Annotated in this window: 38 protein-coding genes; 23 read left to right on the top strand and 15 right to left on the bottom strand. The window is 68.2% G+C overall.

The features are described 5' to 3' along the window. The first annotated feature begins 436 nt into the window (after nucleotides 1–436). The 4 genes from L810_RS34045 (at nucleotide 437) to L810_RS34030 (ending at nucleotide 5,919) form a co-directional block, all read left to right on the top strand. Complete coding sequence (locus tag L810_RS34045) at nucleotides 437–748, top strand: hypothetical protein (RefSeq protein ID WP_042977308.1); 312 nt, start codon at nucleotides 437–439, stop codon at nucleotides 746–748. 201 nt (nucleotides 749–949) lie between these two features. Then, a complete protein-coding gene (locus L810_RS34040) occupies nucleotides 950–1,831 on the top strand; it encodes a MipA/OmpV family protein (RefSeq protein WP_021162747.1) in 882 nt (293 codons plus the stop codon). A gap of 96 nt (nucleotides 1,832–1,927) precedes the next feature. Next, nucleotides 1,928–3,622: a VRR-NUC domain-containing protein gene (locus tag L810_RS34035; protein ID WP_021162746.1), complete on the top strand. Its 1,695-nt coding sequence runs from the start codon at nucleotides 1,928–1,930 to the stop codon at nucleotides 3,620–3,622. After that, nucleotides 3,619–5,919 (top strand): ATP-dependent DNA helicase, encoded by a 2,301-nt coding sequence (locus L810_RS34030; RefSeq protein WP_021162745.1) that lies wholly within the window; start codon nucleotides 3,619–3,621, stop codon nucleotides 5,917–5,919. The genes L810_RS34035 and L810_RS34030 overlap by 4 nt, the downstream gene beginning before the upstream one ends. A 32-nt stretch (nucleotides 5,920–5,951) precedes the next feature. Here L810_RS34030 and L810_RS34025 read toward each other — a convergent pair whose 3' ends face one another. Next, the gene (locus L810_RS34025) at nucleotides 5,952–6,722 is read right to left on the bottom strand and encodes an IclR family transcriptional regulator domain-containing protein (RefSeq protein WP_021162744.1); all 771 of its coding nucleotides are present in this window, start codon (nucleotides 6,720–6,722) and stop codon (nucleotides 5,952–5,954) included. Nucleotides 6,723–7,108: 386 nt separating this feature from the next. Between L810_RS34025 and L810_RS34020 the strand changes: the two genes are divergently transcribed. Continuing rightward, nucleotides 7,109–7,720, top strand: coding sequence for a hypothetical protein (locus tag L810_RS34020; RefSeq protein WP_021162742.1), 612 nt, complete (start codon nucleotides 7,109–7,111; stop codon nucleotides 7,718–7,720). Nucleotides 7,721–7,830: 110 nt separating this feature from the next. Here the strand turns inward: L810_RS34020 and L810_RS34015 are convergent, their stop codons facing one another. Together L810_RS34015 and shiA are read right to left on the bottom strand one after the other, a co-directional pair. Beyond that, the gene (locus tag L810_RS34015; protein ID WP_042977305.1) at nucleotides 7,831–9,132 is read right to left on the bottom strand and encodes a UDP-N-acetylglucosamine 1-carboxyvinyltransferase; all 1,302 of its coding nucleotides are present in this window, start codon (nucleotides 9,130–9,132) and stop codon (nucleotides 7,831–7,833) included. A 205-nt stretch (nucleotides 9,133–9,337) separates the two neighbouring features. After that, a complete protein-coding gene (shiA, locus tag L810_RS34010; RefSeq protein WP_021162741.1) occupies nucleotides 9,338–10,645 on the bottom strand; it encodes a shikimate transporter in 1,308 nt (435 codons plus the stop codon). 355 nt (nucleotides 10,646–11,000) lie between these two features. Here shiA and L810_RS34005 point away from each other — a divergent pair, with 355 nt between their 5' ends. Further along, the gene (locus L810_RS34005) at nucleotides 11,001–12,128 is read left to right on the top strand and encodes a 4-hydroxyphenylpyruvate dioxygenase family protein (protein WP_021162738.1); all 1,128 of its coding nucleotides are present in this window, start codon (nucleotides 11,001–11,003) and stop codon (nucleotides 12,126–12,128) included. Between the two features lie 46 nt (nucleotides 12,129–12,174). On the opposite strand, the gene L810_RS34000 is transcribed toward L810_RS34005, so the two are convergent. The 5 genes from L810_RS34000 to L810_RS33980 form a co-directional block, all read right to left on the bottom strand. Beyond that, the gene (locus L810_RS34000; protein ID WP_021162737.1) at nucleotides 12,175–13,410 is read right to left on the bottom strand and encodes an NADH:flavin oxidoreductase; all 1,236 of its coding nucleotides are present in this window, start codon (nucleotides 13,408–13,410) and stop codon (nucleotides 12,175–12,177) included. Nucleotides 13,411–13,588: 178 nt separating this feature from the next. Then, nucleotides 13,589–14,929 carry a type II toxin-antitoxin system HipA family toxin gene (locus L810_RS33995; protein WP_042977303.1) on the bottom strand — a complete coding sequence of 447 codons (1,341 nt, stop codon included), beginning with the start codon at nucleotides 14,927–14,929 and terminating at the stop codon, nucleotides 13,589–13,591. Between the two features lie 2 nt (nucleotides 14,930–14,931). Then, nucleotides 14,932–15,360 (bottom strand): helix-turn-helix domain-containing protein, encoded by a 429-nt coding sequence (locus tag L810_RS33990; RefSeq protein ID WP_021162735.1) that lies wholly within the window; start codon nucleotides 15,358–15,360, stop codon nucleotides 14,932–14,934. Nucleotides 15,361–15,512: 152 nt separating this feature from the next. Further along, the gene (gene ribBA, locus L810_RS33985; protein ID WP_021162734.1) at nucleotides 15,513–16,637 is read right to left on the bottom strand and encodes a bifunctional 3,4-dihydroxy-2-butanone-4-phosphate synthase/GTP cyclohydrolase II; all 1,125 of its coding nucleotides are present in this window, start codon (nucleotides 16,635–16,637) and stop codon (nucleotides 15,513–15,515) included. Further along, nucleotides 16,634–17,572 (bottom strand): alpha/beta hydrolase, encoded by a 939-nt coding sequence (locus L810_RS33980; RefSeq protein ID WP_021162733.1) that lies wholly within the window; start codon nucleotides 17,570–17,572, stop codon nucleotides 16,634–16,636. Before L810_RS33980 ends, ribBA begins: the two co-directional genes overlap by 4 nt. Nucleotides 17,573–17,853: 281 nt before the next feature. Between L810_RS33980 and L810_RS33975 the strand changes: the two genes are divergently transcribed. Next, nucleotides 17,854–19,044: a helix-turn-helix transcriptional regulator gene (locus L810_RS33975; RefSeq protein ID WP_021162732.1), complete on the top strand. Its 1,191-nt coding sequence runs from the start codon at nucleotides 17,854–17,856 to the stop codon at nucleotides 19,042–19,044. A gap of 138 nt (nucleotides 19,045–19,182) precedes the next feature. Here L810_RS33975 and L810_RS33970 read toward each other — a convergent pair whose 3' ends face one another. The 4 genes from L810_RS33970 to L810_RS33955 form a co-directional block, all read right to left on the bottom strand. Continuing rightward, complete coding sequence (locus L810_RS33970) at nucleotides 19,183–19,887, bottom strand: cation diffusion facilitator family transporter (protein WP_021162731.1); 705 nt, start codon at nucleotides 19,885–19,887, stop codon at nucleotides 19,183–19,185. Between the two features lie 201 nt (nucleotides 19,888–20,088). Next, nucleotides 20,089–20,934 carry a PhzF family phenazine biosynthesis protein gene (locus L810_RS33965; protein ID WP_021162730.1) on the bottom strand — a complete coding sequence of 282 codons (846 nt, stop codon included), beginning with the start codon at nucleotides 20,932–20,934 and terminating at the stop codon, nucleotides 20,089–20,091. 52 nt (nucleotides 20,935–20,986) lie between these two features. Continuing rightward, the gene (locus L810_RS33960; protein WP_042977299.1) at nucleotides 20,987–21,616 is read right to left on the bottom strand and encodes a LysE family translocator; all 630 of its coding nucleotides are present in this window, start codon (nucleotides 21,614–21,616) and stop codon (nucleotides 20,987–20,989) included. A 35-nt stretch (nucleotides 21,617–21,651) separates the two neighbouring features. Beyond that, nucleotides 21,652–22,056, bottom strand: a complete 405-nt coding sequence (locus L810_RS33955) for a VOC family protein (protein WP_027791597.1) — start codon at nucleotides 22,054–22,056, stop codon at nucleotides 21,652–21,654. A gap of 133 nt (nucleotides 22,057–22,189) precedes the next feature. Between L810_RS33955 and L810_RS33950 the strand changes: the two genes are divergently transcribed. Together L810_RS33950 and L810_RS33945 are read left to right on the top strand one after the other, a co-directional pair. After that, complete coding sequence (locus L810_RS33950) at nucleotides 22,190–23,536, top strand: aminotransferase-like domain-containing protein (protein ID WP_021162729.1); 1,347 nt, start codon at nucleotides 22,190–22,192, stop codon at nucleotides 23,534–23,536. A gap of 174 nt (nucleotides 23,537–23,710) precedes the next feature. Next, entirely contained in the window at nucleotides 23,711–24,730 is a 1,020-nt protein-coding gene (locus L810_RS33945; RefSeq protein WP_021162728.1) for a DNA-binding protein, read from the top strand. 113 nt (nucleotides 24,731–24,843) lie between these two features. Here the strand turns inward: L810_RS33945 and L810_RS33940 are convergent, their stop codons facing one another. Beyond that, complete coding sequence (locus L810_RS33940; protein WP_021162727.1) at nucleotides 24,844–26,412, bottom strand: hypothetical protein; 1,569 nt, start codon at nucleotides 26,410–26,412, stop codon at nucleotides 24,844–24,846. A 308-nt stretch (nucleotides 26,413–26,720) separates the two neighbouring features. Between L810_RS33940 and L810_RS33935 the strand changes: the two genes are divergently transcribed. The 8 genes from L810_RS33935 to L810_RS33900 all read left to right on the top strand — a co-directional run bounded on the left by L810_RS33935 (nucleotide 26,721) and on the right by L810_RS33900 (nucleotide 36,721). Next, nucleotides 26,721–27,341, top strand: coding sequence for a TetR/AcrR family transcriptional regulator (locus L810_RS33935; RefSeq protein WP_021162725.1), 621 nt, complete (start codon nucleotides 26,721–26,723; stop codon nucleotides 27,339–27,341). A 234-nt stretch (nucleotides 27,342–27,575) separates the two neighbouring features. After that, the gene (locus L810_RS33930) at nucleotides 27,576–28,634 is read left to right on the top strand and encodes an NADP-dependent oxidoreductase (RefSeq protein ID WP_021162724.1); all 1,059 of its coding nucleotides are present in this window, start codon (nucleotides 27,576–27,578) and stop codon (nucleotides 28,632–28,634) included. 93 nt (nucleotides 28,635–28,727) lie between these two features. Next, the gene (locus L810_RS33925; protein WP_021162723.1) at nucleotides 28,728–29,027 is read left to right on the top strand and encodes a putative quinol monooxygenase; all 300 of its coding nucleotides are present in this window, start codon (nucleotides 28,728–28,730) and stop codon (nucleotides 29,025–29,027) included. A 147-nt stretch (nucleotides 29,028–29,174) separates the two neighbouring features. Next, nucleotides 29,175–29,630: a (2Fe-2S)-binding protein gene (locus L810_RS33920; RefSeq protein ID WP_021162722.1), complete on the top strand. Its 456-nt coding sequence runs from the start codon at nucleotides 29,175–29,177 to the stop codon at nucleotides 29,628–29,630. A 1-nt stretch (nucleotide 29,631) separates the two neighbouring features. Next, a complete protein-coding gene (locus tag L810_RS33915) occupies nucleotides 29,632–31,866 on the top strand; it encodes a xanthine dehydrogenase family protein molybdopterin-binding subunit (protein ID WP_021162721.1) in 2,235 nt (744 codons plus the stop codon). A gap of 15 nt (nucleotides 31,867–31,881) precedes the next feature. Next, entirely contained in the window at nucleotides 31,882–33,180 is a 1,299-nt protein-coding gene (locus tag L810_RS33910) for a c-type cytochrome (protein WP_021162720.1), read from the top strand. Nucleotides 33,181–33,332: 152 nt separating this feature from the next. Continuing rightward, nucleotides 33,333–34,778: an NAD-dependent succinate-semialdehyde dehydrogenase gene (locus tag L810_RS33905; RefSeq protein WP_042977294.1), complete on the top strand. Its 1,446-nt coding sequence runs from the start codon at nucleotides 33,333–33,335 to the stop codon at nucleotides 34,776–34,778. A 464-nt stretch (nucleotides 34,779–35,242) separates the two neighbouring features. Next, nucleotides 35,243–36,721 carry a sensor domain-containing diguanylate cyclase gene (locus tag L810_RS33900; protein WP_042977292.1) on the top strand — a complete coding sequence of 493 codons (1,479 nt, stop codon included), beginning with the start codon at nucleotides 35,243–35,245 and terminating at the stop codon, nucleotides 36,719–36,721. Between the two features lie 54 nt (nucleotides 36,722–36,775). On the opposite strand, the gene tagH is transcribed toward L810_RS33900, so the two are convergent. Continuing rightward, complete coding sequence (gene tagH, locus L810_RS33895; RefSeq protein WP_021162716.1) at nucleotides 36,776–38,236, bottom strand: type VI secretion system-associated FHA domain protein TagH; 1,461 nt, start codon at nucleotides 38,234–38,236, stop codon at nucleotides 36,776–36,778. Nucleotides 38,237–38,280: 44 nt separating this feature from the next. Beyond that, nucleotides 38,281–38,667: a TssQ family T6SS-associated lipoprotein gene (locus L810_RS33890; RefSeq protein ID WP_021162715.1), complete on the bottom strand. Its 387-nt coding sequence runs from the start codon at nucleotides 38,665–38,667 to the stop codon at nucleotides 38,281–38,283. A gap of 631 nt (nucleotides 38,668–39,298) precedes the next feature. Here L810_RS33890 and tssJ point away from each other — a divergent pair. From tssJ to L810_RS33860, 6 genes are all read left to right on the top strand, one after another. After that, nucleotides 39,299–39,814: a type VI secretion system lipoprotein TssJ gene (tssJ, locus tag L810_RS33885; RefSeq protein WP_042977289.1), complete on the top strand. Its 516-nt coding sequence runs from the start codon at nucleotides 39,299–39,301 to the stop codon at nucleotides 39,812–39,814. Then, nucleotides 39,811–41,217 carry a type VI secretion system baseplate subunit TssK gene (gene tssK / locus L810_RS33880; RefSeq protein ID WP_021162713.1) on the top strand — a complete coding sequence of 469 codons (1,407 nt, stop codon included), beginning with the start codon at nucleotides 39,811–39,813 and terminating at the stop codon, nucleotides 41,215–41,217. The genes tssJ and tssK overlap by 4 nt, the downstream gene beginning before the upstream one ends. Before the next feature lie 15 nt (nucleotides 41,218–41,232). Beyond that, nucleotides 41,233–42,555: a DotU family type VI secretion system protein gene (locus L810_RS33875; RefSeq protein WP_021162712.1), complete on the top strand. Its 1,323-nt coding sequence runs from the start codon at nucleotides 41,233–41,235 to the stop codon at nucleotides 42,553–42,555. A 1-nt stretch (nucleotide 42,556) separates the two neighbouring features. After that, nucleotides 42,557–46,186 carry a type VI secretion system membrane subunit TssM gene (gene tssM / locus L810_RS33870; RefSeq protein WP_021162711.1) on the top strand — a complete coding sequence of 1,210 codons (3,630 nt, stop codon included), beginning with the start codon at nucleotides 42,557–42,559 and terminating at the stop codon, nucleotides 46,184–46,186. After that, nucleotides 46,168–46,866: a type VI secretion system-associated protein TagF gene (gene tagF, locus L810_RS33865; RefSeq protein ID WP_021162710.1), complete on the top strand. Its 699-nt coding sequence runs from the start codon at nucleotides 46,168–46,170 to the stop codon at nucleotides 46,864–46,866. The genes tssM and tagF overlap by 19 nt, the downstream gene beginning before the upstream one ends. Before the next feature lie 75 nt (nucleotides 46,867–46,941). Further along, nucleotides 46,942–48,465: serine/threonine protein kinase (locus tag L810_RS33860; RefSeq protein ID WP_257009015.1), on the top strand; the 1,524-nt coding region annotated here is incomplete at its 3' end.

Genomic DNA, 48,465 nt, shown 5'->3' with positions numbered 1-48,465 from the left:
CGACGGCCCGGCGCGCGCGCAGCGGGCGCTCGTCGGGCAATGCGCGCCGTCCGACCCGTACGCGCTAGCGGTGCGACTGACCGCGGAAGGACGCACGATGTGGCTGGTGATGGCGGCCTACGACGACTGAGCGAAGCCGCCGACGGGCGCGGCGCGACAGCAGGCATGCTGCTTGCGCGCTCGCGGCGCCATCGAAATGCGCACGCCGCCGCGCAGGAGCGACATGAAGACACCATCCATGCTGCACCGCCCCGAGCCGACGACTCCCGACGTCGACCCGGACCCGCCGCCGCCCGGACACGACGATCCGGTCGACCCGCCGGTGCCTGACGGGCTGCCGCAGGGCGACCCGCCGTCGAACCCGCCGCCGATGCGGATGCCGGGCGGAAGCGGTGCGCCGCGACCGGCCGCGCGAACCTTGAAAAGGAGGACCGTCATGGACATTCACGTGCAATCGCCAGACAAGCGCGCGATCGCTCAGGTGCTGGGCCGCTATTTCGAATCGCGTTCGCTGCGCTATCACATCGAGGAACTGCCGGGCGGCGTGCTGCAGATCGGCTTTCGCGCCAGCGGGCGCCCGGTTGCCGTCACCGTGTCGTTCGACGATGCCGCGTACGACACCTATACGCACTGGGATGCGAGCCAGAAGCAGCTGGCGCTCGGTCGGCTCGCCGACGGCTTCTCGCGGATGATGTCGTCACGCAGCCCGGCCGCGCTGGCCGGCGACTATCACGTCGAACGATTCTGATTCATCCCTGCTTCGCCGCTATCCCCACGCGGGGCAAAGTGCCCGCGCGCAGCGGGCGCTTTGCGTCTGCGTGCGCGTCGCGTAGGATGTCCGTTAATTCAGCACACGCTACGTTCGCGCCGCAGCCTGGCAGCCGCTGCGGCCGAAGAGGCGCGATGCGCTTTCCCTCAGGTTCGTTTCACGCAACCGACGGAGACCACCTTGGCCACAGTTGCTCGCCTGTTGCTGTCACCCGGCGCACGCCGGTTCGTTTCCGGCCTGTCGGCATGCGCGGCACTTGCCGCGGCCGGCACCCGCGATGCGTCGGCCCAGACGCCTTCGCCGCTCGGCGAGTGGCAATACTCGGCGGGTGTGCCGCTCGAAAAACTGTTCGACCCGAACATTTCCACGTGGAATATCAGCGTGGGCGCCGCGATGACGCTGCAGCCGCGCTATGCGGGCTCCGACCGCTATCGCGTGATGGGCGGCCCGAACCTCGACATCCGCTATCGCGACCTGTTCTTCCTGTCGACGGGCGAGGGGCTCGGCGCGAACGTGCTGCGCGGGCCGAACTGGCGCGTGAGCCTGTCCGTCGGTTACGACCTCGGGCGCCGTTCGGCCGACGATATCCAGCACCTGAACGGCCTCGACAACATCAACGCGGCACCGGTGATGAAACTGGCGGCCGATTACGTGATCTCGAAGGAGTTTCCGCTCGTGCTGCGCGCGGATATCCGGCGCAGCATCGGCGGCTCGAACGGCTGGGTCGGCGATTTCTCCGCGTACATGCCGCTGCCGGGCAGCAACGAGCATTTCTTCTGGTTCGCGGGGCCGACCGTGTCGTTCGCCGATTCGCGCTACATGAACAGCTGGTTCGGCGTGAACCAGGGAGCCGCCGCGCGTTCGGGGCTGCCGGCGTATTCGTCGGGGGCCGGGATCAAGTCGTACGGTGCGGGCGTGACCATGGCCTGGTTCGTGAACAAGCACTGGTTCATCACGATCGACGGTGCGATCGAGCAGCTCGTCGGCCGCGCCGCGCGCAGCCCGATCACGCAGCAGTCGACCAACGGCGTGTTCGACATGTCGGTGAACTACCAGTTCTGAGCACGGCCGGGCAGCAGGGAGGCGATCGGGGCAGCGGCATTTCCCGTCACATTTGATATGATTCCGACCTGTACAAATGTACAGTGATCGATCCCCGTGACGCCTGCTTCGCCGACGCCCCCGGCGTTTTACTACCTGACCAATTTCGAACGCGCGCTGGCCTGGCTCGGCGCGCGTTACGACGACCTGTTCGATGCGCACGAGCACGCGTTCGTCCGGCAGTTCGCCGCGCTGCCGCAGGCGTCGCGCGCGCTGCTCGTCCGGATGCTGATGCGCAACGGGTCCGATTTCCGCGCGAGCAAACTCGTGTACGACGAAATCGGCTGCGCGCTCGACGCGGCCGCACCGCTCGTCGAACTCGGCTGGGTCGATCCGGCCCCCGCGCTGACGCTCGACGAACTGTTCGCGCTGTCGACCAAGGCCGATCTGCTGCGCATCTTCCCGGCACTCGCCGCGCATGCGGGCGAGCGCAAGCCCGAGTGGCTCGAACGGCTGCGGCCCGCGCACGACGTTGCGCAACCGCTCGAAGCGTGGTGCGCGCAGGCCGGCGACCGCGTGCTGCGCGTGACGGTCGGCGCGCTGTGCGACCGGCTGCGCCTGATGTTCTTCGGCAATCTCCACCAGGACTGGAGCGAATTCGTGCTCGCCGATCTCGGCGTGTTCCAGTACGAAAGCGTGCCGATCGCGCCGTCGTCGCGCGCGTTCCAGCAGCGCGGCGACGTCGACGCGTATCTCGCGCTGCAGACGTGCCGCGATGCGCTCGACGCTTGGCCCGACGATCTGCCGTTCGACGACCTGGTGCGCGCGATCGATGCGGTCGGCTGCGCGCAGCCGTGGCTCGCGACGCGTCGCGCGAAGCTGCTGTTCGCCCTCGGGCAGACGTGCGAGCGCCGGGCGGACTGGGCTGGCGCGCTCGACGCGTATGTGCGCAGCGCCTGGCCGGGCAGCCGCCATCGGCGCATCCGCGTGCTCGAACGCTGCGGGCGTGACGACGATGCGCTCGCGCTGGCGCTCGGGGCGCGCGGCGGTTTCGAGAGCGACGAGGAGCGCCAGCGTGTCGAGCGCATGCTGCCGCGCCTGCAGCGCCGGCTCGGCCAGCGCGTCGAACGGGCGGCCCCGGCGGCGGACGTGCCGCGCGAAACGCTCGTGCTCGCGCGCCCCGATGCGTTCGTCAGTGTCGAATTCGCGGTGCGCGACCATCTGGCGCTACCGGCTTCGCCGGTTCATTACGTCGAAAACGCGCTGATCAATTCGCTGTTCGGGCTGCTGTGCTGGGAACCCGTGTTCGCCGCGGTACCCGGCGCGTTCTTCCATCCGTTCCAGCGCGGCCCGGCCGACCTGCACGCGCCCGATTTCGCCGCGCGCCGTGCGGATGCATTCGCCGCGTGCTTCGCGCAACTCGATTCGGGCGCTTATCGAGAGACGATTCGCCGGCACTTCGTGACGAAGGCGGGGCTGCAATCCCCGTTCGTGTTCTGGGGTGTGCTGAGCGACGCACTGCTCGACGAGGCGCTTGCGTGCCTGCCGCCGGAGCATTTGCGGCTGTGGTTCACGCGCCTGCTCGCGGATATCCGCAGCAACCGTTCGGGGCTGCCCGATCTCGTCCGCTTCTGGCCCGGCGAGCGCCGCTACGAACTGGTCGAGGTGAAGGGCCCCGGCGACCGCCTGCAGGACAACCAGACGCGCTGGCTCGCATACTGCGTCGCGCACGGCATTCCGGTGCGCGTGATCGATGTCGAATGGGCCGGCGCGGACGTCGCGCCCGTCGAGGCGGCGGGCCTGTCCGCATGAGCTACGTCGTCGCGGTGCGGGCGATGTGCGAGTTCACCGCGCGGCGCGGCGATCTCGACCTGCGCTTCACGCCCGCGCCCACCGCGCTCGAAGGCATCGCCGGCCACGGCGCGGTCACGTCGAACCGCGGCGCGCGCTACGAAACCGAGATCGCGCTGACGGGCACGTGGGGCACGCTCACCGTGCGCGGCCGCGCGGACGGCTACGATCCGGTGGCGAACCGCCTCGAGGAAATCAAGACCTTCCGCGGCAGCCTCGACGCGATGCCGGCCAACCACCGCGCACTGCACTGGGCGCAGGCGAAGGTCTACGCGCACCTGATGTGTGATGCGCGCGATCTCGCTGAAATCGACGTCGCGCTCGTCTATTTCGACATCGTGTCCGAGCGCGAGACGGTGCTGACGCAAACGCTGGGGGCGGCAGAGCTCGCGGCGTTCTTCGCCGAGCAGTGCGCCTGCTTCGTCGGCTGGGCCGAACGCGAGACGGCGCATCGCGCGGCGCGTGACGCGGCGCTGCGCGCGCTCGCGTTTCCGCACGGGCAGTTCCGCAGCGGCCAGCGCGAGCTGGCAGTGGCCGTCTATCGCGCGGCCCGCGACGATCGTTGCCTGATGGCGCAGGCGCCGACCGGCATCGGCAAGACGCTCGGCACCGTGTTTCCGCTGCTGAAGGCCTGCGGCGAGGGCGAACTCGACCACGTGTACTTCCTGACCGCGAAAACGCCCGGCCGCGCGCTCGCGCTCGAAGCGGCGGCGACGCTCGGCGCCGGCACGCCCGCGCTGCCGCTGCGCGTGCTGGAACTCGTTGCGCGCGACAAGGCGTGCGAGCATCCCGACAGTGCGTGCCACGGCGAGTCGTGCCCGCTCGCGAAGGGTTTCTACGACCGGCTGCCGGCCGCGCGCGACGCGGCGATCGAGGCCGGGCTGCTCGACCGCGACACCGTGCGCGCGGCCGCGCTCGCGCACGACGTCTGCCCGTATTACCTGTCGCAGGAACTCGCGCGCTGGTCCGACATGGTGATCGGCGACTACAACTACTACTACGACGGCAGCGCGATGCTGCACACGCTCGCGCAGCAGAACCAGTGGCGCGTCGGCGTGCTCGTCGACGAAGCGCACAACCTGCTCGATCGTGCGCGCAAGATGTACAGCGCATCGCTCGATCCGTTCGCATTCGCGGCCGCGCGCGAGGCCGCACCCGCCGCGCTGCGCAAGGCCTTCGACCGGCTTGCCCGCGCGTGGGGCACGGTCAATCGCGCGCAGGCCGAGCGTTATGCCGCGTATCCGGAGATCCCGGGCCCGATCGTGTCGGCGTTGCAGAACCTCGTCGCGGCGGTCGGCGAGCACCTGGCCGACGCGCCGCGCGCGAACGGCGACGCGCTGCTGCGGTTTCATTTCGAGGCGATCCAGTTCGGCGTGCTTGCCGAAGCGTTCGACAGCGCGTCGATCTTCGACGCGACGCTGCACGGCGAACCGATGCCGCGCCAGCCGGCGCTCGACGGCGTTGCGTCGGCCGGCCGCCGGCGCCGCGTCCAGTCGACGCTCTGCGTGCGCAACGTGATTCCGGCCGGCTTTCTCGCGCCGCGCTACGAAGCCGCGTGCGCGACCGTGCTTTTCTCGGGCACGCTGAGTCCGTTTCATTTCTACCGCGACACGCTCGGGTTGCCCGGCGACACGGGCTGGCTCGACGTCGACGGGCCGTTCCGCGCCGAGCAGCTGACGGTGCGCGTCGCGAGCCACGTGTCGACCCGCTGGCGCGACCGCGACCGGTCGCTCGAACCGATCGTGGACCTGATCGCCGCGCAATACGCGACGCGGCCCGGCAACTACCTCGGGTTCCTGAGCAGCTTCGACTATCTGGGGCGCGTGGTCGCGCTGATGCAGGCACGGCACCCGGATGTGCCCGTCTGGGCGCAGGCGCCCGGCATGACCGAAGGCGAGCGCGACGCGTTTCTTGCGCGCTTCGACGCGGGCGGGCGCGGCGTCGGCTTCGCGGTGCTGGGCGGGGCGTTCTCGGAAGGCGTGGACCTGGTCGGCGAGCGGCTGATCGGCGCGTTCATCGCGACGCTCGGGCTGCCGCAGGTCAACGACGTCAACGAGCAGATGCGGCGTGCGATGGACGCGCGCTTCGGCAACGGCTACGACTACATGTACCTGTATCCGGGCTTGCAGAAGGTCGTGCAGGCGGCCGGGCGCGTGATCCGCACCGAGCACGACGAAGGCGTCGTGCATCTGATCGACGACCGCTACCGGCGGCGGGAGGTGCGCGATCTGCTGCCGCGGTGGTGGCGGATCAAGTGACGGGGGCGCGGCTTTTCCGTGCCGGCACGTCGCTACAGCACGTTGAGCATCGCGAGCGCGGCTTCCTGCAGATGCGGCAGCACGCGCCGCACGGCCGCGTCGGTCGTCTCCGCACCGATCGGCATGTTCGTGCTCAGCGCGGCGACCACTTCGCCGTGACGGTTCTTCAGCGGCACCGCGATCCCGCGCACGCCGACCTGCAATTGCTGTTCGATCGCCGCGAAACCGGCGTCGCGTGCCTGGTCGACCTGTTCGAGCAGGCGCGCCTTGTTGGTGACCGTGTGCGGCGTGAACGGCGGCAGTTCGGTGTCGTCGAGCCATGCGCGCACGGCTTCGCGATCGGGATGGTGGGCGAGTAGCACGACGCCCGGCGACGTGAGCGGCGCCGGCACGCGCGCGCCGAGCACGAAGCCGGTCGTCATCACGCGCGACACGCCGTTGCGCGCGATGAACACGAGTTCCCATCCGTCGAGCACGCTCACATACGCCGATTCGTTCAGCGACGCGCTCAGTTGCTGCAGATAGGGCTGGACGGTGCGCGGCAGGCGCGCCGAATCGAAGTACGACCAGCCGACCCGCAGCACGCGCGGGGTGAGGCCGTACAGCTTGCCGTCGGTGTACACGTAGCCGAGCGATTCGAGCGTCAGCAGATAGCGCCGCGCGGCCGTGCGCGTGAGACCGGTGCGCGCGGCGGCCTGGGTGGGCGTCATGCGCGCGTGCTGGCTGTCGAACGCCTCGAGGATCGCCAGGCCTTTTTCGAGGCCGGCAATCCAGTCGCGTCGGTCGAGTTCGGGCTTTTTCATCGTCGGAAGGTGGCGTCTCGGTGCGCGGTAATCGCGCGTGAGTGGGCGATTATCGCGCGAATTTCACCGGAGGCGATCGCCAACCTGAAGGCGTAGATCGAGTCGACGATCTCGATCTTCGGCGTGATCGAGCGCGTGACGCCGATCGACCTCGGCGGTGGCGTGAAGGGGCAGGAAACCGCGTATTCGCCGAAGATCGGCCCCGATCATGAGCGCGTACAGGCTGTACATGGCGCTCGGCGATACGCAGAGCTACCGGATCGGCGCTGACATGCGCGACCTGTGTGGAAGACATGTCGCGGGCCTTGCCGCTGTTCCGCTGCATTGCCGGGACGATCTCGCTGGCGAAGGCGCGCTAGAATCGCCGGCTCCACTGGACCACAACAATGAAAATTCGCGAATCCGTGTTGGCCGTGCTCGTCGCGGCCGTGCCGCTCCTTGCCGCGGCGAATCCTTCGTCCGGCACGCCCCTCCCGAAGCCGTCCGTCGACGTGCGTGCGTGGCCGCGCATGACGTCGCCGAAATTCGGCTGTTACGTCGAAACAACCTTCGGCTACCGTGACAAGCGCTTCAATTGCGCGCTGAAGAAGTACCGGAATACCGGCGATGCGTGCGGGAACACGAAGGCCTACTACGAAGGCCCGGTGTTCCCCGACCGGCTCGCGGCCAGCGTGCATCCGCTCGCGACGAAGGTCGAACTGGACTGGGAGCACGGCGATCTGCAGATGGTCACCGTCACGCTCAAGGGAACCTGGAACGAAGCGGACGTGCGCAAGGCGTTCGGGCTGCCGCGCGCGGAAGCGCGCCAGCTGACCGACGCGGAGTTGCGCTCGGCGCCGGGCAATTTGATGGACACGAGTGTCCAGTATCCGTCGTCCCCGCTCGACGAAAGCCTGGCGAAGCGCCCGAGCAACCCGGCGCGCGGGACGACGGCCGTGATGCTCTACGGGTTCGACCACATGGGCGCCGGCGATGCCGATTGCGGGGGCGGCGAGTAACGGGGGAGCGGGCGGCGGGAGAGAGACGGGAGAAGGCGGCTGACACAGCCGCCAACCGGGTGCGGGTGGCGGTACGGCGCTCGTGTGGCGTACGCCGTACCTTCAGGGTCTTACTCGCTGCTCGTCCATTCGACGTTCGCGCCGACCGAGCGCAGGTTCTCGACGAAATGCGGATGCGCGCGGCGGATCGGCAGCGCATTCATGATTTCCGAGCGGCCTTCGATGCTCGCGGCCACCATCAGCAGCGCGATCGCGACGCGGATGATGTACGGGCTCTCGACGCGGGCCGGCGTCAGTTGCAACCCGCCGAACGTGATCAGCCGGTGCGGATCGGACAGCAGCACGTGCGCGCCGAACTTCGACAGTTCGCCGGACCAGCCGAGCGCACCGTCGTAGACCTTGTTCCAGAACATCGCGCTGCCTTCCGCGCGCACGCCGAGTGCGATGAAGATCGGCAGCAGGTCGACCGGCAGGTACGGCCACGGCGCGGCTTCGACCTTGGTGAGGATGTTCTGCGTGAACGGCCGGCGCACGCGCAGCGGGCCGTCGCGTTCCGCGCGCGACCAGCCGTCGCGGTGCGTGACGTTGACGCCGAACTTCGCGAACGTGCGGTCGATCAGCGGGAAGTGTTCGGGCGACGAGTTGCGTACCGTGATGTCGCCGCCGGTGATCGCGCCGAGCGCGAGGAACGTCGCGATTTCGTGGAAATCCTCGGCGAAGCGGAACTCGCCGCCGCCGAGCGTGCCGCCGCCCGTCACGCAGAGCCGCGATGTGCCGATCCCCTCGATCGCGACGCCGATCATCGCGAGGAACTGGCAGAACTCCTGCACGTGCGGCTCGGACGCGGCGTTCATCAGCGTGGACGTGCCGTTCGCGGTCGTCGCGCACAGCGCGAAGTTTTCGGTGGTCGTCACCGACGCGTAGTCGAGCCAGTGATCGTTGGCCGTCAGCGGGCCGTCGGTACGGACGATCAGCGAATCGGGCGTGCGCTCGATGTGCGCGCCGAAACGTTCGAACACCTCGACGTGCGGATCGATCTCGCGCACGCCGAGCGTGCAGCCCTTCACGTCGTTCTCGAGGCGCGCGACGCCGAAGCGCGCGAGCAGCGGCGGAATCAGCATGATCGACGAACGCATCGCTTCCGGCAGCCGATGGACGGCCGGATCGAATTTCGTGTCGCGATGGTGGAGTTCGAGCAGGCCCGTCGTGAAGTCGACCGACACGTCGCTGCCGAGCGTGCGGAAGATGTCGAGGATCTTGCGCACGTCGGTGATGTCCGGCACGCCGATGAGGCGCAACGGCTGGTCGGTCAACAGGGTGGCGCACAGGATCGGCAGGACGGCGTTCTTGTTCGCGGACGGCTTGATGTCCCCGCGCAGCGGAGTGCCGCCGTGGACGATGAGATTCGACATGATATGGGGGCGTATCGGTGACTGACGTAGGCCCATATGATGCCATTGGTCGGCGGGCGGCGTGGAATGTTCAGAGGGGAAAAGGGGGAATCAGGGCGTATAACTGACAGTGTTTGACGTCGCGCGCGCGACGAGCGACGCCGTTGGCGGCCGCCATCGAGCGATGCGTGATGGCCGGCCACGGTGGGGGCCGGCCATCGGGTCGTTACTGCGCTGCCCGCATCCGCGCGGCGACGATCAGCGAGATCAGGCAGCCCACCGCGAGATAACCGGCGACGAGGTGCCACGAGCCGCCTGCCACGCTGACGAGGCCGACCGCGATGAACGGCGTGAACCCGCCGCTGACCACGCTCGCGAACTGGTAGCCGACGCCCGCGCCGCTATAGCGGTATTCGGCGCCGAACAGCTCGGTGAACAGCGGCTGCTGGACGCTCACGACCATGTCGTGCGCGGCGTTCGCGAGCAGGATCGAGAAGATCACGATCCACGCGATCGACCGCGCCTCCAGCGCGAGGAAGAACGGCACCGCGGACGCGACGCCGATCAGCGCGCCGATCAGGTAGATGCGGCGCAGGCCGTAGCGGTCGGCCAGCCACGCGAAACACGGGATCGTCACGCAGCTCACCGCCCCCACCAGCAGGCCGATGTTCAGGAACAGGTCGCGCGACATGCCGAGGTTCGTCGTCGAATAGCTGAGCGCGAACGCAGTGACGATGTACATCGTGAACAGCTCGGCGAGCCGCAGCGCAATGATCAGCAGGAACGCCTTCGGATGGCGCGTCAGCGCCTCCAGCACCGGCAGGCGCAGCTTGCGGTTGCCGTGTTCGACCTTCTCGACGAACTCCTGCGATTCGTCCATGTTCTTGCGTACCCACAGCCCGATCAGCACGAGCACGATGCTGAACACGAACGGCAGGCGCCAGCCCCACGACTTGAACGCGGCCTCGCCGAGCGTATGGCTCAGGATCGACACGATGCCCGTGGCCAGCACGAGGCCGACGCCGTAGCCGACCTGCACGCCGCTGCTGTAGAACGCCTTCTTTTGCTTCGGCGCGCTTTCGACGGCCATCAGCGCCGCGCCACCCCATTCGCCGCCGACCGCGAACCCCTGGATCGCGCGCATCAGCACCAGCAGCACGGGTGCCCACCAGCCGATCGTCGAGAATGCCGGCAGCAGGCCGATCGCGACCGTCGACAGCCCCATCAGCATCACCGTCAGGACCAGCATCCGCTTGCGGCCGAGCCGGTCGCCGTAGTGGCCGAACACGATGCCGCCGAGCGGCCGGAACAGGAAACCGACGCCGAAGGTTGCGAACGCCGCGAGCGTGCCCATCGTCGGGCTGACTTTCGGAAAGAACTCGGAATTGAATACGAGCGCGGCGACGATCCCGTACAGCAGGAAGTCGTACCAGTCGACAACGGCGCCGACGAAGCTGCCGATCGCGGCCTTGCGGGCCTGGCTGCGGACGCGGGCGCTGGCGGCGGCGTCGAGGGTGTCGAAGGTTGGGGTCATGGCGGTGTCTCCTGGCACGGCGCATCGTGGAATCGTGGCGGCGCCGCGTCCGATGCTGCATTGAAGTCGATGAGTGAACGGAGAATAGGGCGCGCGCCGTACGGCGGCAATTGGCCAATCGGACAAGATGCGCGATTATCGTACAAGTCCGTGCGATTATCGAACGCTTTTCGGGTTTGCACTAGGCGGTGCGACGATATCCCGTTTGGCCAGGGTGTGCCGCCGTGAACGATCTGGTTAAAATCTGCAGCATTGAGAACTTGCCCGTTCGGAGCGGATGCGGTCGCCACGTTGGCCGCGCTTGCCGCCAGCGACGGGCGCCATCCCCATCGAACGCATGCCCCCGGAGACTGGAATGCCCGGCAATTCCCACCCCCTGTCCAGCGATACGCCGCCCGTTGCCGATCCGGCTGCCAATCCGCTCGGGATGGCCGGCCTCGAATTCGTCGAATTCGCGGCGCCCGTGCCCGAGGCGCTCGCTCAGCGCTTCGAGCAGCTCGGGTTCAAGGCGATCGCGCGGCATGTCAGCAAGAACGTCACGCTCTACCGGCAAGGTCAGATGCATTTCCTGATCAACGCCGAGCCCGATTCGTTCGCCGCGCGCTACGCGGAGGAATACGGGATGGGTGTCTGCGCGATCGGGCTGCGCGTGGCCAGTGCCCGGCGCGCGTTCGAGCGGGCGATCGAGCTCGGTGCGTGGGCGTTCGAAGGCGAGAAGGTCGGGGTCGGCGAGCTGAAGATCCCCGCGATCCAGGGCATCGGCGATTCGCACCTCTATTTCGTCGACCGCTGGCGCGGGCGCGACGGCCAGCGGGGCGGCGTCGGCGACATCTCGATCTTCGACATCGATTTCCGGCCGATCGACATCGCGACCGCGCATACCGATCTCGACTGCGTGGGCGTCGGGCTGCAGCAGGTCGATCATTTCACGCAGACCGTCGGTGCGGGGCGCATGCGGGAGTGGCTGGATTTCTACCACGACCTGCTGCATTTTCGCGAGATCCACGAAATCGACGCGCACTGGCATGTGTCGGAGGAATCGCGTGTGATGGTGTCGCCGTGCGGCGCGGTGCGGATTCCGGTCTACGAGGAAGGCACGCGGCGCACCGAGCTGATGCACGCGTATCTGCCCGACCATCCGGGCGAGGGCGTGCAGCACGTCGCGCTGGCGACCGACGACATCCTGTCCTGCGTCGATGCGCTGCGGGCGAACGGCGTCGAATTCATCGAGCCGCCGGCCCGCTATTACGATGACGTCGACGCGCGGCTGCCGGGCCACGGTGTCGATCTCGACGCGCTGCGCCGTCGCGCGGTGCTGGTCGACGGCGAGATCGGCGGCGACGGCGTGCCGAGGCTGTTCTTCCAGACTTTCGTCAAGCGCCGGCCCGGCGAGATCTTCTTCGAAATCGTGCAGCGCAAGGGGCACCACGGGTTCGGCGAAGGCAATCTCGCGGCGCTCGCCCGCGCGCGCGACGCCGGCTGAGCAGCGCCGGCGCCCGCATCGGGCGTCCCGCGCCCCGCGTCGCGCTTCACGTGCCGGCGGCCGGCACCCGGTTTGGCGCGGGGTCGTTCGGCTCGTGCAGGACGCACGCGGTGCCGCCCGGCGTGTACATCGACACGACACAACGGTTGCACGACGTGCAGCCCGACTGCGCGAGCCGGCCGTCGCGCAGTCCGTTGACGAAATCCGGCTCGAACACGAGCGCGCGGGCGAGCGCGACCGCATCGAACCCTTCGCGCATCGCCAGCTCGACGTTCCCGCGCGAACGTACGCCGCCGAGGTAAGCGAGCGGCATCCGGACGGACGCGCGCACCTTCCTCGAGTGCTCGAGGAAATACATCTCGCGAAACGCGCCCATCTTCGGCTCGGTGAGTTTCTGCAGCGCCATTGCCGCGCGCACGATTGCGTTGTCGGCGTTCGCGCGCGCGTCGCCGGGCAACGGGCTGCCGAACAACTGCCACACCGATTCGACGTTCATCCCGCCGCTGAGCACGAGCAGGTGCGCGCCTTCGGCTTCGAGCCGCCGCGCGATCTCGCATGCGTCGTCGGCGGTTCCGCCGCCGCGCACGCCTTCGGTCACGCCGATCTTGCAGACGACGGCGAGATCGCGGCCCACCGCGTCGAGCACGCGGCGCAGCACCTCGGCCGGGAAAGCGGCACGCCGTGCCGCGTCGCCGCCGTACGCATCGCGGCGGCGGTTGTACAGCGGCGACAGGAACTGGCTGAGCAGATACCCATGCCCCATGTGGATCTCGACCGCATCGAAGCCGGCGTCGCGCGCATGGCGTGCGGCCTGCGCGAATTCGTCGGCGATCGCGGACATCTGGTCGCGCGTCATCGCCTGCTTCAAAAAGCGGCCGCTCATCACGCCGACCTTGTTGAAGCCGCCCGATGCGCTCAACGGCCGCCGGGTCGACAGCGACGGCAGGAACGTGAAGCAGCCGCCGTGCGTGATCTGCGCGGATGCAGCGGCGCCGTGGCGATGGACGGCATCGGTCAGCGCGCGGAACTGGCGGACCGTCGGCACGTCGAGCCGTGCCTGGTCGACGAACGTGCGTCCGTCGTCGCTGATCGCGCAATACGCGACGGTCGTCAGCGCGGCGCCCCCTTCGGCGATGCGTTCGTGAAAACGGACGAGCGCGCGCGACGGCACGCCGTTCGGCGTCATGCCCTCGTTGGTGGCTGACTTGATCAGGCGGTTGCGCAGCGTCAGCGGGCCGATCTGCAGCGGGCTGAACGCGGTCGTGAGGTCGGCGGATTCCATGAGGGGGCGGGGGCGGGATTGGGCACGGCGACCATTGTGCGGCGGTGGTGCGGGCGCGCATCGTCCGGGTGGACGAGCCCGGCACAACCCGTTCCGGGCGGGCGCCCGATTCAGTACATCGAAGCGCGCCACCGGACGCCAAAACCCGCCCCGAACCCGACCGACCGCCGTCGATCCGTCACGCGAGATCGCCTGCCTTGAGCTTGCGGACCTGACGACGCATCCCGTCGAAGATCGCATCCGCGACGTCCATCGGAAATTCCGCCGGGATCTGCGCCGCGGCTTCCGCGATCGCGGGTTCCGTGCGAGCGACGACGGCCGCCATCGCGGCGTGCACGTCGTCTTCGGTCAGGCCGACGCGTCGGCCCTGTGCGACCCAGTGGCGCGGCTGTATTTCGCCGATCACGTAGTGCCGGTTCTTCCCGCACACGGCCATCGCGAGCCGCGCGCGGCGCGGCGGGAGCTGGTTGCGGCGCGTGCCGATGATCGGATGCGCGGACAGCACGTCGTACAGTGGCGTGCTGCGGTACGTGTTGCCGGGCAGGTGCGCGATGCTGAAGTTCTTCGCATGCCCGTCGATCGCCGCCAGCACCCAGAACACGAGCTGCGCGACGAAGAAATTCATCCGGTCGGGCGCGGCGTCGGCCGAATTGGCGAGGATGCCCATGATCGTGTCGATGCCCGGGCCGCCGTCGGACTCGTATTTCGCGCCCGACGGCGTGCCGGTCGCCTGGCACATGTCCTCCTGCGGCAACCGCAGGATCCACGTGCGGTCGCGCGAAGCACGCCGGTCGAAGCGCTCGACGATCAACGCCTTCTGGTCGTCGAACCGGCCGATGTCGCACGCCGCGACCGGCAAGCCGTACGCGGCGACGAGCTTCGCGCACAGCCACTCGTTTTCGACGGACGTCCGCATGTCGGCCTGCATGTTCCCGACACGCCCGAGCGGCAGCTTGAAGATGTGCGTCGTCGGCGTGCTGCCCGACGGCCGCAGCCAGCGGTTTCCCTGGCGCAGCAATGCCGTCTTTTCCTGCGCGCCGGCAATCGACAGGCGCAGGTCGCCTTCCGGCTCCGCATGGCCGGGCAGCGGCGCGGCGGTCGCGTGGCGCAGCACCTCGGCGACGGCCGTATCGTCGAGCGTCACGCCGTCGATCGTCTCGAGATCGATGGGCGTTTCGCCGGGCGGCAGCATCTGGATCGCGCCGACGCAATCGCGGCCGATCGACGCGAGCAGCTCGAACGGCGCCGTCGACCGGAGCCGGTAACGCTGCGCGATGCGGCGGCGGATCGGCTCGCTGTCCGGCAGCAGGTTGTCGAAATAATCGGCGACGATCGCGCCCTGGTGCGGCTGGTTGCCGGGCGTGAAGGGCAGCGACAGCGACAACGGCCGCCCCTGTGGATCGTCGAGCCAGGCCGGCAGGTAGACGAGGCGCTCGACGCCGCGCCGGACTTCCCAGTAACCCACCGGAATGCCGTTCATCCACAGGTCGAGCCGGTCGTGACGGGCACGCGTGGCCATCGTCACCAGTCCTCCCGCTTCGAAACCCGTGGCTTGCCGGCTGTTGCCGTCGCGGGCCGCTTGCGGGCAGCGCCGGCCGCAGGCCGGGCTGGTTTTTTGGCGGCCGTGGTGCCGCGCGCCGCATCCGGCTTGCGTTTGCTCGCGGCGGGTTGGCGAACCGCCGGCGCGGCATCGGCATCGGGCGCAGGATCGGCCGATGCCACCGAAGCGTCCTGCGTGCCCAGCGCGAGCGTCATGCGCACGCCGAGCGTGTTCAGCACCTTGAAGAGCCGCTCGATGCTGACCGCCGACGGGTTGGCTTCGAGCTGCGCATAGGATTGCTGCGTGACGCCCAGGCGGGCGGCCAATTGCGCCTGCGTGAGCCCCGCGGATTTCCGGAAGCCGACGAGTATCGGACGCAACTGGGTCAGGGTCTGGACAGGAAAGGCCATCGGGCGCTCCGCGGAATGACAGGCGATCGTTTGTAATCGGAAAATACAATCTACAGCATGTATTGTCAAAATACAAACCAAAGACTGTATTCAACAAAAACAAACGATAGCCTGTCAAGCGGGTGACCCGCCGACCATCCCGCGGCAACGCGTCACGCCGCCCGCAGCGGATTCGCATGCGCGCTTCGCACGCTTTCCGGATCGTCGTCGCCGAGCGGAATGAACGCCATGATCTCCAGGTCGTGTCCCGACAGCGCGGGCAACCGGAACGGGCTCGACAGCACGTTCAGCCGCCGCACGCCGAGCTCGCGCAGGATCTGCGAGCCGATTCCCGTCACGCGTCCGTCGCGCCGCGCATGGCCGGCCGGCATCCGCATCGCGTCGCCGCGCATGTCGCAGTCGAGCAGCACCGCGACCCCGCAGCCGGCCGCGTCGATCCGGTGCAGCGCGGCATGCAGCGGCCACGAATGCGCGGACGGCTCCGCATCGAGCAGGTCGAGCAGCGAATGGCATTCGTGCACGCGCGTCAGCACCGGCGTCGACGGATCGGGCTCGCCGCGCACGAGCGCGAGATGCGGCGCGCCGTGCACGGTGTCGCGATACTCGATCGCACGGAATCGTCCCCACGGCGTATGCAGCGGCCGCTCGCCGACGCGTTCGACGAGCGATTCGTGTTCGCGCCGGTAATGGATCAGGTCGGCAATGGTGCCGATCTTCAGCCCGTGATGCGCGGCGAACGCCTTCAGCTCGGGTAGCCGCGCCATCGTGCCGTCGTCGTTCATCACCTCGCAGATCACCGACGCGGGCGTGAGCCCCGCGAGCGCCGCGAGATCGCAGCCGGCCTCGGTGTGCCCCGCGCGCACGAGCACGCCGCCCGGGCGCGCGGCGATCGGGAACACGTGGCCCGGCTGGACGAGGTCGTCGGGGCGGGCGCCCGCCCGCACCGCCGCGCGAATCGTATGCGCGCGATCGGCCGCCGAAATGCCGGTGGTCACGCCTTCGGCCGCCTCGATGCTGACGGTGAACGCGGTGCCGAACGGCGTACCGTTGTGATCGGCCATCGGCGGCAGGCGCAACTGCTCGCAGCGCTCGGCGGTCAGCGTCAGGCAGATCAGCCCGCGCCCGAAGCGCGCCATGAAATTGATCGCTTCCGGCGTCACGTGATCGGCCGCGATCACGAGATCGCCTTCGTTCTCGCGATCCTCTTCATCGACGAGCAGGACCATCCGGCCCGCACGCAGCTCGTCGACGATCTCCAGCGTGCCGGCGACGCTCATGGCGCCTCCGTCGCGTCGAACGCGCGGCGCAGCGCGTCGGCGCCGAAGGTCAGCACGCGGTCGGCGGCATCGATCGCGCCGAGCATGCTGGCGAAACCGTGAAGCTGGCCCGGCCAGCGCACGACGGTCACCGGCGTGCCGGCCTGCGCGAGACGCAGCGCATACGCTTCGGCCTCGTCGCGCAGCGGATCGAATTCGGCGCTGACGATCGTCGCCGGCGGCGCGCCCGCGACGTCCGGCGCGGCGAGCGGGCTTGCAAGCGACGACGCGCGATCGGCGCCGTCGTCGAAATAGTGGCGCTTGAACCAGCGCATCATGTCCGCCGTCAGGAAATAGCCGTTGCCGAGCGTTTCGTACGACGGATGCTCGGTCGCGCAATCGACGACCGGATACAGCAGCAACTGGTGCGCGATCGCGATGCCCGAGCCGCGCAACTGCAGCGCGGCGACCGCCGCAAGATTGCCGCCGGCGCTGTCGCCGGCAACCGCCAGCGCGCCGGCGCGTGCGCCGAGATCGCGCGCGCTGGCGGCGGCCCACCGCACGGCGTCGCATGCGTCGTGCGCGGCGGCCGGAAAACGCGCCTCGGGCGCGAGCCGGTAGTCGACCGACAGCACGAGCGTGCGCGCACGGGCCGCGAGGCTGCGGCACAGGTTCGCGTGCGAATCGATGCCGCACGCGACGAAGCCGCCGCCGTGGAAGAACACCGTCAGCGGCAACGGCCCGTCGGCAGCGGGCCGATACAGCCGTGCGGACAACTGACGGCCCGATGCGGGAATCGGCCAGTCCTCTTCCGCGGCGACGGCATCGCCCGGGGCGAACGCGCCACCGGCGGCGAGACTCGCGCGATACGCGGGAACGGTGAGCTGCGCGAAATCGATCGCGGGTGCCTGGGCGAACGCGGCGAGCAGCGCCTGCGCCTGTGGGTCGAGCGGCATGGGGACTCCTGTCTGAATCGGATACGGTTTGAATCAGGTAAACCCGTGTCGCGGTTTTCCCTGAGTCCGCGCCGGACGCTTGCCGGCACGGCCTGACGGGCATTCCAGCGTAGCGGGCAGGGCGCCACATCATCCGATCGGACGATGGTTGGTTCGCCCGGATGGCCAATTCTCACCATTCAGTGAATCTCCCGATGACGCCGGAATTTAGACGCGTCTTAATCATGGCGGCGCGGTTGGGTCGCGTCGGAAACATGTCGTATGGAGGATGGAGCGTGCTGATGGAGACGAGATGGGCTCCGCAAGAGAGCCAGGCAACCAGTGACGAAGCCGACATCGGCGTCGCGGATTTCAGCGAGCTGATGGCACGCATCTACCAGGGCCCGCTGGAAACGCCGCCGTGGGCGGGCGCGCTCGAGCTGGTTCGCCGGTTGCTGCAGGCCAACTACGTGACGCTGATCCTGCGTGCGGCCGCGAGCGACCGCCGCGCGCCGCTGTCCGTGCACGCATCGGAATACGGCCCGGTCGTGCCGGGTGACGGCGAAGCGTCGTACAACAACTACTACTATTCGCTCGATCCGTTCGTCGGCCTGCCGGCCGATCGCGTGGTCACGGTCGACGACGTGTTCGGCGACACGGGCTGGCTGTCGAGCGAACTGTACAAGCAGTTCCTGAAGCCGCAGGACGTGCGCTACATCCTCGGCGCGGACCTGCGCACGCCGTCGGGCGTCGAGTGCCGGTTCCGCGTATGCCGCAACCACGCTTCGAAGCAGTTCTCCGCGCGCGACAAGGCGATCTGCGCGTTGCTGCTGCCGCACCTGAAGCGTGCGGTCGAGCTGCATTCGCGGCTCGACACGGCCGAGGTCGAACGCTCGATCTACGCGAACGCGATCAACCGGATGCAGATCGGCACGATCACGCTCGACGAGAACGGCACGATCATCGACATGAACAGCGTCGCCGACGAGATCCTGAAGCAGAACAACGGTCTGACGATTGCGCGCGGCACGATCGAGGCGACCGACGCGCAGGAGAACCGCACGCTCAAGCGGCTGATCCGCCACGCGGTGATGGGGCACCACGGCACGGCCGCGGCGACCGTCGAGGCGATGCCGATCACGCGCAGCTTCGACAAGCCGCGCCTCGGGCTGCTGGTGCGCACGGTGCTGCTGTCCGACTGGTCGGAGGACAACAAGCGGCGGCCGGCCGTCACGCTGTTCCTGCGCGACCCCGACCGCAAGCCGCAGGGTGCGCAGGAAATCATCCGCAAGCTGTTCGACCTGACGCCCGCCGAGACGTCGCTCGCGTTGCTGCTGACCAACGGGCTGACGCTCGAGGAGGCCGCGGAGGAATCGGGGATCAGCAAGAACACCGCGCGCACGCACCTGCGGGCGATCTTCTCGAAGACGGGCGTCACGCGCCAGGCGACGCTCGTGCGGATTCTGCTCGGGAGCGTCGTGCCGCTCGGGTAAGCGACGGCCGACGCCGATTCATCGGAACCGGCCGCATTCGTCGGGCGATACATCGACAACGATCGACGCGTCACGCGTCACGCCGTGGCGGCGACATCATGCGAAAAGGGCTCGCACCTGCGCGAGCCGCTCCTTCATTCAGCGCAGCCGCTCGCGGAGACCGGATGCCCGACGCAGGCGCTGTCGGGCACGTTCACGACCCGCCCACGACGCCAGCGCCGGCCACTGCGCGCAACCGCGCCGGATGAAACCGGCGCCCGTGCGGATCACGAGCGCGCCGATCGCCAGCGCGGCCAGATCGTCGAGCCGGCCGAAGCCGACCCGTGCCGCGCCCATCGCGAGCGCCGCCAGCAGCGACGCCAGCGCGTCGGTCCGGACATGCCAGCCGCTCGCCTCGAGCAGCGCGGAGCCCGTCTCGCGTGCCTTGCGCAGCATCCAGTGCGACAGCGCGGCCTTGCCGGCGAGCGTGACGGCGACGAGCGCGAGCGTCGTCATGCCCGGCTGTACGACGGGCGGCGCAGCGAACCGGTTCGTCGTGTGCCAGATCATCTGCGCGCCGGTCGCCACGAGCAATGCGCCGAGGCCCACGAGCGCAAGCGGTTCGCAGGTCGGGCGCCGTTCCGGCGGCAGGCGCGCGTCGAGCCGGCATGCAACGAGGATCAGCGCATCGGCTGCGAGATCGATCGCCGCGTGCGCGACGTCCGCGAGCAACCCCGACGAATGCGCGGACCATGCCGCGACCGTCTCGACGACGAGCAGCAGCAGGTTGATCGCAAGGCTGGCGGCGAGGGCACGGGACGTGGCCGCATAAACGTGGGGCGTGGCGCGCGACGTGCGCTGCATGGCGGATTCGTCTGTCGAAAGCGTGGGTCAGCCCCGAACGCTACCGGGCGACGGTGGCAGATCGGTGACAGGCGACGGTCGCGACGCGACCAGTCAGCGATGCGCATCCGGCGGCCTCCGCGGCCCACACAGATGCGAGACAAGTTGCCGGCGTGCGCCGGGGCGGCCGAACATCAGGTTGCAGCTTTCTCGTTTGCCTTTTCAAAGGCCGTGGAGCCGGCCTTCGACATGCGTGCGAGTCTTGCCGCCGACCCAGATTTGGCCAGCCTCGTCGCGGGTCAAATGAATGCGGCCATGGCGGCCGAGGCGTGTCCCCTGGGCGGCGACATAGTCGTCCTCAACCACACCTGTCGCGAACAGCCACTGCGCCATTGAAGCATTGAGGCTTCCAGTAACTGGATCTTCGACGATAGCGCCCAGATGGTCGCTGAAGAAGGCGCGAACCTCGAAGGCCGCGTTGCCGCCTGTTGCATGAGGGCCAATAACGCCGACATCGATCCGGCCGGGCCAACTGCGGAGCGGATTGAGGGCAAGCACCGTCTCCGCCGATACCAGCCTGATGCCCAGCCATCCGGGGCCGTTGTCGATCCAGGCGGCATCAAGGATATCGCCCGATTCGATCCCCAGCAGTCGCCGAGCCTGATCCAATTCATCCTGTGTTGGCGCGCCGGAGCGGATCAGCGGCGGGGCGGCGAAGGAAAGCCGCTCGTGATTGTGTCGGATCGGAACCAGCCCGGCGCCGCATTCCTGGACGATTTCCGCTTCGCGCTTCGGCACGCGGCCCGTCGAGAGCCACGCATGACAACTGCCGAGCGTCGGGTGCCCGGCAAAAGGCATCTCCCTGTCCAGGGTGAAGATCCTGACCCGGTAGTCAGCCTCAGGATGCGTGCGCGGCAAGAGAAAAGCGGTCTCGGACAGGTTGAACCACCGCGTCAGCCGCTGCATGTCATCCGTTGCCAGGGCATCGGCACCGATAACGACCGCCAGCGGATTGCCCGAAAACGGCCCGGCGCCGAAGACATCGATCATATGGATCGCAAAGGTCATGGCATCGCTCTTTCAATTCAGATCAGTTCGTGAGGGCGCCGACAAGCCGGGATCAACGTTGCCAGGCAAGCAGCTGGACTCCCGCAACGGCGAACACCGCGGAGAGCGTGCCTTCAATCCAGCGCCGGAGGCGGGTATAAAGGGCGATCATCCGAGCGGTCGAGAAGAGGACCGCATAACCACCAAACACGATGACGGCGAGGAACGCGCAACCACCGATGATCGCCGGCAAGGTACCGCCGGGGGCGTGCTCCGGAAGCCCAAGTGACATGATCGCCATCCAGGCCAGAACCGCCTTCGGGTTTCCGATATGCATGAGAATGCCCTGGCGGTAGAGCTGTCGATAGCGAGGTGTCGAGCGTCCCGGTTCCATCTTCGCGAAGTCGGAGCCCGGTTTCAGCGCCGACCTGCCCGTGCGGAACGCCAGGTAGAGCAGGTAGACACCACCCACCATCTTGATGACGAAAAGCGCCTCGGCATAGGCCGCCAGCACGGCGGAAACGCCGGTCGCCGCCAGGACCGCCCAGAAGAGTGAGCCCGTGATGACGCCTGCCGCCAGAACGAGGGCAGGCAGGCGGCCGTCACGCATCGCTGTTCCCATGATCGCCATGTTGCTCGGCCCGGGGCTGGCGGTGGCGATGAGATAGGTGCCGTAGGCGAGTGCGATCTGACTGGCGATCATTCGAGTTTCTCCAGAGATGCGGGGCGTCTCCAGCGTTATGGCTGGAGGTCTCCGCGATGAACGATATGGATCTTGTTCCCGTCAGGGTCGCGCAGATACGCGCCGAAGTAGCCGTCACCGTAGCGGGGGCGTAACCCGGGTGCACCGTCGTCCGTCCCGCCGTGCTCAAGGCCCTTCGCGTAGGCCGTGTTCACGGCTTCTTGCGACGGGGCCAGAAAGGCGACCATGCTGCCGTTGCCGATGGTCGCCGGCTCGCCATCGTAAGGAATGTAGACATAGAAGCGCGGCAGCGGCGTTTGACCGGTTACCCAGCAAAGCGCCGGAGGCCCGCCATCGGACGTGACGACGCGACGCTTAAGTCCGAGCGGAGCGAGTACAGCGTCATAGAAACGGCCTGCCCGCCCAAGATCACGCGCCCCAACAGTTACATGGCTGAACATTTGACTCTCCACGCGCCCATCATGGCGATCAGGCGCCTCCAGAAATGCATGACTTCATCCAATCACATCGCACATGTTACGCTTGTTGTTTATATAAATAGTGTCACGTGACACTAATATCTAGGCGACGAACATGCTCCTGCAATCTCCCTGGTCACCACGGCTTGCCGACATCGAGGCGAATACCGCCGAGCGGTTGGTCCTGGCCCTGGCCGACGACATCGTCGAGGGGCGGCTGACGGGAGGCGACCGCCTGCCCGCTCATCGCGATCTCGCGTTGAAACTGGGAATTGGCCTTGGCACGGTGACGAAAGCCTATGCCGCGCTTGAACGGCGCGGCCTGACGCGCAGCATCAAGGGCCGGGGAACCTTCGTGGCGATTCGCCAGGCGCATCAGGATCGCCAGATCGACCTTTCGTCCAATGTGCCGCCAGCCATGCTCAACGCTCGCTTGCTGGCGCGAACATTGACGGGGATCGCACGCAAGATCGACGCGGACCACCTCAATCTCTATGCCCCGCCCGCTGGGCATATGGAGCACCGACGTGTGCTGGCTCGCTGGCTCGAAACGCTGGGCCTGATGGTGGAACCGTCGCATCTGGTGCTAACGAGCGGCGCCCGCCAGGCGCTATCGTTGGCGTTCGATCTTGCCTGCGGCTCGCAAGGACTGCTTCTGACCGAACGGATTACCTATCCTGGCGCGATCGCGCTGGCTCGGCGCAACGGATATCGGATGCAAGGCGTCGAGACCGACGCGCAAGGGATCGTGCCGGGGGCACTGGCGGATGCACTCGACGGCACCGCGTCGACCGGCAGCAAGGCGGTCTATCTCACGCCGACGCTGCACAACCCGACCACTGCGACGATGGGCACGGAACGAAGGCAGGCCATCGTGGATATTTGCCGCCGGGAGGGCGCGTGGATCATCGAGGACGGCGTCTATGCGTCGGCAGAGCCGGCTTCGCCACCGCTTGCGGCATTGGCGCCCGAGATCGCCTTTCATGTGAACGGACTGTCCAAATCGCTTGGCCCCGGTTTGCAGATCGGCGTGCTGGCGCTACCGGCCGGACTCAACGACGCAGCGGAGGACGCGCTGCGGGACCTGCCAATGGCGCCTTCGCCGCTCTCTTGCGCAGTGGTTGAGGAATGGCTGGCCACCGACGTCATCTCCTCGATCCAGCGGGATCTGCACCATGAGGCGCGGCGTCGATCCAATCTGGCCATCTCTCTGCTCGGCGCGAGCGAACTGGTCTCGCATCCCGGCGCCTACAACGCCTGGCTGCCGATGGAGCGCGATGCTGCCAATCGTGTCGCATCCGTCGCTGCAGCGATGCGTATCAAGTTGACCCCTCCGGAATCCATGATGGTGAACCCGGAAGATCGGGCGAGCGGGATCCGACTTTGCCTCGGCGGCCCGTCGTTCGACGATCTGACGGAAGCACTGACCCTTCTGGCAGGGCTGCTGAAGCAGCGCGCTTGACGCCACCGGGCGAGCACCGTACTGGCCGACGGCCGCGCGCCGCATACCGGCGGGGACATACCGATATTCCGCGATCTCGACATTATAGAAATAATGTCAAATTACAGGATGTGATAAATTGGATTTTTAACGGTTTACGTTATATTATTTACGAAATTTCCACCGAAATCCGCCATGTCCGATCTCGCCGCCGACGAATCCCGCCTGACCGCCGAAATCGAGCGCCTCAAGGCCGACTTCCCGAAAACCCGCGAGCTGTATCGCGAAGCCTGCGCGCTGCTGTTCTTCCGCTTCGGCATCACGCCCACCGCGAACCGCCTGTACCAGCTCGTCCGCAAGGGGAGCATGAGCACACCGACAGCCGTGCTCGGCGAGTTCTGGGCCGAGTTGCGGGAAAAGAGCCGCGTCCGCATCGAGCATCCCGACCTGCCGGCCGATCTGCAGGCCGCCGCCGGCGAACTGGTCGCGGCGCTCTGGAATCGGTCGAGCGCCGACGCGGCCACCGCGCTCGACGCATTGCGCGCGGAAGTCGAAGCCGAGCGGACGGCGGCGAAGGCGGAAGTCGCGACGCTGCAGGCTGAGTTGGCCCGTACCGAAACCGCGCTGGAGCAACGCACGGCCGCGCTGCTGGCCGCCCAGGTGCGCATTCAGGAACTGGAGCAGGCGAGGGCGGCCGACGAAGCATCGCGGCAAGCGCTGCAAGCGGACATCGAGCGCCTGACGGCCGACAACGCGGAGGGCGACCGCGCACTCGCGCAGGCCCGCGCGGATTTCACCACCCAGCTCGATCGGCTGCGCGACGATGCCGGGCGAGCCGAGGAACGCTTGCGTGCGTCGGAGAAGCGGGCGCTCCAGGAGATCGATCGAGAGCGGCTCGCCGCCGCGCGACTGCAAAAGGAGCTTGATGCAATGACATCGCGCGCGGAGCAGCGCGATGCGCAGCAGCGGAAAGATGTTGCCGCGCTGCAGGCACAACTGGGCGACGCGCTGCATCGATGCGGCGTGCTTCAGGGGCAGCTCGACGCCGCGCAGGCGACCGATGCGGCGCGCGCCAAGGAACTCGATGCACTGCGGCGCGAGATGACGGTGCTCGTGCGCCGCGCGCCGCTGCGCGGTGCCAAGGCGGCACCGGCTGCGCAACGGGATGAGCGACGGGCGCGCACGAGGAAGCGTGCTGACGAAGTGCCGCGCTGACGGCGCGGCCGCAATCGTGCATCAGCCGATGGCGGCGCACGCCCTAATCCCGCAACAAGCAGGCAAGAGCCGAATCCCACCAGCGCGATCGCTCGCCCACCCACCGCAACAGCTCAACTCGACACATACCGCGACGGCAGCGCCGGCGCATCTGCCGGAATCGTGACGAGCGACGTGTTCAACCAGCCCTGCGGCGTACCGTTCGACTGCGCATAGGCGCCGACGTACGGCATCATCCGCGTCGTCTGATAGACCTGCGGCGTCCACCCGGCGGGCGCGAGGAAGATCGACGTCGCGCGCTTTTCGCTATACGCGGACGCGCCGTACGTCGAGATGTTCCACAGCGTCTGCTGATACGTCGCATAGTCGGCGTTGTGCCGCGAACCGCCGGCCTGCCAGCCTTCCAGCTGGATGAACGTGTTGTACGTGCCGGCACCCGCGAGCAGGTTGTTCACCGTGCGTCCATAAAGGAACGACAGGATCAGCCCGCAGTTCGCCGGCGCGAAATCGCTGCCGACGCTCAAGTAATAACGACCCGTCGTGTTCAGGACCGACGCGTAGTGCGAGTTGCCGATATCCGTCGACGTCGTCAGCCCGCTCGCACCCATGAAGCTGTCGAACGCCTGCATCGTGACGCCTGCCGGCAGGTCGCTCGTCGCGCTGATCGCGACGATGTGCGAACCGGCCGCGAGCAGCGTCAGGAACGCAGAGAGCGTACCGGCGATCCAGTTGCCCTGCGCATCGACGAACGGAAACGCGCGATAGCCCGTCAGCGCGAACACCGCCGGATCGGTTCCGGCCTGCCACGCGATCTGCGGCACCCACATCGTCAGCGGGCCGGCATTCGATGCGCCGGATACATACTGCTTCAACGCATCGATCAGCTGCGCATCGGCAGCGGGCAGCACGCCATACGCCGAGCCGTTCTGCCAGCGCTGCACCCATTGCGCGACGAAGCCCGCGAGCTGGCCGCCGGTAAAGTCGGCGGGCGGCACGTAGCCGAGCGAGCCCGTGCTTTGGTACGCAGACTGGATCGCCGCGGCGGTGCGCACGTTGCTGCCGAACATGCTGTTCGCGAAATCCTGGCAGTTGTTGCCCGGCGGCGTAGCCAGTTGCGCGAGCGGGGCAACCCACGCACCGTTCGCGGTGGCGACGCCGCGATACAGCGTGAGATTCGCGACCGAGTCGTGACCGGGAAACGTCGCGGCGTCGGCGCCCGACACGTAACCTGCCGACGGCGTGACGCTGACGGTGGTCGGCTGCGACCCGAACGGATGCGTGTACGAGATCGCAAACGACGCGTCGCCGCCGGCAAGGCCGAACGATCCCGTGCAATCGCCCCAGCTGTTCGACGCGCCGACAGCCGTCGATTGCCCGGTCGCAATCGTCGATTGCGACGCCTGCGGCGGCGAGCCGCTCTGGCTCGCCGCATTGCCGTATGCGAGCGTCGTCGACGGAATCGCATTGACCACGTTGATCGTAATCGAGCGGTCGGCGATGCCGTAGCTGCGCGTGGAGGTATTCGCGGCGCCGGCGGCGAACGACGACGCGGCAGTCGGGCTGCCGTCACCGCCGCAGCCAGCCAGGGTGCCGACGAGCGGCGACAGGGTCAGCGCGGCGCCGCGCTGGATGAAGCGCCGGCGGTTCGGCGCGGACGGGCGTTCGGGCTTCGAAGCGGTCATGGGCGTTCCTGGTCACTGGTTTGGGGGGCTACATCGACGATCCGGCGCATTGCACACGTGTGCAATGCCGGTGGAAAGTGCGCAGCCCGCCGGCGCATGCGCCGCGCGTATTTATGCGGGAGATCGATGAAACGCCTGCGACGAAACCGAGTCGTGCGTGTGACGCCGCACGCGCGACAACGCGGAGCGGGAACGAGGAAAGCCGGCGCAACGTTTGGGTGCCCGCCGGGGATCGGGTAAAGTGCCGCTCAACATGCCGGGCCGATGCCGCTAGACGACCGGTCTAATCGTTGCTAACATACGCCACCATGAATGCATCTTCGGGCGCCGAAGTCCGCCAGCACATCCTGAATATCGCCAAGCCGATCATGCTCCACAAGGGGTTTTCGGCGGTTGGCCTGAACGAGATTCTCGCTGCGGCGGGCATCCCGAAGGGCTCGTTCTACCATTACTTCGGCTCGAAAGAGGCATTCGGCGAAGCGCTGCTCGAAGCGTATTTCGACAGCTATCACGCGCATCTCGACAACCTGCTCAAGCATCAGGCCGGCACCGGCGCCGAGCGCCTGATGACGTACTGGCGCAACTGGCTGCACACGCAATGCGCGGACGATCCGCAAGGCAAGTGCCTCGCGGTGAAGCTCGGCGCGGAAGTGTCGGATCTGTCGGAAGCGATGCGCGCGGTGCTGCGGCAGGGCACGAGCCAGATCATCGAGCGGCTCGCGGGCGGCATCGAGGCCGGCCTGGCCGACGGCTCGCTGAGCGGGATCGCCGATCCGTCGCACACGGCCGCGATCCTCTACGAGATGTGGCTGGGCGCGACGCTGCTGGAAAAGATTCACCGCGACCGCAAGCCGCTCGAAAGGGCGATGGTCGAAACGCGGCGCATGCTGAACCTGCCGCCGGCCGAGCATGGCGGAGCGCAGTCGTAACCCGGGCGCGCATCGGCGCGCCTTGTTTTTGCCCCGCATCTAGACGACTGGTCTACTCAAACCAATATGACGAACGTGCCACGCCGCGTTACGCTGTTCCCGATTGTTTCAAGCGCCCGCACGCAGCAGCGACGGCCCGATCGCCGACGTTGCAGCATGCGGGCGTCTCCGCTGGTCCGCCCCTGATCCGATCGTGCCCACGAAGCACGTCCATTTCTATTGACGGAGACTTACATGCCGCAAAGCAAGACCGCAAACCGCCAGATCGTCCTGAATTCGCGCCCGGTCGGCGCGCCGACACCGGGCAACTTCCGCGCCGAATCCGGTGCCGTGCCGACGCCCGGTGCCGGCCAGGTGCTGCTGCGCACGGTCTGGTTGTCGCTCGACCCGTACATGCGCGGCCGGATGAGCGATGCACCGTCCTATGCGCCGCCGGCCCAACTCGGCCAGCCGATGGTCGGCGGCACCGTCAGCCAGGTCGTCTCGTCGAACCTGCCCGCGTTCCGCGAAGGTGACCTCGTGGTCGCGGGCGCCGGGTGGCAGGACTATGCGCTGTCCGACGGCCGCGACCTGATTCCGCTCGGCCGCGACGTCGCGCATCCGTCGTATGCACTCGGCGTGCTCGGCATGCCGGGCTTTACCGCCTATACGGGGCTGCTGAAAATCGGCGAGCCGAAGGCCGGCGAAACCGTGGTCGTCGCGGCGGCGAGCGGCGCGGTCGGCGCGGTGGTCGGCCAGATCGCCAAGCTGAAGGGCTGCCGCGTGATCGGTGTCGCGGGCGGCGCCGACAAGTGCGCATACGTGACCGATACGCTCGGTTTCGACGCGTGCGTCGATCACCGCGACCCGGCATTCGCCGCGAAGCTGAAGGACGCATGCCCGAACGGCATCGACGTCTATTTCGAGAACGTCGGCGGGGCCGTGTTCGACGCGGTGTGGCCGCTGCTCAACGATCACGCGCGCGTGCCGGTGTGCGGGATCATCGCGCACTACAACGACGCGGCATACGACGACACCGCGGTGTCGACCGGCCGTGATCGCGTGCCGGCACTGATGGGCACGATCCTGCGCAAGCGCATCAGGATGCAGGGTTTCATCATCCTCGACCACTATGCGACTGGTTATGCACCGTTCCTGAAGGAGATGAGCGAATGGGTCGCGCAGGGCAAGGTGAAGACGCTCGAGGACGTCGTCCCCGACCTGGCCGACGCGCCGGAAGCGCTGATCGGCTTGCTGGCCGGCAAGAACTTCGGCAAGGTCGTCGTGCGCGTGGGCCCGGACGAACTGGCCTGATACCGCGGCACGGCAAACCATGACGGTTGCACGCTGGCGTCGCGCGACGCCGGCTTGTGGCATGCTCGATTTCGATTCAAAAGGAGTGACAAGATGGCGCTTCACGTGATTGCTTCCCTGTACCTGAAACCCGAACACGCGGAGGCCGCCGAAGCCGAACTGCGCAGCATGGTCGCGAAGACGCGCACCGAGCCCGGCAACCGGCGCTACGACCTGTTCCGCGAACAGGACGGTTCGCCCAACCTGCACCTGTACGAGATCTACGACGACCAGGCTGCGTTCGACGCACACCTCGCGAGCCCGTATTTCGGCGAATTCCGCGTGAAATCGGCCGACTGGTTCGCGGCGCCGCCGGTCATCAAGGTGCTGTCCGGCATCGACGTGGCCGAGTAACAACGCAGCACCCACGCCGCGGCCCGTCCCGACCCGGGCCGCGCGGCAGCCGTCTCGCCCGGCAACGGCGAAGACAGCGACGAAATCGAAAACCCCGCGCGGCGCGCGATGCGCGTCGTTTCCCCAATACACCGGCCCGGAGGCTGAATGGTCACCCTCAACATCAACGGCGAAACCCGCACGGTCGACGCCCCCGACGACATGCCCTTGCTCTGGGTGCTGCGCGACGTCGTCGGCCTCACCGGCACGAAATTCGGCTGCGGGATCGCGCAATGCGGCGCGTGCACCGTGCATCTCGACGGCGTCGCCGCGCGCTCGTGCGTGCTGCCGGTCGCGGCCGTCGCGGGCCGCAAGATCACGACGATCGAAGCCGTCGGCGCGACGCCGGCCGGCCACAAGGTCCAGCAGGCGTGGCGCGAGCTCGACGTCGTCCAGTGCGGCTATTGCCAGTCGGGGCAGGTGATGGCCGCCACCGCGCTGATCGCATCGAACCCGAACCCGAGCGACGCCGACATCGACGCGGCAATGGCCGGCAACATCTGCCGCTGCGGCACGTACAACCGGATTCGCGCGGCCGTGAAGCAAGCCGCGAAGGAGGCGTGACATGTCCCGAGGACTGATCGAAGCAGGCAAGGTCGCTGGACAAGCCGCCGGCGCGGGCGTATCGCGCCGTTCGTTCCTCAAGCTCGGCATGTCGCTGGGCGCGGCGGCGGGCGGTGGCCTGCTGCTCGGCTTCAGCCTGCCGGCGGCAGGCGACGATGCGCGCCGTTCGGTGATCGGTGGCGACGGCGATGAAACCGCGCGCGCGGGCGTGTTCGCACCGAACGCGTTCGTGCAGATCGACCGCGCCGGCAAGGTCACGCTGGTGATGCCGAAAGTCGAGATGGGGCAGGGCGTCTACACGGCGCTACCGATGCTGATCGCCGAGGAACTCGAAGTGCCGCTGTCGAGCGTGACGCTCGACCATGCGCCGCCGAACGAGAAGCTCTTTCTCGATCCGTTGCTCGGCGGCCAGCTCACCGGCGGCTCGACGTCGATACGCTACGCATGGGAGCCGCTGCGCCGCGCGGGCGCGACCGCGCGCACGCTGCTGGTCGCGGCCGCCGCGAAGCAATGGAACGTCGATCCGGCATCCTGCCGTGCGGTGAACGGCGAAGTGCAGCATCCGCCGAGCGGCCGGCGCACGTCGTACGGCCAGCTCGCCGACGCCGCCGCGAAGCTGCCGGTGCCGAAGGACGTCGCGCTGAAGAAGCCGGCGGATTTCAAGCTGATCGGCACGCCCGCGAAGCGGCTCGATTCGCCGGAGAAGGTCGACGGCACCGCGCAGTTCGGGCTCGACGTGCGGCTGCCCGGCATGCTGTACGCGGTGATCGTGAACAGCCCGGTGTTCGGCGGCACGGTCGCGAGCATCGACGATACGGCCGCGAAGAAGATTCCGGGCGTGCGCCAGGTCGTGCGCGCGGACAACGCGGTCGCGGTCGTCGGCGATCATACCTGGGCCGCGAAGCGCGGCGCATCGGCGCTGGTCGTGAAGTGGAACGAAGGCGCCGGCGCGAAGGTATCGACGAAGGACATCGTCGCCGATCTCGCGCAGGCCGCGGCGAACGGCAAGGGTGCGGTCGCGCGCAAGGACGGCGACGTCGGCAAGGGTTTCGCGGATGCGAAGACGCGCGTCGACGCCGTGTACGAGCAGCCGCTCCTCGCGCACGCGACGATGGAGCCCGTGAACTGCACGGTGCACGTGCGCGCCGACGGGTGCGAGATCTGGGTCGGCACCCAGGTGCCGACGCGGGCGGTCGACACCGTGCAGCAGCTCACGAGCTTTCCGCCGGAGAAGATCGTCGTGCACAACCACCTGCTCGGCGGCGGCTTCGGCCGGCGCCTCGAGACGGACATGATCGGCCAGGCGGTCAAGATCGCGAAGCAGGTCAACGCGCCGGTGAAGGTGATCTGGACGCGCGAGGAGGACATCCAGCACGACATGTACCGCCCGTACTACTACGACCGGATCTCGGCCGGCCTCGACGCGAACGGCAAGCCGATCGCGTGGCAGCACCGGATCGTCGGCTCGTCGATCCTCGCGCGCTTCGCGCCGCCCGCGTTCCAGCACGGCGTCGATCCCGACGCGGTCGAGGTGGCCACCGACCTGCCGTACGACCTGCCGAACCAGCTGATCGACTACGTGCGGCAGGAGCCGCGCCACGTACCGACCGCGTTCTGGCGCGGCGTCGGGCCGACGCGCAGCACGTTCGTCGTCGAGAGCTTCATCGACGAACTGGCCGCGCAGACCAAGACCGACCCCGTGCAATACCGCCGCGCGCTGCTCGGCAAGACGCCGCGCGCGCTCAACGTGCTCGACGTCGCGACGAAGGCGGCCGGCTGGGGCCCGTCGCTGCCGACGGGGCAAGGGCGCGGCGTATCCGTGATGCACGCGTTCGGCAGCTTCTTCTCGATCGTCATCGACGTCGCGGTGGATAACGGCGAGGTGCAGGTCAAGCGCGTCGTGTGCGCGGTCGATTGCGGCATGTCCGTCAACCCGAACACGATCGAGGCACAAGTGCAGGGCGGCATCATTTTCGGGATCACGGGCGCGCTGTACGGCGAGATCACGATCGAGGACGGCCGTGTCGTGCAGAGCAATTTCACCGATTACCGGATGCTGCGGATCAACGAGACACCGCCGATCGAGGTGCATCTGGTGAAAAGCGGCGAAGCGCCGGGCGGGATCGGCGAACCGGGCACGGCCGCGACGGCCGCAGCATTGTCGAACGCGATCTTCGCGGCGACCGGCAAGCGGCTGCGCAAGCTGCCGGTCGGCGACCAGCTGAAGACGGCTTGAGGGGAGGCGACGATCATGCGAAACCTCACCCTGAATACGTTCCGTGCATCGCTGCTCGCGCTGTCCGCCATGCTGGCCGGCCCGGCCGCGCAGGCCGCGCAGACGGCACCGGCCGACAGCGCGCTCGTCGCGCGCGGCGCATACCTCGCGAAAGCGGGCGACTGCGTCGCGTGCCACACTGCGCCGCGCGGCACGCCGTTCGCCGGCGGCCTGAAGATGGTCACGCCGATGGGCGCGATCTACACGACCAACATCACGCCCGATCCGGAAACGGGCATCGGCGGCTATACGGAAGCCGAGTTCGCCGGCGCGCTGCGCAAGGGCGTCGCGAAGGACGGCCACAACCTGTATCCGGCGATGCCGTATCCGTCGTACGCGAAGCTGAAGGACGAGGACGTCAAGGCGCTGTACGCGTACTTCATGCACGGCGTCGAACCGGTGAAGCAGGCGAACCGGCCGTCCGACATCCCGTGGCCGCTCAACATGCGCTGGCCGCTCGCGTTGTGGAACATGGTGTTCCTCGACACGACGCCTTACGCCGACAAGCCGGCCAAGGACGCGATGTGGAACCGCGGCGCTTACCTCGTGCAGGGGCTCGGGCACTGCGGGTCGTGCCACACGCCGCGCGGCGTCGGCTTCCAGGAGAAGGCGCTCGACGAAGGCGGCGCGGCGTTCCTGTCGGGTGCGCCGATCGACAACTGGTTCGCATCGAACCTGACCGGCGAGCCCAACACGGGGCTCGGCCGCTGGAACGAGGCCGAGGTCGCGCAGTTCCTGAAGACCGGCGCGAACCGCCATGCGACCGCGTTCGGTTCGATGGTGAGCGTGATCAACCACAGCACGCAGGCGCTCACGGACGACGATCTGGCGGCAATCTCCCGTTACCTGAAATCGCTGCCGGCGGCAGGCGGCACGGGGGCGCCGCCGTACCGCTACGATCCGAAGGCGACGCAGGTCGCGCTGGGCCGGCCGGCAGCCGATCCGGGCGCGAAGGTGTATAACGCTTACTGCCTGCATTGCCACGGCGCGGACGGGCGCGGCTACGCGCCGCTGCTCGCGCCGCTCGCCGGCAACCCGAACGTGCTCGAAGGCGATGCCGCGTCGCTGATCAACGTGACGCTGAACGGCAGCGAGACGCTCGTGATCGATGGCGTGCCGTCCGCTTATCCGATGCCGGCGTTCTCGAACCAGTTGAACGACCAGCAGATCGCCGACGTGCTGACCTTCATGCGCGCCGGCTGGAACAACGGCGCGCCGGCCGTGCAGGCGGCGGACGTCGCGAAACTCCGCAAGGCGACGGCGGCCGCGCGCTGAGCGCGACTCCATGCGGAACGATGGCGGGCCGGCGTGCCTGCCGTCGACGCCGCCGGGTGCGTGCCAGCCCCGGCGGCCTGGCTTTTTCTGTCAACCGGCGCGCGGCCGTTCGCGGCAGCGCGCGTTTATCGACGCAATGTAGGGGTGTCTGGATGGCTAACGTGACTTATACGGATACGCAACTGCTGATCGACGGCGAGTGGGTCGACGCCGCGAGCGGCAAGACGATCGACGTCGTGAACCCGGCGACCGGCAAGCCGATCGGCAAGGTGGCCCACGCGGGCATCGCCGATCTCGACCGTGCGCTCGCCGCCGCGCAACGCGGCTTCGAGGCGTGGCGCAAGGTGCCCGCGCACGAGCGCGCGGCGACGATGCGCAAGGCGGCCGCGCTGGTGCGCGAACGCGCCGACGCGATCGCGCAGCTGATGACGCAGGAACAGGGCAAGCCGCTCACCGAGGCGCGCGTCGAAGTGCTGTCGGCGGCGGACATCATCGAGTGGTTCGCGGACGAAGGCCGCCGCGTGTACGGCCGGATCGTGCCGCCGCGCAACCTCGGCGCGCAGCAGACCGTCGTGAAGGAGCCGGTCGGCCCGGTCGCCGCGTTCACGCCGTGGAATTTCCCGGTCAACCAGGTCGTGCGCAAGCTGAGCGCCGCGCTGGCAACCGGCTGCTCGTTCCTCGTGAAAGCGCCGGAAGAAACCCCGGCGTCGCCGGCCGCGCTGCTGCGCGCGTTCGTCGACGCGGGCGTGCCGTCCGGCGTGATCGGCCTCGTGTACGGCGATCCGGCGGAAATCTCGTCGTACCTGATCCCGCACCCGGTGATCCGCAAGGTCACGTTCACGGGTTCGACGCCGGTCGGCAAGCAGCTCGCGTCGTTGGCCGGCCTGCACATGAAGCGCGCGACGATGGAGCTCGGCGGTCATGCGCCGGTGATCGTCGCCGAGGACGCCGACGTCGCGCTCGCGGTGAAGGCCGCCGGCGGCGCGAAGTTCCGCAACGCGGGGCAGGTCTGCATTTCGCCGACGCGCTTTCTCGTGCACAACAGCATCCGCGACGAATTCACGCGCGCGCTGGTCAAGCATGCCGAAGGGCTGAAGGTCGGCAACGGCCTCGAGGAAGGCACGACGCTCGGTGCGCTCGCGAACCCGCGCCGGCTCACCGCGATGGCATCCGTCGTCGACAACGCGCGCAAGGTCGGCGCGCGCATCGAAACCGGCGGCGAGCGGATCGGCGCGGAAGGCAACTTCTTCGCGCCGACCGTGATCGCGGACGTGCCGCTCGAAGCGGACGTGTTCAACAACGAGCCGTTCGGCCCGGTCGCGGCGATCCGCGGTTTCGACAAGCTCGAAGACGCGATCGCGGAAGCGAACCGTCTGCCGTTCGGTCTCGCCGGCTACGCGTTCACGCGTTCGTTCGCGAACGTGCACCTGCTCACGCAGCGCCTCGAAGTCGGGATGCTGTGGATCAACCAGCCCGCGACGCCGTGGCCGGAAATGCCGTTCGGCGGCGTGAAGGACTCGGGCTACGGCTCGGAAGGCGGGCCGGAAGCGCTCGAACCGTACCTCGTCACGAAGTCGGTGACGGTGATGGCCGTCTGACGACCGTCTGACGGCCGACCGATCGCGTGCGCGGCGCTGTTGGCGCGGCGCGCGCGATCGGCGCGGGCCGGGCGGCACTCACGTTGCGCACTGCGCAACGGCATGCCCGCTCTCCCGCCGGTTTTCCCACCGGTTTTCCCGCCGGTTTTCCCGCCGGCCGTGCATTCGCATGGCAACCTGACGGGAATTTCAATACGCGTACCGCTGCGGACGGATTGTTTCGATTCCGTCATCGGCAGCACCACACGCCAGACCACGCGACGCGCGTCGGTGAACGAGCGCCGACATCCTGTGCCGGCCCGAGCGGAGCACGATCCGCCCGACACCGTTCAGGTCACGCCGTACGCAACCCGACAAGTCAGGACTGCACCTCGTACCCGGAAGCCGTACTTTTTGGTATAGGTTATTCAGAACAAACCATAACGACCGGTGCGTCAGCGCCGGGCCAATCTGAGAGGACACGGATGCATCCGCGGGCGGCAGCGCCGTACTACGTTGTGCTGGCGGGGACCTTGATAGCGTGCGCGCTGATGGGCCTCTGCGTGTTGCAGTTGTTTCAGAGCCGTCACGATGCGCTCGATCGCGCGCGCGAGACGTCGCGGAATCTGGCGCTCGTCGCCGAGCGCGACATCGAACGCAACATCGAGCTGTACGGCCTGTCGCTCGAGGCGGTGATCCAGGGCCTCCAGCGGCCGGACGTCATGGCCGCATCGCCGGCCTTGCGGCGCGGCATCCTGTTCGATCACGCGATGACGGCGAATTTTCTCGGCTCGATGCTCGTGCTGGATTCCGCCGGCAACATCATCCTGGATTCGGCGAACGACGTGCCGCGCCAGGGCAATTTCGGCGACCGCAAGTACTTTACGGTTCACCGCGACAATCCGGACGTCGGGCTTTACATCAGCGATCCCTATGCGTCCCGCCTGCGTGGCGGCTCGCTCAGCGTCGCGCTGACGCGCCGCGTGTCGAACCCGGACGGCTCGTTCGCCGGCATCGTGATGATTGCGGTCAATCTCGAGTATGTCCACACGCTGTTCGCCGGCCTCGCGCTCGGCTCGCACGGCGCGATTTCGCTGGTGGGCACGAACGGCATCATGTTCATGCGCCAGCCGTACGACGTGCGCACCATCGGTCGCGACATCAGCAAGGCGGCAACGTTCCGCCACTTCATCACGGCGCCGGAAGGCTCGTTCGTCGAGACCTCGACGATCGACAACGTGCGCCGCCTGTACTACTTCAAGACGCTGCCGCACCTGCCGCTGATCATCATGGTCGCCGAGGCGGAGCAGGACATCTACGCCGCGTGGCGGCACCGGGCCATCACGATCGGCGCGCTGGTCGCCACCTTCGGCGTGGCGTTCATCGTGCTGTCCTTCATGCTGGGCTCGCAGCTGCGGCGCAGGATGCGCGCCGAATCCGAGCTGGTCATGCTCGCGCGCACCGACGGCCTCACCGGGCTCAACAATCGCCGCTCGTTCGGGGAGGTGCTGGAGCTCGAATGGCGCCGCGCGCGCCGTGCCCGATCGGTGTTTTCGCTGCTGTTCGTCGACGTCGACCGCTTCAAGGCCTACAACGACACGTATGGCCACCAGGCCGGCGACGACGCGCTGGCGGCGGTCGCACGATGCATCGGCGACAACATCCGGCGCCCGGCGGACACCGCGGCCCGCTATGGCGGCGAGGAATTCGTCGTGATCCTGCCGGATACGCCGGCGACGGGCGCGACCGAGATCGCCGAACGGATTCGCGCAGCCATCGACGGACTGGCGATCGAACATGCGGAAAGCGAATTCGGGCGCGTCACCGCGAGCATCGGCGTGGCAAGCTGGGCGCCCGGGCAGGAAGGGGAGGTCGAGTCGGTGATCAAGGCAGCCGACGAGGCGTTGTACCACGCGAAGGAAACGGGGCGAAACAAGGTCGCGTCGTGTGGTGCGGCCACCTGACGCCTCCGCCGGCACCCGTCGCCCGCGACCGATGGCGGGCGCGCGGTTCGGCGCTCAATGCCGGCCGCTGCCGCGATAGCTTTCCACTTCCGCGTCGTAAGCCGCCAGAAACGCCTTGCCGAACACCGACGCGAAATCGTCCTCGATCGCGAACACCGTGTCGCGATGGGTCGCCGCGTAGCGATCCCACATCCTCGCCTTGTACAGCACGGGCACGCGCTTCTCGTACCAGCGCGTCGCGTCGTCGCGCTCGCGCAGGCGTTGCGGTGAAAAGCGCGTCAGCAGGTCCATCAACGCCGCGCGCATGCCCGCGACCATGCCGATCTGGTGCGCGTGCAGATCCTGGAACGCGTCGCTGACCGCGCTCTGCGGCGACATGAAGCCCGGCAGCGGCAGCCCGAACATCTGCCGCAGCACGGCGCCGCCGTCGGGCAGCAGCTTCAGCGGATTGTTCTCGCGATCGAGCAGCATCGTCATGTGCGCCTTCACCTCGCGCTTCAGGATGCTGCGCGACGACAGCAGCTCGACCGTGCCGTTCGCGAACAGCGCCAGCAACTGGCCCGCGATGTACAGCTGCTCGGCCGACCACTGATGCGATTCGGCGGCCGTATCGAGCCCCGCGCCTTCGAAGAACGCGCTCAACAGTTCGTCCGGGGTCGGCGCGCGCGCAGCATGCGGCGCCGCATGCTGCGCCGGATCGTCGGCCGGCCGCGTATCGGTGCGCGGGGCGGCCGGTTGCACGCGCACGTGCTGCGTCCACTCGGGCGCGTGATCCGCCTGCGTCGCGGATGACGCATCGCGATCCACGTTGCCGCGATCGGCGTGCGCCGCGGTGCCCGCCGTGCCGAGATCGCCCGATGACTGCGCGAACAGGTCGAGCGGATCGGTCGACAGCTGGTGCAGGTCGCGCTGCGACGGCGCGGGCGGTGCGGCCTGCTGCGCGGCGCCCGTCCGTGCGGGGCCGCCCGGCCGCGTAGCGGCGTCCGCCGCCTTGCCGCGCGGTGCGAGACGATCCTGGAGGAGCCCCCACAGCCGGTTGCCGGCGCCTTTCGTATCGATACGCGATGACGACGGTTGTGCGGGTGCCGCTGCCGCCCGGGCCTGCGCTTGCGCCTGCGCCTGCATATCGACGCGCATGCCGGTATCGGTCGCCATGTCGATGACCGGGGCATGGCCGCCATCGACACCATCGGTACCGTCGTCACGTTCAGCGCGCAGCACGTACGGCCCGATGCGGATGATGTCGCCGGTGTTGAGCGCGCGCTCCTGCGCGTAACCGACCGGCTCGCGGTTCACCTCGATCGTCGAGACGCTGCTCAGGTTCTTCAGCAGGCAGGCGTCGTCGCCCACCTGCAGCAGCGCCTGCAGCCGCGAAATCTGCCGCGTGTCGTCGCGCAACACGAGATGGTTGTCGCTGGCCCGGCCGATGGTGCCGCCCGGCGGATGAAACACGACGGCGTCGTAGGAGTCGCTTTCGACCGGCTCGCCGGCATGTTCGATCACGATCAGTTGCATGTCATACGTCGCTCGGTGAAGTGCTCGCGCGCAGGCCGGTTCGTTCAGGACGACGACGCATGCCTGCGGCGCGCGAATTCGAACGCGGGCCCCCAGATCGGATGTCCCTTCTCGGCGGGGGACAAGTCGAAGCGCGGGTTGAGGTCGAGAATTTTCGAGAACTCGGCGCGGCACGGCGTGATGCGGTTCGTCACGCAATAGCTGAACGCGAGGAGCTTGTGCGCGGCAACCTGCGTGTCGGTGTCGGCGCCGTCGATTTCCTTCGCGTGGCTCAGCAGCGCGATCGTGCGCCCGTAGTCGCCGCTGTCGTACGCGGCGCGCGCGCTGTCGACCGTCGCGCGTGCAGCCGACTGGGTCGGGGACGTACTGCACCCGCCGGCCCCCAGCAACAATGCGCCGAGGAAAAGAACGTGCGATGAACGACCTTTCATTATTGAAATCAGGAATTGGCGTAATTGGAAGGTGCCACACAAGCGCTGTTGGATTCTAGTGCCAATCATCGATACGGAATCGCCTGTTACGTTTTGTTTCATTTGGCCATTCCATTTCCACGTGAATGCAGAATCGACTACGAATTTCAGTGCTTGTGAATCCAGAAAAACGGCCTATAGTTCGCTGTGTTTTTCGGATTCGTCAGTTGTTTGGTCAGCGCACGTCAATGCACGAAAAAACGGGCCGTCCGTTCGTGCGAAACGAATAGCCTGGCACACCGTCAGCGCCGCGAGCGTTCGTTGCACGGTGGCCGGCCGGCTTGCGCCCCAAGCCCATCCGACAGGGTGTCCACTTCACAGAACCGGGCCGCGACGGCGAACCGGTCGGATTGATTTTTGCCAATAACTTATCAACCCCAATTCAATTGACCACCATCTCGCCGAATCGACTTCCAAAATCCATGAATGATATGACCCGGCTTTTTACAAGAACAAATTGCCGATACGGATTGCGATGGATGGATATACGGATTACACAATTACCGATCAATTAATTGTCCCTTTTTCAATCGGATCATCCGGTTTCGCGGTCGAAAACCGGCGAACGGCTATTGGGTGGCGAGGGTGGAATATGCAATGGCGGTCGAGCAGTTTCATCGTATGGGGATGCGTGATGCTGTTGCCGGGGTGCGGCGCGACGGAGCACGCCGCGGCGGTGCCGTATGCGATCACGGTCGACGTTGCGCCCGACGTCAACCCTGACCCGAACCGCAAGCCTGCGCCGATCGTGCTGAAGGTATTCCAGCTCCGCGCGGCATCGTCGTTCGACAGCGCGGATTTCTTTTCGCTGCAGGACAAGCCGGAGAACGTGCTCGGCGCGGACCTGCTCGGCACCGATCGCGTGATCCTGCGGCCGGGCGAGTCGCGCACGCTGCACTATCGCGGCAACGTCGAGGCCGGCGCGATCGGCGTGGTCGCCGAATACCGGATGCTCGAAAAGAACCGCTGGCGGCTGACGGTGCCGCTGCCGCGCGCGAAGCAGCTCAATCTCTACAAGTTCTGGCAGACGTCGCCGGGCGAGCTGAAGCTGTCGATCGCGGTGCGCAACGGCGGCCTCGCACTGAACGATGCGAAGGGGCGCCCATGACCGAACCGACGATGTCCGCGACACCGGTCGCGGCGCTCCGCCAGCGGGTGGTGTGGACCGAGGGGATGTTCCTGCGGCCGCAGCATTTCCAGCAGCTCGAACGGCACTGGGAACGCTACGTCGCGCTGCGCTGCCTCCCGCTGCAAGGCTTCTTCTGGGGTTTCGACACGCTGGAGCTCGACCGCGAGCAACTGGCGCTCGGCAAGGTCGCGCTGCGCACCGCGTCGGGCGTGATGCGTGACGGCACGCCGTTCGACCTGTCCCATCCGGACGATCTTCCCGAACCGCTCGACGTGCCGGCCGACGCGAAGGACCAGCTCGTCGTGCTCGCGTTGCCGCTGTGGCGCGGCGGCGGCGAGGAGGTGTCGTTCGGTGCAGGCGGAGGCCATGCCGCGAACGGTACGAACGGCACGAACAGCGGCGCCGATGTCGCGCGCTACGTCGTGCGCGAATACGAAGTGGCCGACGCGAACGCGGTCGCCCTCGGTCCCGCACTGCTGCAGACGGGGCGCCTGAACGTGCGGCTGATGCTCGAAGCCGAGCTGACCGGCGACTGGCATGCACTCGGCGTCGCACGGATCGTCGAGCGGCGCACCGATGCGCGGTTGCTGGTCGACGACGGCTACATCCCGCCGCGCCTCGTCGCGCAGCACGACGCCGTGCTGCTGGCCTACGCACGCGAGCTGCACGGGCTGCTCACGCAACGCAGCGAAGCGCTCGCGGAACGGCTGTCGGAGCCCGGGCGCGGCGGCGTGTCGGAAGTCGCGGACTTCCTGCTGCTGCAGCTCGTGAACCGCTATCTCGCGCTGACCTGGCATGCGCAGCAGCACGTGTCGACGCATCCGGAGGCGCTGTTCTGCGACTGGCTGAAGCTCGCGTGCGACCTGAGCACGTTCACGGCGGCCGGCCGGCGCCCGCAGTCGCTCGCCGTCTATGTGCACGACGACCTGCGCACGAGCTTCGCGGAGCTTATGACCGAACTGCGGCGGTCGCTGTCGACGGTGCTCGAGCAAAACGCGATCCAGATCGAGCTGCGCGATGCGGGCAACGGCATCCGCGTCGCGACGCTGGCCGACCCGGCGCTGCGCGATACGGCCGGCTTCGTGCTCGCGGTGCGCGCTGACATACCGGCCGACAGCCTGCGCGCGCGTTTTCCCGCGCAGGCCAAGCTCGGGCCGGTCGAGCGGATCCGCGATCTCGTGCAGCTGCAACTGCCGGGCATCACGATGCGCCAGTTGCCGGTCGCGCCGCGGCAGATCCCGTATCACGCGGGCCATACGTACTTCGAGATCGACAAGGGCAGCGACCTGTGGAAGCAGCTGGCGCGCTCCGGCGGTCTCGCCTTTCATTTCGCCGGCGAATTCCCTGGACTCTCGATGGAGTTCTGGGCGATACGCGGGTGAGGGCGGGGCGACGCGATGAATTCCTCCTCCGATTCGATCTCCCCCGGCGCAGGCGGATTCGTGCCGCCGAATCCGGGCGGCATGCATCCGGCCGCGGCGGGCACGGCCGGCCCGACCGCAACGCAGCCGCGCCCCGGGCGCTGGGCCGCGAGCGGCACGAACCCGCTCGTCGCGGCCGCGAATCCGTTGCTCAACCTCGTGCCGCAGATCCGTTCGACCGTCCATCACCCGAATCCCGCGTGGCTGCGCGAGCATCTCGTCGTCGAGATCCGGCAGTTCGAGGCGCGCGCGCAGGAGGCCGGCGTGCCGTCGGAAGCGATCATCGGCGCGCGCTACTGCCTGTGCACGGCGCTCGACGAGGCGGCCGCGCTGACGCCATGGGGCGGCAGCGTGTGGTCGTCGCACAGCCTGCTCGTGTCGTTCCACAACGAGACCTGGGGCGGCGAGAAATTCTTCCACCTGCTCGAACGCCTGTCGCAGCAGCCGCGCCAGCATCTCGACCTGCTCGAGCTGCTGTATTTCTGTCTCGCGCTCGGCTTCGAGGGCCGTTATCGCGTGCTCGACAACGGCCATGCGCAGCTCGACGCGCTGCGCCACCAGCTCGCGCTCACGATCCGCTCGGTGCGCGGCGAATTCGAGCCGGCGCTGTCGCCGCACTGGCGCGACGTCGTCACGCGCGATGTCGCGCGCCGGTTCGTCGTGCCGCTGTGGGTGTGCGTGGCGCTCGCGCTGCTGATCGGCTTCGGCGTGTTCGTCGGGCTGCGGATCGCGCTCGCCGGGCATTCGGACCGGCTGTTCGCATCGATCGACGCGCTGCACGTGCCGAAGCTGCAGCCCGCGCAAGCGCCGCCGCGCGCGGCACCGGCCCCGCGCATCGCGAAGTTCCTGGAACCGGAGATCGCGGCCGGCCTCGTGTCGGTGCGCGACGCCGCCGATCGCAGCGTGATCGTGCTGCGCGGCGACGGGTTGTTCAAGTCGGGATCGACGTCGGTGATCGACCGCTACGTGCCGGTGCTCGCCCGTGTGGCCGATGCGCTGGACAAGGTGCCCGGCAACGTGCGCGTGACCGGTTACACGGACGACACACCCGTGCATACCGCGCGCTTCGCGTCGAACTGGGACCTGTCGCGCGAACGCGCGGAAGCCGTGCGCGGCATGATCGCCGCGCGGCTCGACCATCCGGAACGGCTCGCGGCGGAAGGGCGCGGCACGCTCGACCCGGTCGCGCCGAACGATTCGCCCGCGAATCGCGCGCTGAACCGGCGCGTCGAGATCACGCTGCTGCCGGCGCCCGGCAGTGCCGCCGTCGGCGCGAGCGCAACGCAGGGGGCCAACTGACATGAACCAGGCTGTCGCGCGTTTCGTCCGGCCATTGCCGTCGCGGGAGATCTGGACCTTCGCCGGTCTCGTCGTGCTCGCATGCTTCGTGTGGCTCGCGGGCCCGCTGTTCGCGTTCGCCGAGGTCCGTCCGCTCGAAAGCAGCTGGGCGCGCGGGCTGACGATCGCGGTGCTGTTCATCGCGTGGGGCGCGCGCGTCGCGTGGCGCAGCTGGCGCGCCGGCCGGCTCAACGCGCAGTTGCTGAACCAGCTGCGCGAGGCGGCGCCCGGGCCGGCCACCGCCGACGATCCGGCGAAAGCGCAGCTCGACGAGTTGCGCAGCCGCTTCGACGAAGCCGCGACGCTGCTGAAGAAGGTCCGCTTCGGGCAGGCCGACACCGTGCGCAAGGGCCTGCCGCGCTGGTTCGACCGGATGTCGCGCCAGTATCTGTACCAGTTGCCGTGGTACGTGTTCATCGGCGCGCCGGGCTCGGGCAAGACCACCGCGCTCGTGAATTCCGGGCTCAGTTTTCCGCTCGCCGAGCAATTCGGCCGCGCGGCGATTCGCGGCGTGGGCGGCACGCGCCATTGCGACTGGTGGTTCACGAACGACGCGGTGCTGATCGACACGGCCGGCCGCTATACGACGCACGAGGGCAACCGTGCGCTCGACGAGGCCGAGTGGAAAGGTTTCGTCGACCTGCTGAAGAAGTACCGCACGCGCCAGCCGCTGAACGGCGCGATGCTGACGATCAGCGTGGCCGACCTGCTCGGCGCGTCGGAGGCCGAGCGCACCCAGCACGCGATGGTGCTGCGCAAGCGGCTGCTCGAACTGCGTGCGCAGCTCGGCATTCGCTTTCCCGTGTACCTGCTCGTGACGAAGGCCGACCTGCTCGCGGGCTTCGCCGAGTATTTCGGCAACTACGGCCGCGCGGAATGCGCGCAGGTGTGGGGTTTCACGTTCCCGCTCGCGCAAAGCGAGGCGCCGGGTTTCGACCTGCGTGCGGCATTCGACCGCGAATACCGGCTGCTGCACCAGCGGCTGAACGACGGGCTGCCCGAACTGCTCGCCGCGCAGACCGACGCACGCCAGCGCGAGATGACGTACCTGCTGCCGCAGCAGATCGCCGACCTGCAGGACATGCTCGGCCAGTTCGTCGCCGAGGTGTTTTCCGTGTCGAGCTACGAACCGATGCCGATGCTGCGCGGCGTCTACCTGACGAGCGGCACGCAGGAGGGCACCGCGTTCGATCGCGTGATGAGCGGCATCAAGCGCTTCCTGAAGATCGAGGGCGTGCCGCCGGTCGCGCAGGTCGGCTCGACCGGCCGCAGCTTCTTCCTGAAGTCGCTGCTGCAGGAGCACATCTTCCGCGAAGCCTCGCTCGCCGGCAGCGACCTGCGCTGGCATCAGAAACGGCGCGTGCTGCAGATCGCCGGCTACGTGCTGCTCGCGCTGGTGTGCGTGGCCGTGCTGGTCGCGTGGCTGCGCAGCTATTCGAACAATCGCGCGTATCTCGACCAGATCGGCGCGCGCGTGCCGGCCGTCGATGCGCAGATTGCCGGCGCGAAATTCTCCGATGCGGCCGACGTCGCCCGCCTGCTGCCCGTGCTCGACGCGCTCGGCGGCCTCGCGAATACCGGCGGCGTCGACCTGCAGCATCCGCCGCTCGCGTACCGGTGGGGGCTGTTCCAGGGCGAGAAGATCGACGAGGCCGTCGACGCCGTGTACCGGCGCGCGCTCGAGGACGTGCTGCTGCCGATCGCCGCGAGCCGGATGGAGGCTGCGCTGCGCGACGCGCGGCCCGACGAGACCGAATTCGCGTATGCGGCGTTGAAGGCGTACCTGATGCTGTACGACAGCGCGCACTACGATCCTGCGTTCGTGCAGGCCGTCGTCGATCTCGAGATGGAACGCGCGCTGCCGCCCGATTTCTCGCCGGCCGAACGCACCGCGCTGCGTGCGCATCTCGCCGCGCTGTTCGGCGGCCGCGTCGCGGTGTCGCCGTATCCGATGAACGAGCGGCTCGTGGCCGACGTGCGCGACCGGCTGCGGCAGGTGCCGTTCTCGCAGCGGCTGTACCGGCAGCTCACGCTGACGCTGCGGCCGGCCACCGCCGCGTTCGACTTCAGCGTCGCGCGCGCGGTCGGCCCCGACGCATCGCTGGTGTTCCGCCGCCAGGGCGGCAAGCCGCTGTCGGAAGGCGTGCCGGGCCTCTATACGCGCAACGGCTATCGCAACGTGTTCGCGCCGCGCCTGGCCGGCGAGGTCGACGCCTACGGGCGCGAGGAAGTGTGGGTGCTGAACCTCGGGCTCTCCGAGATTCCCGGGCCGAACGACGCGGCCGCGTGGGCCCGCGATATCCGCCAGCTGTACCTGAACGACTACCTGAAGATCTGGGACGACTACCTCGCCGACATCAAGCTGCAGCGCACCGCGACGCTCGCGCAGAGCATCCAGGTGGCGCGCGCGCTGTCGTCCGCCGATTCGCCGCTCACGCGGCTGATGGTCGCGCTCGCGCGCGACACGGCGCTCGGCGATGCACCGGGCGGCGGGGCGCGCAATCTCGCCACGCGCGCGCAGGACAAGGTCGACGAGGCACGCAGCTCGCTGTCGCAGATCTTCGCGAGCCAGGGAAGCGATGCGAACACGTCCGCCGCGGCGCCCGCGAGCGCCGAGCAGATCGTCGACAGCCACTTCGCCGGGTTGCGCACGTTCGCGCCGGGCAGCGGCGACCAGGCCCAGGCGTTCAATGACGTGCTGAAGTCGATCGACGCGCTGTACACCTACCTGACGGCCACCGACGACGCATTGAGGAGCGGCGCGCAGCCGCCGCCGTCCGACGCGCCGGCGAAGCTGCGCGCACAGGCCGGCCGCCTGCCGACGCCGTTCCGCGAAGTGCTCGACGACCTGTCGAACGTCGCGAACGGCAGCGTGGCGACCGTCGAGCAGCGCAGCGTCGCGACGCGGGCCGGCGCGAACGTCGGCGACTTCTGCCGGCAGGCGATCGCGGGGCGCTATCCGTTCGCGCGCGGATCGTCGCGTGACGTCGCGCCGGCGGATTTCGCGCAGATGTTCGCACCCGGCGGCCTGATGGACGACTTCTTCCAGAAGAACCTGCAGTCGATCGTCGATACGACGTCGCACCCGTGGCGCTTCGCGAACCGCAATGCGGACGCCGATCCGTCGGCCGCCGCGATGCTGGCGTCGTTCGAGAAGGCGGCGGTGATCCGCGACGCCTATTTCGGCGGCGGTGCGCGCACCGCGCAGCTGAAGGTGCAGATCCAGCCGCTCGAAATGGACCCGTCGATCACGGAGATGGTGCTCGACGTCGACGGGCAGATCGTCCGTTACGCGCACGGCCCGCTCGTGCAGAGCGCGGTGGACTGGCCGGGCCCGCGCGGCAGCAACCAGGTGCGGCTGCAGGTGTCGGGCCAGGCCGGCGCGACCGACGGCTTCACGACCGACGGGCCGTGGGCGCTGCACCGGCTGTTCGACCGCGCGGCCGTATCGGCCGGGCGCGGCTCCGACCAGATGATTGCGCGCTTCACGGTCGACGGCAAACCGATCGTGCTGCAAGTGAATGCGGGCAGTGTCCGCAACCCGTTCAGGCTGCCCCAGATGGAGTCCTTTACATGCCCTCCGAAGCCATGAGCCCGACACCGCCGTTCACGCGTACCGACGGCGATGCGCCGGCCTGGTACGGGAAGATTCCCGGCGCCGGCGACTTCGTGAACAGCCGGCTGCCGCATGCGCTCGCGCTGTGGTGGGAGCGCTGGCTCCAGCAGGGGATGGCCGCGATGCGCCAGCGCGGCGCGGACGAGATCGAGCGCCATTACACGGTCGCGCCGGTCTGGAATTTCCTGATCCCGGCGGGCGCCGGCGCGTCGTGCGTGCAGCCGGGCTGCCTCGCGCCGAGCTGCGACCGCGTGGGGCGCTACTACCCGGTGATCGTCACGCTGCCGATGCGTGCGGCCGATTACTGGAACGGCCTGCCGGACGCCGCCGACGCGTTCTACTGGCAGGTCGGACAGGCGCTGCTCGACGCGATCCGCCATGCGCGCGCGCCGGGCGATCTCGAGCGGACGCTCGAACGCGTGCGGCTCGCACCGGGCGTCGGTCGCGACGCGGCGGACATCGTCGATGGTATGCCGGCGGCGCTGCCGGACCGCACGGTGCCGGCAGCATGGCCGGGGCTGTCCGGTTACTTCGATCCGCACGGCGGCACCAGTTTCTGGTGGACCAATCGCGCGGACGGATCGCCGCTGCGCACGCACGCGCACACGGGCACGCCCGACAACGCGCTGTTCCTGACGCTGTTCGGCGGCGGTTAGCGGCCGGACAAAGGGACGGCGGGCCGCCGGGCGCGGCGGCGGACGGAAAGGACGCGGTTTCGAGAGGTGGTGGAGATGAAGGACGCTGGATCGAGAGACAACGAGCACGACACGGCGACACGCGGCGACGCATCCGGATTCACGGTGCGGCCGCTGCCGCTCGGCCATCGCCTCGGCGAATTGCAGCTCGACGAGGTGCTCGGCATCGGCGGCTTCGGGATCGTCTATCGCGCGTTCGACCGCACGTTGCGGCGCGCGGTCGCGATCAAGGAGTACATGCCGTCGATGCTGGCCACGCGCGGCGGCGACTATACGGTGTCGCTGCGCTCCGAGCGGTTCGCGCAGGCATTCGACGCAGGGCGCGGCGCGTTCCTCAACGAAGCGCGCCTGCTCGCGCAATTCGACCATCCGGGGCTCGTCAAGGTCCTGCACTTTTGGGAAAGCCACGGCACCGCGTACATGGTGATGCCGTTCTATGAGGGACGCACGCTCAAGCAGTTGCTCGACGGCGGGATGCGGATCAGCGAGACGCAGCTGCGCAACATCGTCGGCGCGCTGCTCGGCGCGCTCGACACGCTGCATCGCGCGCAGTGCTTCCATCGCGACGTCGCGCTCGACAACGTGCTGATCCGCCCGAACGGCAGCGCGATCCTGCTCGACTTCGGCGCGGCGCGCAAACGGATCGGCGATCTGGTCGACGACGGCGCGATGATGATCAAGCCCGGCTACGCGCCGATCGAGCAATACACCGACGATCCCGCGTTCAGCCAGGGGCCGTGGACGGATCTCTATGCGCTCGGCGCGGTGATGCACGCGATGATCACCGGCGAGTTGCCGCCCGCGGCCGTCGTGCGCAGCATCAAGGACACGTACCGGCCGCTCGCGTCGCGTGAACTGCCGGCCGGCGAGGTGTACAGCCCGGCTTTTCTCGCGGCCGTCGATCATGCGCTGCAGTTGCGGATTCCGGACCGGCCGGAATCGGTCGCGGCATTCGCGGCGGAACTCGGGTTGCGGGACTTCGACCGGACGGGCAGCGGGTATGGCGCGCCCGCCGTGCCGCCCGTGGGCGATGCGGGCAGGGGCGAGGGCGACAAGGGGGCGGCTTCCGTCGAGAACGGTACCCAGTCGGCTGCGGCAGCGACTTCGATCGGTGCGGGCGGGACCGCTTCGGGTAGCGCTGCGCCGGACGCGCGGCCGCCGACGCAGGCGGGTGCGGGCCCTGTATCGACGCCCACGGACACGGCATCCGCATCGCCCGGTGTGTCGGACGGCAAGCCGGAAACCGATGATGGGTCTTCGACGTTGAAAGCGGCCACGCAAGGCACAGCCGCCACGGTGGCTGCGGGAGCGCTCGCAGCTTCCGCATCGCATGCGTCCCGGCCGGCCGCGAAACCGGTTGAATCCGATGCGCCGAATGGAAACGTCGAACGCGCGAAAGAACCGGCCGCTGCACGAACCGACACGCACGACGAAGCCAGTGCGCGATCCGCAAGTATCGATACGGAGATCGGCGCGCGTGGTGCGGCGGGTTCTGGGAAAGCGGTCACGTTCGCGGGTGAAGATGCTGGTGCTGGCGTCGGTGCCGGTGCCGGTGCCGGT

Source organism: Burkholderia sp. AU4i, assembly GCF_000466765.1.
GTDB classification, from domain to species: Bacteria; Pseudomonadota; Gammaproteobacteria; order Burkholderiales; family Burkholderiaceae; genus Burkholderia; species Burkholderia cepacia.
The sequence above is the reverse complement of the archived record's forward strand: the minus strand, read 5'-3'. Positions and strand labels throughout refer to the sequence as shown.

Excerpts from the sequence above, each read along its gene's own strand:
- L810_RS34045 (WP_042977308.1), top strand. The coding sequence starts at position 437 with ATGGACATTCACGTGCAATCGCCAGACAAGCGCGCGATCGCTCAGGTG.
- L810_RS34030 (WP_021162745.1), top strand. The coding sequence starts at position 3,619 with ATGAGCTACGTCGTCGCGGTGCGGGCGATGTGCGAGTTCACCGCGCGG.
- L810_RS34025 (WP_021162744.1), bottom strand. The coding sequence starts at position 6,722 with ATGAAAAAGCCCGAACTCGACCGACGCGACTGGATTGCCGGCCTCGAA.
- L810_RS34020 (WP_021162742.1), top strand. The coding sequence starts at position 7,109 with ATGAAAATTCGCGAATCCGTGTTGGCCGTGCTCGTCGCGGCCGTGCCG.
- L810_RS34015 (WP_042977305.1), bottom strand. The coding sequence starts at position 9,132 with ATGTCGAATCTCATCGTCCACGGCGGCACTCCGCTGCGCGGGGACATC.
- shiA (WP_021162741.1), bottom strand. The coding sequence starts at position 10,645 with ATGACCCCAACCTTCGACACCCTCGACGCCGCCGCCAGCGCCCGCGTC.
- L810_RS34005 (WP_021162738.1), top strand. The coding sequence starts at position 11,001 with ATGCCCGGCAATTCCCACCCCCTGTCCAGCGATACGCCGCCCGTTGCC.
- L810_RS34000 (WP_021162737.1), bottom strand. The coding sequence starts at position 13,410 with ATGGAATCCGCCGACCTCACGACCGCGTTCAGCCCGCTGCAGATCGGC.
- L810_RS33995 (WP_042977303.1), bottom strand. The coding sequence starts at position 14,929 with ATGGCCACGCGTGCCCGTCACGACCGGCTCGACCTGTGGATGAACGGC.
- L810_RS33990 (WP_021162735.1), bottom strand. The coding sequence starts at position 15,360 with ATGGCCTTTCCTGTCCAGACCCTGACCCAGTTGCGTCCGATACTCGTC.
- ribBA (WP_021162734.1), bottom strand. The coding sequence starts at position 16,637 with ATGAGCGTCGCCGGCACGCTGGAGATCGTCGACGAGCTGCGTGCGGGC.
- L810_RS33980 (WP_021162733.1), bottom strand. The coding sequence starts at position 17,572 with ATGCCGCTCGACCCACAGGCGCAGGCGCTGCTCGCCGCGTTCGCCCAG.
- L810_RS33975 (WP_021162732.1), top strand. The coding sequence starts at position 17,854 with ATGGAGACGAGATGGGCTCCGCAAGAGAGCCAGGCAACCAGTGACGAA.
- L810_RS33970 (WP_021162731.1), bottom strand. The coding sequence starts at position 19,887 with ATGCAGCGCACGTCGCGCGCCACGCCCCACGTTTATGCGGCCACGTCC.
- L810_RS33965 (WP_021162730.1), bottom strand. The coding sequence starts at position 20,934 with ATGACCTTTGCGATCCATATGATCGATGTCTTCGGCGCCGGGCCGTTT.
- L810_RS33960 (WP_042977299.1), bottom strand. The coding sequence starts at position 21,616 with ATGATCGCCAGTCAGATCGCACTCGCCTACGGCACCTATCTCATCGCC.
- L810_RS33955 (WP_027791597.1), bottom strand. The coding sequence starts at position 22,056 with ATGTTCAGCCATGTAACTGTTGGGGCGCGTGATCTTGGGCGGGCAGGC.
- L810_RS33950 (WP_021162729.1), top strand. The coding sequence starts at position 22,190 with ATGCTCCTGCAATCTCCCTGGTCACCACGGCTTGCCGACATCGAGGCG.
- L810_RS33945 (WP_021162728.1), top strand. The coding sequence starts at position 23,711 with ATGTCCGATCTCGCCGCCGACGAATCCCGCCTGACCGCCGAAATCGAG.
- L810_RS33940 (WP_021162727.1), bottom strand. The coding sequence starts at position 26,412 with ATGACCGCTTCGAAGCCCGAACGCCCGTCCGCGCCGAACCGCCGGCGC.
- L810_RS33935 (WP_021162725.1), top strand. The coding sequence starts at position 26,721 with ATGAATGCATCTTCGGGCGCCGAAGTCCGCCAGCACATCCTGAATATC.
- L810_RS33930 (WP_021162724.1), top strand. The coding sequence starts at position 27,576 with ATGCCGCAAAGCAAGACCGCAAACCGCCAGATCGTCCTGAATTCGCGC.
- L810_RS33925 (WP_021162723.1), top strand. The coding sequence starts at position 28,728 with ATGGCGCTTCACGTGATTGCTTCCCTGTACCTGAAACCCGAACACGCG.
- L810_RS33920 (WP_021162722.1), top strand. The coding sequence starts at position 29,175 with ATGGTCACCCTCAACATCAACGGCGAAACCCGCACGGTCGACGCCCCC.
- L810_RS33915 (WP_021162721.1), top strand. The coding sequence starts at position 29,632 with ATGTCCCGAGGACTGATCGAAGCAGGCAAGGTCGCTGGACAAGCCGCC.
- L810_RS33910 (WP_021162720.1), top strand. The coding sequence starts at position 31,882 with ATGCGAAACCTCACCCTGAATACGTTCCGTGCATCGCTGCTCGCGCTG.
- L810_RS33905 (WP_042977294.1), top strand. The coding sequence starts at position 33,333 with ATGGCTAACGTGACTTATACGGATACGCAACTGCTGATCGACGGCGAG.
- L810_RS33900 (WP_042977292.1), top strand. The coding sequence starts at position 35,243 with ATGCATCCGCGGGCGGCAGCGCCGTACTACGTTGTGCTGGCGGGGACC.
- tagH (WP_021162716.1), bottom strand. The coding sequence starts at position 38,236 with ATGCAACTGATCGTGATCGAACATGCCGGCGAGCCGGTCGAAAGCGAC.
- L810_RS33890 (WP_021162715.1), bottom strand. The coding sequence starts at position 38,667 with ATGAAAGGTCGTTCATCGCACGTTCTTTTCCTCGGCGCATTGTTGCTG.
- tssJ (WP_042977289.1), top strand. The coding sequence starts at position 39,299 with ATGCAATGGCGGTCGAGCAGTTTCATCGTATGGGGATGCGTGATGCTG.
- tssK (WP_021162713.1), top strand. The coding sequence starts at position 39,811 with ATGACCGAACCGACGATGTCCGCGACACCGGTCGCGGCGCTCCGCCAG.
- L810_RS33875 (WP_021162712.1), top strand. The coding sequence starts at position 41,233 with ATGAATTCCTCCTCCGATTCGATCTCCCCCGGCGCAGGCGGATTCGTG.
- tssM (WP_021162711.1), top strand. The coding sequence starts at position 42,557 with ATGAACCAGGCTGTCGCGCGTTTCGTCCGGCCATTGCCGTCGCGGGAG.
- tagF (WP_021162710.1), top strand. The coding sequence starts at position 46,168 with ATGCCCTCCGAAGCCATGAGCCCGACACCGCCGTTCACGCGTACCGAC.